The sequence below is a fragment of the Paenibacillus sp. J22P169 genome (assembly GCF_059691995.1).
Genome location: NZ_JCAUAO010000004.1, coordinates 115,344 through 173,014 on the forward strand (window position 1 = coordinate 115,344; position 57,671 = coordinate 173,014).

At 47.1% G+C, this 57,671-nt stretch carries 43 protein-coding genes and 1 riboswitch (1 of these 44 only partly in view); of the genes, 34 read left to right on the plus strand and 9 right to left on the minus strand.

What is annotated here, in order from left to right:
• The first annotated feature begins 183 nt into the window (after positions 1–183).
• Positions 184–335: riboswitch (cyclic di-AMP (ydaO/yuaA leader) on the plus strand.
• 99 nt (positions 336–434) lie between these two features.
• Both AC58QG_RS20745 and AC58QG_RS20750 read left to right on the plus strand, forming a co-directional pair.
• The gene (locus tag AC58QG_RS20745) at positions 435–2,270 is read left to right on the plus strand and encodes an APC family permease (RefSeq protein WP_497364032.1); all 1,836 of its coding nucleotides are present in this window, start codon (positions 435–437) and stop codon (positions 2,268–2,270) included.
• 45 nt (positions 2,271–2,315) lie between these two features.
• The gene (locus AC58QG_RS20750) at positions 2,316–2,576 is read left to right on the plus strand and encodes a YqkE family protein (protein WP_056612190.1); all 261 of its coding nucleotides are present in this window, start codon (positions 2,316–2,318) and stop codon (positions 2,574–2,576) included.
• 67 nt (positions 2,577–2,643) lie between these two features.
• Here AC58QG_RS20750 and AC58QG_RS20755 read toward each other — a convergent pair whose 3' ends face one another.
• Positions 2,644–2,859, minus strand: a complete 216-nt coding sequence (locus tag AC58QG_RS20755) for a hypothetical protein (RefSeq protein ID WP_497364033.1) — start codon at positions 2,857–2,859, stop codon at positions 2,644–2,646.
• Between the two features lie 31 nt (positions 2,860–2,890).
• Between AC58QG_RS20755 and AC58QG_RS20760 the strand changes: the two genes are divergently transcribed.
• Together AC58QG_RS20760 and AC58QG_RS20765 are read left to right on the plus strand one after the other, a co-directional pair.
• Positions 2,891–3,583 (plus strand): polysaccharide deacetylase family protein, encoded by a 693-nt coding sequence (locus AC58QG_RS20760; protein ID WP_497364034.1) that lies wholly within the window; start codon positions 2,891–2,893, stop codon positions 3,581–3,583.
• A 97-nt stretch (positions 3,584–3,680) separates the two neighbouring features.
• Entirely contained in the window at positions 3,681–4,757 is a 1,077-nt protein-coding gene (locus AC58QG_RS20765; RefSeq protein WP_497364035.1) for a polysaccharide deacetylase family protein, read from the plus strand.
• A gap of 62 nt (positions 4,758–4,819) precedes the next feature.
• On the opposite strand, the gene AC58QG_RS20770 is transcribed toward AC58QG_RS20765, so the two are convergent.
• Positions 4,820–5,035 carry a hypothetical protein gene (locus AC58QG_RS20770; RefSeq protein ID WP_497364036.1) on the minus strand — a complete coding sequence of 72 codons (216 nt, stop codon included), beginning with the start codon at positions 5,033–5,035 and terminating at the stop codon, positions 4,820–4,822.
• Positions 5,036–5,184: 149 nt separating this feature from the next.
• On the opposite strand from AC58QG_RS20770, the gene AC58QG_RS20775 reads away from it, so the two are divergent.
• The 3 genes from AC58QG_RS20775 to AC58QG_RS20785 all read left to right on the plus strand — a co-directional run bounded on the left by AC58QG_RS20775 (position 5,185) and on the right by AC58QG_RS20785 (position 8,048).
• Positions 5,185–6,597, plus strand: coding sequence for a hypothetical protein (locus AC58QG_RS20775; protein ID WP_497364037.1), 1,413 nt, complete (start codon positions 5,185–5,187; stop codon positions 6,595–6,597).
• Between the two features lie 456 nt (positions 6,598–7,053).
• Positions 7,054–7,629 carry an NUDIX domain-containing protein gene (locus tag AC58QG_RS20780; RefSeq protein ID WP_497364038.1) on the plus strand — a complete coding sequence of 192 codons (576 nt, stop codon included), beginning with the start codon at positions 7,054–7,056 and terminating at the stop codon, positions 7,627–7,629.
• Positions 7,626–8,048 carry a DUF1284 domain-containing protein gene (locus tag AC58QG_RS20785; RefSeq protein ID WP_497364039.1) on the plus strand — a complete coding sequence of 141 codons (423 nt, stop codon included), beginning with the start codon at positions 7,626–7,628 and terminating at the stop codon, positions 8,046–8,048. Before AC58QG_RS20780 ends, AC58QG_RS20785 begins: the two co-directional genes overlap by 4 nt.
• A 40-nt stretch (positions 8,049–8,088) precedes the next feature.
• On the opposite strand, the gene AC58QG_RS20790 is transcribed toward AC58QG_RS20785, so the two are convergent.
• Together AC58QG_RS20790 and AC58QG_RS20795 are read right to left on the minus strand one after the other, a co-directional pair.
• Positions 8,089–8,739, minus strand: a complete 651-nt coding sequence (locus tag AC58QG_RS20790) for an SOS response-associated peptidase (protein ID WP_497364040.1) — start codon at positions 8,737–8,739, stop codon at positions 8,089–8,091.
• A gap of 288 nt (positions 8,740–9,027) precedes the next feature.
• Positions 9,028–10,140, minus strand: a complete 1,113-nt coding sequence (locus AC58QG_RS20795) for a GGDEF domain-containing protein (RefSeq protein WP_497364041.1) — start codon at positions 10,138–10,140, stop codon at positions 9,028–9,030.
• A gap of 152 nt (positions 10,141–10,292) precedes the next feature.
• Here AC58QG_RS20795 and AC58QG_RS20800 point away from each other — a divergent pair, with 152 nt between their 5' ends.
• From AC58QG_RS20800 to AC58QG_RS20880, 17 genes are all read left to right on the plus strand, one after another.
• On the plus strand, positions 10,293–12,497 hold the full coding sequence (locus AC58QG_RS20800; protein WP_497364042.1) for an ATP-binding protein: 2,205 nt from the start codon (positions 10,293–10,295) through the stop codon (positions 12,495–12,497).
• A gap of 225 nt (positions 12,498–12,722) precedes the next feature.
• A complete protein-coding gene (locus tag AC58QG_RS20805) occupies positions 12,723–13,301 on the plus strand; it encodes a Pvc16 family protein (protein ID WP_497364043.1) in 579 nt (192 codons plus the stop codon).
• Between the two features lie 13 nt (positions 13,302–13,314).
• Positions 13,315–14,118: a peptidase associated/transthyretin-like domain-containing protein gene (locus tag AC58QG_RS20810; RefSeq protein WP_497364044.1), complete on the plus strand. Its 804-nt coding sequence runs from the start codon at positions 13,315–13,317 to the stop codon at positions 14,116–14,118.
• 126 nt (positions 14,119–14,244) lie between these two features.
• On the plus strand, positions 14,245–15,978 hold the full coding sequence (locus AC58QG_RS20815; protein ID WP_497364045.1) for a phage tail sheath family protein: 1,734 nt from the start codon (positions 14,245–14,247) through the stop codon (positions 15,976–15,978).
• A 41-nt stretch (positions 15,979–16,019) separates the two neighbouring features.
• The gene (locus AC58QG_RS20820) at positions 16,020–16,454 is read left to right on the plus strand and encodes a phage tail protein (RefSeq protein WP_056612231.1); all 435 of its coding nucleotides are present in this window, start codon (positions 16,020–16,022) and stop codon (positions 16,452–16,454) included.
• A gap of 97 nt (positions 16,455–16,551) precedes the next feature.
• Positions 16,552–16,923, plus strand: coding sequence for a phage tail assembly protein (locus AC58QG_RS20825; RefSeq protein ID WP_497288639.1), 372 nt, complete (start codon positions 16,552–16,554; stop codon positions 16,921–16,923).
• A 20-nt stretch (positions 16,924–16,943) separates the two neighbouring features.
• A complete protein-coding gene (locus AC58QG_RS20830) occupies positions 16,944–17,117 on the plus strand; it encodes a DUF6760 family protein (RefSeq protein WP_312886413.1) in 174 nt (57 codons plus the stop codon).
• A gap of 17 nt (positions 17,118–17,134) precedes the next feature.
• On the plus strand, positions 17,135–17,584 hold the full coding sequence (locus AC58QG_RS20835; protein WP_497364046.1) for a phage tail protein: 450 nt from the start codon (positions 17,135–17,137) through the stop codon (positions 17,582–17,584).
• Positions 17,585–17,663: 79 nt separating this feature from the next.
• Positions 17,664–22,661, plus strand: a complete 4,998-nt coding sequence (locus AC58QG_RS20840; RefSeq protein ID WP_497364047.1) for a hypothetical protein — start codon at positions 17,664–17,666, stop codon at positions 22,659–22,661.
• 67 nt (positions 22,662–22,728) lie between these two features.
• Positions 22,729–23,355, plus strand: coding sequence for a CIS tube protein (locus AC58QG_RS20845; RefSeq protein WP_497364048.1), 627 nt, complete (start codon positions 22,729–22,731; stop codon positions 23,353–23,355).
• Between the two features lie 4 nt (positions 23,356–23,359).
• On the plus strand, positions 23,360–24,448 hold the full coding sequence (locus AC58QG_RS20850; protein WP_497364049.1) for a phage late control D family protein: 1,089 nt from the start codon (positions 23,360–23,362) through the stop codon (positions 24,446–24,448).
• A complete protein-coding gene (locus AC58QG_RS20855; RefSeq protein WP_497364050.1) occupies positions 24,448–25,173 on the plus strand; it encodes a phage baseplate assembly protein V in 726 nt (241 codons plus the stop codon). The genes AC58QG_RS20850 and AC58QG_RS20855 overlap by 1 nt, the downstream gene beginning before the upstream one ends.
• Before the next feature lie 17 nt (positions 25,174–25,190).
• Positions 25,191–25,592 carry a GPW/gp25 family protein gene (locus AC58QG_RS20860; RefSeq protein WP_497364051.1) on the plus strand — a complete coding sequence of 134 codons (402 nt, stop codon included), beginning with the start codon at positions 25,191–25,193 and terminating at the stop codon, positions 25,590–25,592.
• 49 nt (positions 25,593–25,641) lie between these two features.
• The gene (locus AC58QG_RS20865; RefSeq protein WP_497364052.1) at positions 25,642–28,716 is read left to right on the plus strand and encodes a baseplate J/gp47 family protein; all 3,075 of its coding nucleotides are present in this window, start codon (positions 25,642–25,644) and stop codon (positions 28,714–28,716) included.
• 31 nt (positions 28,717–28,747) lie between these two features.
• Positions 28,748–30,988 (plus strand): putative baseplate assembly protein, encoded by a 2,241-nt coding sequence (locus tag AC58QG_RS20870; RefSeq protein WP_497364053.1) that lies wholly within the window; start codon positions 28,748–28,750, stop codon positions 30,986–30,988.
• A gap of 395 nt (positions 30,989–31,383) precedes the next feature.
• Positions 31,384–33,501, plus strand: a complete 2,118-nt coding sequence (locus AC58QG_RS20875) for a phage tail protein (RefSeq protein ID WP_497364054.1) — start codon at positions 31,384–31,386, stop codon at positions 33,499–33,501.
• Between the two features lie 39 nt (positions 33,502–33,540).
• Positions 33,541–35,229: a hypothetical protein gene (locus tag AC58QG_RS20880; RefSeq protein ID WP_497364055.1), complete on the plus strand. Its 1,689-nt coding sequence runs from the start codon at positions 33,541–33,543 to the stop codon at positions 35,227–35,229.
• A 155-nt stretch (positions 35,230–35,384) separates the two neighbouring features.
• Here the strand turns inward: AC58QG_RS20880 and AC58QG_RS20885 are convergent, their stop codons facing one another.
• Both AC58QG_RS20885 and AC58QG_RS20890 read right to left on the minus strand, forming a co-directional pair.
• Positions 35,385–36,785, minus strand: coding sequence for an MFS transporter (locus AC58QG_RS20885; RefSeq protein ID WP_497364056.1), 1,401 nt, complete (start codon positions 36,783–36,785; stop codon positions 35,385–35,387).
• A gap of 63 nt (positions 36,786–36,848) precedes the next feature.
• Complete coding sequence (locus AC58QG_RS20890) at positions 36,849–37,439, minus strand: TetR/AcrR family transcriptional regulator (RefSeq protein WP_497364057.1); 591 nt, start codon at positions 37,437–37,439, stop codon at positions 36,849–36,851.
• A gap of 162 nt (positions 37,440–37,601) precedes the next feature.
• On the opposite strand from AC58QG_RS20890, the gene AC58QG_RS20895 reads away from it, so the two are divergent.
• From AC58QG_RS20895 to AC58QG_RS20935, 9 genes are all read left to right on the plus strand, one after another.
• Positions 37,602–38,267 carry a GntR family transcriptional regulator gene (locus AC58QG_RS20895; protein WP_497364058.1) on the plus strand — a complete coding sequence of 222 codons (666 nt, stop codon included), beginning with the start codon at positions 37,602–37,604 and terminating at the stop codon, positions 38,265–38,267.
• Positions 38,268–38,285: 18 nt separating this feature from the next.
• Positions 38,286–39,047, plus strand: coding sequence for an SDR family NAD(P)-dependent oxidoreductase (locus AC58QG_RS20900; protein WP_497364059.1), 762 nt, complete (start codon positions 38,286–38,288; stop codon positions 39,045–39,047).
• 26 nt (positions 39,048–39,073) lie between these two features.
• Positions 39,074–40,171 (plus strand): mandelate racemase/muconate lactonizing enzyme family protein, encoded by a 1,098-nt coding sequence (locus AC58QG_RS20905; RefSeq protein WP_497364060.1) that lies wholly within the window; start codon positions 39,074–39,076, stop codon positions 40,169–40,171.
• Between the two features lie 217 nt (positions 40,172–40,388).
• Complete coding sequence (locus AC58QG_RS20910; protein WP_497364061.1) at positions 40,389–41,837, plus strand: alpha-L-fucosidase; 1,449 nt, start codon at positions 40,389–40,391, stop codon at positions 41,835–41,837.
• Positions 41,838–42,079: 242 nt separating this feature from the next.
• Positions 42,080–46,006: a polysaccharide lyase family 8 super-sandwich domain-containing protein gene (locus AC58QG_RS20915; protein ID WP_497364062.1), complete on the plus strand. Its 3,927-nt coding sequence runs from the start codon at positions 42,080–42,082 to the stop codon at positions 46,004–46,006.
• Positions 46,007–46,159: 153 nt separating this feature from the next.
• Entirely contained in the window at positions 46,160–48,457 is a 2,298-nt protein-coding gene (locus AC58QG_RS20920) for an AraC family transcriptional regulator (protein ID WP_497364063.1), read from the plus strand.
• Between the two features lie 202 nt (positions 48,458–48,659).
• Positions 48,660–49,652 carry an ABC transporter permease gene (locus AC58QG_RS20925; RefSeq protein ID WP_497364361.1) on the plus strand — a complete coding sequence of 331 codons (993 nt, stop codon included), beginning with the start codon at positions 48,660–48,662 and terminating at the stop codon, positions 49,650–49,652.
• Position 49,653: 1 nt separating this feature from the next.
• Positions 49,654–50,532, plus strand: a complete 879-nt coding sequence (locus AC58QG_RS20930; protein ID WP_497364064.1) for a carbohydrate ABC transporter permease — start codon at positions 49,654–49,656, stop codon at positions 50,530–50,532.
• Positions 50,533–50,627: 95 nt separating this feature from the next.
• Positions 50,628–52,175, plus strand: a complete 1,548-nt coding sequence (locus AC58QG_RS20935; RefSeq protein WP_497364065.1) for a type 2 periplasmic-binding domain-containing protein — start codon at positions 50,628–50,630, stop codon at positions 52,173–52,175.
• An 87-nt stretch (positions 52,176–52,262) separates the two neighbouring features.
• On the opposite strand, the gene AC58QG_RS20940 is transcribed toward AC58QG_RS20935, so the two are convergent.
• Positions 52,263–53,174, minus strand: coding sequence for an AraC family transcriptional regulator (locus AC58QG_RS20940; RefSeq protein WP_497364066.1), 912 nt, complete (start codon positions 53,172–53,174; stop codon positions 52,263–52,265).
• 173 nt (positions 53,175–53,347) lie between these two features.
• On the opposite strand from AC58QG_RS20940, the gene AC58QG_RS20945 reads away from it, so the two are divergent.
• On the plus strand, positions 53,348–55,126 hold the full coding sequence (locus tag AC58QG_RS20945; protein WP_497364067.1) for a glycoside hydrolase family 35 protein: 1,779 nt from the start codon (positions 53,348–53,350) through the stop codon (positions 55,124–55,126).
• 688 nt (positions 55,127–55,814) lie between these two features.
• Here AC58QG_RS20945 and AC58QG_RS20950 read toward each other — a convergent pair.
• A complete protein-coding gene (locus AC58QG_RS20950; protein WP_497364068.1) occupies positions 55,815–56,675 on the minus strand; it encodes an EamA family transporter in 861 nt (286 codons plus the stop codon).
• Between the two features lie 69 nt (positions 56,676–56,744).
• Positions 56,745–57,671 carry the 3' portion of a metallophosphoesterase family protein gene (locus tag AC58QG_RS20955; protein WP_497364069.1) on the minus strand. Its footprint extends 27 nt past the window's final position, so the window shows 927 of its 954 coding nt (coding positions 28–954); its start codon lies off the right edge, out of view; it ends in the stop codon at positions 56,745–56,747.

The following is a 57,671-nucleotide window of genomic DNA, read 5'->3' on the forward strand; positions in this document are numbered from 1 at the left end:
ATTGCAACCACGTTGTTTAGTCAAAATACCCCGATTACCTACGAGAATGGAAGATAATCAACGAATCAAGTAATTGTAAGCGAATTATTGGGGGAAACGAGAGGTGGAAGAGAGCTTTTTACGTTTTTTCCCTCCTTTACTATGTTGGTAGAAGAGAGTAGTATTCAACACGTACATGAACAGTTGAATATTTCGCTTAATTTTCTGTTAAGAAAAGCGGGGGAACCACGAGTAACATGGGGTGAATAATGGTACTGATACCGAGTACCTTTTAGGGCAGATTTCTCGCGGCCCGAACCCGGCAGCTAACCTCGTAAGCGATCGTGAGAAAGGAGAACATGTGTCCAAAACACAAGGTCTATCCTTGTGTTTTTTTGCGTCCATTTTCTAATGTGATGAATGAAATTGGCTTTAATTGGAGGAACGACCACGAAATGACAAGTGATTCATTGAAAAAAATTGTGTTTGGTAAGCCGCTAAAGTCGAGTGAGATTGAGTCGGAGAAAATGCCTGTCTGGAAAGCCCTCCCTATCTTATCGTCAGATGCCCTATCTTCCATATCGTATGGGACGGAGCAGATTCTGTTAGAGCTCGCGACAGTGGGGGTTGCTGCTTTTGCTTTCTCATTGCCGATTGCGATTTCGATCATCGCTCTGATTCTACTGCTCGTGTTGAGCTATAGACAGGTGATCGAAGCGTACCCAATGGGCGGCGGCGCGTATATGGTTACCAAAGAAAATTTAGGCATGGTGTGGGGACGTCTCACCGGTGTCTCTCTTCTAATCGACTACACCTTAACCGTGGCCGTTTCGATTTCAGCTGGTGTCACGGCGATTACGTCTGCATTTCCATCAGCCGTACCGTATATTGTTCCGCTGACCATCTTACTGGTTTGGATTATGGTCTGGCTGAATTTACGGGGTACTTCCGAATCAGGAACCGTATTCGCGATTCCAACGTACTTTTTCATTCTTTGTATCCTTTTGTTAGTGGGTAAGGGTATTTTCGATTTACTGACAGGATCGATGAACACGCATGCGATCGAATTTGCGCCAAGCTCGGCGACGAACTCACTAACGTTATTCGTAATTCTCAAGGCGTTCTCGTCCGGTTGTTCAGCTGTAACAGGGATTGAAGCGATCTCCGATGCCGTACCGCATTTTAGAACGCCTTCAGTCAAAAATGCCAAACGAACACTTCTCTCCTTAGGTGGCCTGTTGGCCATCGTCTTCGGTGGGGTAACGCTGATTGCCTTAGGGTATGGGGTGGCACCTGATCATAACGGTCATACATCGGTTCTTTCGATGGTGACGGAGCAAGCCTTTGGCCGAGGCGTTATGTATTACGCGACGCAAATCGCGACAATGCTAATCTTGGTATTGGCTGCGAATACCAGCTTCAATGGCTTCCCTATTTTGGCATCGATCATGGCCCAAGACAAAAACTTCCCTCGCATGTTTTCTTTCCGTGGGGATCGACTTTCGTATCACTATGGCATTGTTACACTAGGCGTATTAGCCAGCCTGCTATTGATTGGCTTTAAAGGTAAAACCGATGCACTTATTCCGCTTTATGCGATTGGCGTATTTTTATCTTTTACACTTGCTCAGACGGGTTTGGTTCGTAAATGGCTCAAAGAGCGCGTACCTGGCTGGATCGGTAAGTTGATCATTAACGGCCTGGGCGGTATCGTCTCTCTTGCAGTTCTTATCATTTTCTCAGTTACAAAATTTAGCGAGGGTGCTTGGATTGTCATTATCATTACACCGATACTCCTCTGGCTCATTACAAAAATCAGTCATCATTACGACGACGTAGCCAAACAGCTGCGTATTGATATCACACAAGACCGTGTATGTACCAAAGAGCCCGTCATTATCGTACCTGTGGCCGGGATTCATAAAGCTGTTGAGCAAACCCTTAACTATGCCAAATCGCTTTCGCCTAACGTCATCGCGTTCTATGTTTCCTTCTCGGATGAGGACGAAGAATCGATGCAGGAGAAGTGGCAGATCTGGGATCCAGGCGTTCGACTCGTAGTGTTCAAATCAAGATATAGAACGATCCTGAAGCCGCTGGCCGAATTCATTGATCGCATCGACACGCACGTGTCAGAGAAGCAGTCGATCATGGTTATTCTCCCGCAATTCATGCCGAAAAAGTGGTGGCACCGTCTGCTCCATAATCAATCTGCAGCGCGGATTCGTTCGAAGCTTCAAGCCGAAAAGGATATCGTTGTTGCAACAGTACCGTATCATTTACACCAATAGAAGTGTACAATAATAGGGAGAACTTGTAGACGAGGTGACCTTATTATGGTGAAAAAGAAAGCAAAGATTACGCCAGCTGCGGCTAGCGTGCAAGATAAACCCGCAACACTGAAGGATCTGCTGCGACCGGAAATATTGGAAGGACTCAAAGCCCAGGCTGACGCGATGAAAGCGGAAGAGCAAGCGAAGAAGGATGCAGAGAGAGCTAGAGTAGAGGCGGCTCGCAAGGCGGAAGAGAAGCGTCTTGAAAACGATTTTGCCTATCAGCTGGAGAAAAGCAAATTAGATTGGCGGAAACATAAATGAGGGGGCGCACGATGTGCCTCCTTTTCTTTATGAGTTCATTGTTAGCGCTTACAGGATGCGAGGTGGATCAGAGTTCTGTGGAATTGGCGGTTGCATCTACATCTACATCTACAGGGACTACAACCTCGACATCAACACCAACACTTGTTCCATCAGTCGCGCCCTCTGTGAACACAACAGTAACAATACCAGAGAGCAGCCCAACAATGTCACCTGTCCCAACGACCTTCTCCCATCCTGCATCCGATAGTGCAACAGTTAAAACTGAAAATATTGAGGCCATCACGGCCTTCGCATCGTTGGAGAAAACACTGATGGATCGGTATACATCTGTTGTACCAACGAAGTGGGGAGAGCGTGTCGCTGGTGTGAAAACGCGGCTACAAACGAAAGACAAAGTCATTGCCCTAACTTTTGATGCCTGCGGCGGGAAGGAAGGCAGTGGCTACGATGAGAAGTTGATCCAGTATTTAATTCAGGAGCAGATTCCAGCTACGTTATTCATCAATGCAAGATGGATTGCTGCGAATCCGTCTACTTTTCAAGCGCTAGCCGCGAACCCCTTGTTTGAGATTGAAAATCATGGCACCGAACATCGCCCCTTATCCGTGACAGGCAAGCTGGCCTACGGTATTGCGGGTACGAAGAATGTCCAAGAAGCCATTCATGAAATGAATGACAATGCGGATCAGATTGAAAAGCTGACGGGGAAAAGGCCCGCATTTTTCCGTTCGGGTACGGCATTTTACGATGAGGTTGCGATATCAGTTGCTCATGATCTTGGCTTCGAGCTAGCTGGGTACTCGGTGCTTGGCGACGCTGGAGCGACTTATAACACGGAGCAAGTGTACAACGCATTCACGAAGGCTCCGAGCGGTTCCATCGTCCTTGCGCATATGAATCATCCCGAGAAAGATACAGCGGAGGGTGTCATCAAAGCGATTCCGGCGCTACGACAAGCGGGCTTCCATTTCGTACAGCTTGCCTCTATGGAACTTAACGGATAGGAAGGGGAAGTAGTGTAATAAATAGTTTACAAGAAAGCGTTTTCATGATACTATCTTCGTAATTTATTATTATCTCATCTACGGGGTTGTTGTCAGCATGAATGGACTGAAATTGGAAAATCCAACGAATTTGGCGTTTACTGTTCTTTTAGTTACTAGCGTTTTATTTTGTCTCTATGTTGTATTGCCTAACTCATCGCCGAAGTCCTTGGAGCAGACCCTTAGTCCAGAACAAGTGAAAAGTGAAGAACATCTTGTGCCATCTTATGAACCGTTAGCGGAACTAGCTGCAGAACAAGAAGTCAAGCAAGAGGTGAAACCAGTAGTACAGCAACTAGAATTCGAAACGCAACAACCTCAACAGCGTCAAGTAAATGCGCTAGCTTTTAATCAAGCAGATTATAGTAAACAAAAGGTTCATTATACGAACAAAGTCATTGTACTGGCCTATCATCACATTGATGAAAAGGAAAACGGGATTACTATTTCCCCAAAAAGATTTAAAAGTCACCTGCAAAGATTGAAGAAAGAAGATTACAATGTCATCTCCATGGAACATTTTCTTCATTTCATGAAGAGCGAGGCTCAGGTTCCTCAAAATGCGGTTTTAATCACATTTGATGACGGCTATGAATCATTTTATACCCACGCGTATCCCGAATTACTTAGCTTTGGTTTCCATGCTACTAAATTTATCGTTGTTGATTCTATAGATCATCCTAAGGCACCACGTTTAACATGGGATCAGATGAGAGAAATGAAACAGAATGGGATGAGTTTTTACTCTCATACATACGATCACCATGATAAAGTCAAGGCGGGTTCTGGCAATACACTGATGCCAATGCTTACAAATCCCATTTATTTGGAAAATGAAAAGAGATTAGAAAACGACGCTGAATACCGCAAGAGAATTAAACAGGATCTGTTAACGGCCGAAAACCGTATTGAGGAAGAGCTAGGACCACAGTATCGTCTGCTTGCATTTCCTTTTGGTGCCTATAATGACACTGTCATTGAGGTAGGAAAGGAATTGGGAATTGAACTTTTCTTTACGACCAAAGAGGGAATCAATACCAAAGGAAGTAATGAGATTTTTAGAGTTCATGCAGGCACAGCGTATATGTCAGAAGATGATTTGATGTGGAAAATGAAATTATATCATAAAAAATAAAGTGAAACGAAAGCTAGGAGCCGCATTGAAGCGGCTTCTTTTTTGTTCACGAAGCAGGAGCCCTATTTTCTTTTCATCTCAAAAAACTCACAAGCTGCGCGATCATAATAGGTTAGATCGCTGACGCGTGTCTGCACAACGACTGTCGTATCACTGAACCGTAGTATAACGGCATTGGAATCGACGATATGGTCATCTTTGAAAATACGAACAACACCCTGTCGATCAATGACCTCCTGAAAATCTGAATCTGTATGTAAACGTTGATTTCTTGCCATGTACGACTCTCCCCTTACATCGTTAAAATAACTTTTATTATTGTACCACAAGGTGGTAAAATGCCCGAATTTAGACGAACGCCTACGCCTAGCCGAGCATAGTATGTAGCACCAATTGCTGCTTGGGCTGAGAGGGTGTGTGGTGCAGGATGGATATTCAACTTTTACCGATTCATTGGGTCTATTTAGTGTTCATAGGTTTTATTCTTACGCTTCTAGTTAAACGCAGAGATACGACGATGATTTGTGTGGTGGGTATTTTTACACTAGGGTTGCTAGCAACGGAAACGTTGAGCGGCTCTGTATCCGGAGTGTTTAACAGTTTTATTTATGCAACCAAAGAGTTGATGGGTACGATTATGATCATCTCGATTATCGTTGCCATGAGTCGCGTCTTAATTCGTACAGGGATCAATGAAACGATGGTGGCACCGCTGACCAAGTTTCTGAGAACGCCAGCATTAGCGTTCTGGGGTATCGGCATCATTATGATGGTGACGTCCTGGTTTTTTTGGCCTTCACCTGGGGTTGCGTTGATAGGCGCTGTGCTATTGCCAGTTGCTGTTCGCGTTGGTTTGCCGGCACTCGGTGCCGCGATGGCGATGAACCTCTTCGGACATGGGATTGCGCTGTCTGGGGATTACATTATTCAAGGGGCACCCAAATTGACAGCGGATGCAGCCGGATTGCCGGTATCCTCCGTGATGGAAGCGAGTATTCCACTCGTCATTGTGATGGGGCTTGTTACGACCATTACAGCTTTCTGGCTGATGCGGCGCGATATGAAAAATGGCAAATGGCGCAGCGGCCTCATCGATAGCCGATTAGAGGAAAGCGGCGGGCTTGTTTCTGTTGACGAAGAGAGCAAAGTGCTGATCGGAGAGCGTTTAAAGCGGAGTCTAGCCATCGCAATTCCTGTGCTGTTCGCTTTAGATGTCATTGCCATGTTTGTCTTGAATTTGCAAGGTGGCGATGCAACCGCTCTCGTGGGTGGTACAGCGGTGTTTATCTTAATCGCAGTTACATTAATCGCTCACCGGAATGCGGGCGTGGAGAAAATCACCTCGTATTTAATTGAAGGTTTTGTATTTGGTTTCAAAGTCTTCGGACCCGTCATCCCGATTGCGGCGTTCTTCTATTTAGGAGACTCCGCGATCACGGAGCTATTCGGTAAAATATTGCCAGAAGGTTCACACGGCATCGTGAACGATCTAGGCGTGGCACTCGCTGGTGTCGTGCCGCTGAATGGGGCCATTGGTGCCGTGACGTTAACCGTCGTCGGCGCGATTACCGGCCTCGACGGCTCGGGCTTCTCGGGTATTTCCTTGGCGGGCTCCATCGCGCAGCTGTTCGCGACCGCCATTGGCTCCGGCGCAGCGGTGCTGACCGCGCTAGGGCAAGTAGCCGCCATCTGGGTCGGCGGCGGGACGTTGATCCCGTGGGCGCTCATTCCAGCAGCGGCGATCTGCGGTGTGAGTCCGTTCGAGCTCGCGCGGCGGAACCTGAAGCCTGTGCTCATCGGGTTGGCTGTGACAACGATTGTGGCGATGTTTTTGGTATAGGTTTGCAGAAGGGGCCAGCATGCCATGGGTGTGGCGGGGCCCTCTTTTTCTACTTTGTAGATGGGAAATGCAAAAGTGCATCTTTTTATATCGGACGAACCTCTCCATCTGAAATAAATGCAAAAAGGCATCAATTTCTGGCGACACTCGGCCATTTGGTACCTTTTTGGCTCAAATTGATGTACTTTTGCACTAATCCGGCTAGTTTTAGCTGTTTACACTGAAAATTGATGCCTTTTTACATTTTTGGCCGCCATGCCATGCATGCGATGCCAGCCCACACTAGCCGTATGCATGGTTCTAGGTGAAAATCAGCGATATCCTCACGCATGCGACGCATCCTACGCCAAATCCACGCGAAACGGCCAGTCAACGCGGCTATATGGAGTTGCCTATTGTCCATCATTCGAAGTAAGCTTGCATATAGATGATGGATGACCAAGGGAGCTGGGATAGATGGAAGTCAAATTTTGCAGTAGCTGCGGAGCTGCCATGGAGACGCGTGATGTGGATGGAACGGAGAGAAGAGCCTGCACATCGTGTAGTTTTGTTCATTGGGGCAATTACAGCATCGGTGTCGGTGCACTGGTGATGAAGGATGAGAAGATTCTGCTCGTGCGCAGAGCACAAGAACCAGGGAAAGGGCGATGGACGAACCCGGGAGGATATATTGAGCAGCATGAGCTGATTCAAGATACGATTGTGCGTGAAGTCATGGAAGAATGCGGCGTCGAGGCTTCCGTTTCACGTCTGGTTGCGGTGCGTGATCTGCCGAGAAGCATTCATAATGTGTACATCGCCTTCGAAATGTCGTACATCGGGGGAACCCCTCAGCCGGATGGCGTGGAGGTAGATGCGGCAGGCTTTTATAGCCTAGAAGAAATGGCTGCGATGCCAGTAGCTGATTTCACCAAATGGCTCATTGATGTAGCCTTGCATTCCAAAGGGGACGGCCTCGTTGAGGACAAAGAACCAGCCATACCAATGGCTGGATACGGACTGTACCGGGTGCCGAGGGTTAACAACGTATGATCCAACTTCGCGGGCATCACTTGCTCTGTTTGTTAGGCTACCGAGGAATGGGCTATTCCCCAGCGTTTTGTGAGAATATGACGATGGTCTACGAACAGCTGCGTACAGAGCCGGATACGATGATTCGCGTCGTGCTCGGACCTGATGATTTGTGCGCGGAATTTCCGAAGGATCAAGTTGCGCATTGCGAGAATCGGACCGTGTATCAGCGTGACGCAGAGATCGTTGCCAAGCTTGGCCTGGAGGTAGGAATGGAGAGGACTTGGTCTGCCATTTGCGGGCAAGTTGCTCTTGAAGTGAAGCCGGCAGATATCAGCAACCTCTGTGCGACATGCCGTTGGGAACCATACGGAGTATGTGCGGAAGGTGTACGAATAATAGGAGAAGGTGGCGCCCTGCCGCCTGTACCCAAAAAGTAAGAGGACCTGCGCCTAGGCGCAAGTCCTCTTTTTTACTCACTTATACAAAAATACTTACATCGGAACCCATCTCCAGCTTCTCAGCTGGGGATGTAAGAATATTGGCGACCATCCGCATCTCATCGATGGGGTGCAGATAAGATCTTAACTGACGGCTGTCCTTCTGGTCGGGCTGCAGCCACTTCTCCATGAGTTCTTCATCAAGAATGGCTGGCATACTTGCGTGGTACGGAGAGACGACGGAGTTGGATTCCGTCATAAGCATCATACACGTGCGCAGCTCCTCACCACCAGAAGGGGCTTGCCAAATATCGTAGAGCCCCGCAATGCCGAACGTTCCGCTCCGCATTTTGAAACGAATCCACTCCGTCTCCTTGCCCTCCGTTATCCCCACGTAGAAGCTGCTGCAGGGGATGATACAACGTTGTTTTTTGACAATGCGCTCGAACACGATGTTGGAGAAAATCGAATTGCGTTCACCGCAGACAGCATCTTTGGCCCAGAAAGGCATCAGTCCCCAACGGAATTCATCTAACAGGCGCTCTCCCTTGCGATTGACCATTACAGCAGAAACAGATTCAGTAGGACGCACCTCATACCGATTGGAGCTATAGGATAAGAGCTTATCGACGCGAAATTGCTTCATGACTTCGTGAACATCAGCCAGTATGGCTATGGAATGACACATCATTATCACCTCATTTAATTTTGGTTACCACATAAGTAAGCTCTAAGTTTTCGGCTTCCGAAAACCGCTTGCTTATTGGCGATAAAACCTACCATATATAGGGATCTTTGGTCGGAGACCAAAGTCTCTCCACTTCTAGACGCGGTCGCTCATCTTCGAATGGCCTCGAAAGTGGTTATTATCATTATTTTCCTAATGCAACCAATTCATGTATGAGGCTTAACACTTTTTTCCACGGAAGCTTCCAATGAAAAACCCAAGAGCAATTGGCTCTTGGGTTCGTAGGCTTTCTTATTCAACTGCCTGCATTTGAATGTCTGCAGCATGCACGTGAATGCGGTTCTTGCCATTGCGCTTAGCCGTGTACAAGCACTCGTCCACAAGCTGAAACCACGCTTTTTTCATCGTATTTCGATTATAGGTCGCGAGTCCAATGCTCATAGTCAATTTCTGATCCGGCATTTCTGGAATAACGGTATCGCGTATGGTTTCCATAATTTTATCGCAAATATCTAGTACTTCCTGATGCGATTTTCCTACGAATAGCACGGCGAACTCCTCTCCGCCATAACGGAAAGACATATCATCCGGGCCAAGTACTTCTTTGAGAAGGCCACCGATGGTTTTGAGCACAACATCGCCAACCCAGTGACCATAATTATCATTAATAAGCTTGAAGTTATCGATGTCCATTAGGGCAAGCACGAGAGGTGTATCATGGGGCATATGTGAAATAAGGTGGTCCGTATGCTCTTGAAAAGAACGATGATTGAAGAGCTCAGTAAGCGCATCAACTTTGGAAAGACGGTCAATCATGACATTGCGAATCAGCAGATCTTGCTCGCGTACGACCGAATTCTTAAGCTGGGCAAGCAGGTCGAGCCCACGGCCCATAATGGCAAAACAAAGCATGGATGTTGCGGTTAGAATGGTGAGGGATGCAATGATTTCGTAGGGATTCGTTGTTTGTCCTCTAGTCATCTGAGTGAGCAGCAGAAAGAGTAAACAAGCGATACCTAGAGAGTAGGCGAAAATAACATATTTTTTCTGAAAATAAATCGAAGCTAACAATACAGGCATACTGAGCAGCTCGTAACTGCGTGTCATTTCAGGAATACAAAGGATGAATATACTAACCATGGTCATGGTCCATATGATCATGATAAACTCTCTATAGTACTTTAAATAGTGCATAGCCAAATAACCTAAGCCCATAAGAAGAAGCTGCAAACATGTAGGAACAAGTTGAAAACGCATAAAGCTATTAAACCAATTCGACGGTTGCTCGCTGATCTCAAAGCATAGAGCAATCGTAGCAGCTACTTCATAAATGATGAGGATCCACCATAACATTCGAATGAGTTTTCGATTCCAAGTTGGATCATGTGCTGGAAATTGTTCCATCAAAAGGAGGCCACTTTCCTTTCAGGGCAGTAGGTGTCGAAATGATTTGTGCCTTATCCTGATATTGTAAAGAATAACCCCCTCTTTAGGCAAGCTATTAATCATGTTGATCGATTCGTTTGAAAAAATATATAAAGTCATTGGGGAGGCCTATGACAGCTCAAGGGTATGTGCATGCATGGGAACATTATAAGGACGAGCTTCAATTACTAGATAAAAAGCTAGAGCTCCTCTATAAGCGCCGTCAAAAGCTTACGCCTGATCCGCAGACGGATTCATTCCGCGGTATGTTTGTATCTGAGGACGAATTTATTCGTCTTATTGGCGGATTCAGTCGTGATGAAGAGATCGATGAGGACGAGCAAGAGCTGCTAGGAATGATAGAGCTGCTGGACAGCGCAATCGCGAGTCGCCTTGCACACAGCCGTAAGTCAGGCGTTTTTCTGCCTTTGGCTTATTTGTCTACCATCTTCGGCTTTTCATCCATAGAAGAGCGAATCGTCATGCTGGGGCTGGCTGTGGAATTGGATCGGAAATATGAGCGTATTTTCGGCTTTTTGTTGGACGATTTAACTAGCAAAACGCCTAATATTAGCTTGGCGCTGCAAATTGCTTGTCAAAGTCCGGAGGACATGCGGGCTGCGCGTACGACCTTCATGGCACCGGACGGCAGATTGGCGCGCTATGTGCTGCATCCAGACGCACTGGTCGTCAGCGGTCAATCGTTGTTGTCCAGACCTTTGCTGTTGGATAAGCGGATTGTAACCTTCCTGCTAGATTCGGGCGAGTTAGATCCCAAACTCAAACCAGCGGTACAGATCGCCTATCCGGATGATGAGATCTCGCCATTGCTTGTCCAAGAAGATTTTCAGCAGCGACTGCGCAGCTTTATTGCCGACGTGTATGAGGCGCCCGTGGCTGAGCGCAAACGCCTTGCTTTCCATCTATGGGGGAATGCGGGCGCTGGCAAAAAGCTGCAGGTGAAGCATCTCTGCCGCTCCTTCAATAAGCCGCTGCTGCTTGTAGATCTCGCAGATGTACAGCTCCATGCGGCAAGTTTTGAAGATCAGATCAGCGCGATTATACGCGAAGCGATACTTCATCAAGCCGTGCTGTGCTTTACACGGCTGGAGGTACTTTACCCCGCAGAGCCGGATCTGGCTGCGCAGCAGCGGCTCGGGCGGTTTCACGAGCTGCTGGGCGGCTACGGCGGCATGGTGTTTTTGTTGGCCGGGCGGTTCAACCGGCTAAGCTGGAAGCCCAAGGAGCGGCTGCTCCTTGAGCATGAACTTGCCGTGCCGGACGAAGGCGGACGCGAGCGCCTTTGGCAGGCATTCGCGCAGGAGCTCGGCGTCGCTGGCGATGTGGACTATCGGGTGATGAGCGGCAAATTCCGCTTCACCCCTGGGCAAATACGCCGCGCACTCACGCTCGCGCGCGGGTACTCCTCCTGGCAGATGGCATCTGCCGGGGAGGGCAGTTCAGGCGCGTCGCTGCGCAGCGACGCGCTGTATAAGGCATGCTACCAGCAGGTGCAGCACAAGCTGGAGCGCAAGGCAACGCGCATTGAGCCTCGCTATGGGTGGGGGGATGTGATCCTCCCACCCGAGCAGAAGGATCAGCTCCGCAATGCGTGCAATCAAGTGAAATATCGCGGCGTCGTGTACAGCGATTGGGGCTTCGAGAAGAAGCTGGCCTACGGCAAAGGGCTCAGCATGCTCTTCGCTGGGCCGCCGGGCACAGGGAAAACGATGTCGGCGCAGGTCGTAGCTGGGGATTTGCAGCTTGAGCTATACAAGGTGGATCTCTCCCAGGTGATCAGCAAATACATCGGTGAAACCGAGAAGAACCTGCACGAAATCTTTGAAGAAGCACAGTTGAGTAATGCGGTGTTGTTTTTCGATGAGACGGATGCACTTTTCGGTAAACGTTCCGAGGTGAAAGATTCACACGATAAGTATGCGAACATTGAGACTGCGTATTTACTCCAAAAAATGGAGGAATATCAGGGTATCACTGTGCTCGCAACCAATCTATTAAATAACATTGATGAGGCCTTTCTGAGGCGGATCAATTATGTCATTAAATTTCCATTTCCGGATAGCGAATATCGCGAGAAAATCTGGCAATCTATGTTTCCTCCAGCAGCGCCGCTTAACGATGATGTTGATTTCAAATACCTCGCCCAGCGCTACGAGATTGCAGGGGGGAATATCAAGAATGTCGTCCTCTCTTCTGCTTTCTTGGCGGCGGAATCAGGCGAATCTATCCGGATGCAGCATATTATCAAGTCGATCCGGCATGAGCTCCAGAAATCAGGTAAAATCCTCGCACGACAAGAGTGGGAGGATTACTAAAACAGTAGACAAAGGACAATCTTACAACTTTTTGTGAGATTGTCCTTTGTCGGTTTTATACACCATTTTTCAGTCAAATATCGCCATTTTCTGGGACAAAAAGCACAAATAAATACTTGAATCCTATAGTCAACCTGAAGGTTTACATTTATAATAGAAAAAGATACACAATGTGACAGTTTAAGCATCTTTTTTACAAGATTTATAGGTATTTAGAGGCAGGAAGTGACACTCATAGGTAATTATTCTGTCATCGCAGATGTAAGTGCATCTTTAGTAAAGCTACTTAGAGAAAACATGACCCCAGATCCCATTCCGCAACCAGAAATGATTGGTCTTGCATCACCTGTAGATAAAGGTGACTTCTATCTTTCTCTCTATCTATACAATGTTCGTGAGAGCGGCAACAATCGTCAAACTCATATGATTGCTAGAGGGACGAACGAAATTCAGTTTCCTCCTATGGTTGTCGATCTAAGCTATCTAGTTACCGTGCAATCGCCGGCTGAACTCTCATCCCGAGCATTGGATGAGCATCGGATTCTAGGTAGAGCCATGCAGGTGTTCTACGACCATTCTATCCTTCGGGGTTCGATGACGGTAGGCACATTAGCTGAGCAAGATGAAGAAGTTCGCATCGTCATGGATCCTTTCAAAGGTGAAAGCCTTATGAATATGTGGAATTTCTCGGACACCCCATACAGACTCTCAGTCGCCTATACGGTCGGGCCTGTACATATTGACTCTACGCGTATCAAAACAACAAAAAGGGTTTCGGAAACCGATTTTCGTATTCAAGGTTAGGAGGATTCCACCCGTGGATCAGATTCGAATATCACAATTGAGATCCCGAGTTTCCCTGGTTGTGTGTGTGATTGACGCACTCACCTCTCAAGCTCCTCTTGGCAACAAGACCACAGTTCACCTAGAAGGCACCCGTTCGAAAGCAATTCGCAAATCGAATGGTTCCTATATATTCAACGATTTATCCCCTGGCGAATACCGGTTAACGGTACATAGCGAGTATTATTTTCAGGCATGGAAAGACATCTCTGTTGGTACACATAATGTTATTGAAGTTGTCCAAATGAAACCATTACCATCGTACCCATTTTCTCAAGGAGCAGGACTTATTCGAGTCATGCTGCAGAATGCTGCAGGTGCTCCGATTCGCGATGCTCACTTACAGTCAACCGTGCTGACGGAGGACTGCGCGCGCGCGCGTTTAATGGTTGATCAAGCAGACAAAGGCGCAATTGAAATGACCTTAGGCTCATTTACAGGAGGCATTGTGGCTGGCGATGTGTATCTGCTGCGTGGGAGAGGTTCTCAAGCGTCGGAGGAGTTCATTCGGATTTCCGAAGTACTGGAGCACCAGAAGCGGTTTCGACTATCGACGCCATTAACCAAATCGTATTCGCGTGGCGCTATGCTGCTGCCTGTGCAAGAAACCCGAAGTACAGAGCGTGGAGAAGCTGCTATTGCTTTTCGTGGGAATCGGATTCCAACGTTTCTTACGGAGTTAGTCATTTCGTATGGGACCGACGGCAAGCACACTATCCAGGATCTCGCAGTAGCTGAAGGAACAACCACCAATCTTGGCACAATACGTCTCTCGTAACCCTAATTAGTAGAATGGACACGTCCATCTTCTATACAAAAATGACAAGCAGAAAGGAGAGAACTGGTTTCATGTCTGTGGCTTTATTTTTCATGTAAGCAGTGCCACTGACAGAACTGGGGAACAATGGCTGACTATTTATCACCTGGAGTCTATGTGGAAGAGTTTGACAGCGGAGCACAACCGCTTGAAGGTGCAAGCACAAGTACGGCCGGGTTTATAGGGCTTGCGCAAAGAGGGGAAATTGAAGGTGTCCCTCAACTGGTTACGAGCGTAGCTGATTTCCACCGTTTATTCGGTAGCTACTTGTCCGAGAATGAATTCGGCGAATATCGTTTCCTTTCCTATGCGGTAGAGCATTTCTACTTAAACGGAGGTAATCGTTGTTTCGTTATGCGTGTAGCGCCAACTGACGCGAAAGTAGCAACGAACAAAGCGGCTTCGAATAAAGAATCAGCAATTCTTGAGATTGCTTCCAAGAACCCTGGAACATGGGGGAACCAAGTCCGTCTCGTTGTTGTGCCAGCTAGCAAAGCCAAGACGCAAATCTATGAAGTGCTTAGCGAAACACAATATCGCGTGAAAAACAATGCTGGCTTTAACGTTGGCGACGTAGTTGCTTTTGAAGCAGCAGGCGCGAAGCAATACAGCAAAGTAGTCGCTTCCCAAGATAACATTATCGAGCTGTCTGTGGCACTTGAAGGTGATGTTGTTGATAGCGGATTACTGCCAGCTAAAGTATTGACGACAAGTGAATTTACACTTCACGTGTTCTACGGTGACGAAGCTGAAACGTATGAGAAGGTATCCCTGAACATCACGGCAGCAAATCACATTGAGAAAATCATTTCCCGTTCAAACATTATTACGGTAAAGGATTTGACAGAAGGTCAAGATCTTGGCGCAATCGCTCCTTTCGAGGTGCTTTCCGGCGAGAACGAAACAACTGGCAAATTCCAAATCGCATTGTCTGGCGGCAGCAACGGTTCCATCGCGAATGTAACACCTGATATTTTCATGGGTGTTGATCGTGGTCCTGGTAAACGTACAGGGATTCAGTCCTTCATCGATAACGATGTTGTGTCCATCATTGCGATTCCAGGAGTAACTGAGCCGACGGTTCAATTATCCCTTGTGGCGCACTGTGAAAACTTGGGCAGCCGCTTCGCAGTTCTCGATATTCCACGCGAGAAAACCAAAGTTGCCGATGTTATGACACACCGCAACATCTTTGACAGTTCTTATGCGGCTATGTACAACCCATGGTTGCAAGTTTTTGATCCATTAGACAAACGCAATATTTACATACCGCCATCTGGCTCTGTCATTGGTATTTACTCCCGTTCCGACCAATCTCGTGGCGTGCAAAAAGCGCCTGCAAATGAAGTCGTTCGCGGTGCAGTTGGCCTAGATTGCCAATATAACAAAGGCGAGCAAGATATTCTGAACCCACAAGGCGTTAACTTGATCCGTCATTTTGCTGGACAAGGTATTCGTGTTTGGGGTGCTCGTACAACATCGTCGAACGGTTTATGGAAATATGTGAACGTTAGACGTTTGTTCATCTTTATTGAAGAGTCCATCAAGAACGGCACAAACTGGGTTGTCTTTGAACCGAATGACGAACAGCTTTGGGCACGTGTACAGCGGACGATTGATGCGTTCTTAACGCGCGTATGGAGAGATGGTGCTTTGATGGGCGGAAGTCCTTCTGAAGCGTTCTACATCAATATTGGTCGCAGCACAATGACACAGGATGACATCGATAATGGTCGACTCATCTGCGTAATCGGGGTTGCACCGGTGAAACCTGCCGAGTTCGTGATCTTCCGCATTACTCAGAAAACAAGAGAAGAATAGTCTAACGTTAGATATTACGCATATTAGGAAAGGGGTATACTATGGCTGGCGAACGTAGGGATCCATACCGCAATTTTAGATTTAGAATTGAAGTTGAAGGTATTCAGCAAGCTGGATTCAGCGAAATTTCTGGATTTGATGCTTCCCTTTCGGTAATTGAATACCGTGAAGGAAACGAAACTATCACGCCTCGGAAGCTTCCGGGACTTGCAAAATATGGTAACATCTCATTGAAATGGGGAGTTACAGACTCCATGGATATGTACAACTGGATGTCAGAGTCCATTCAAGGCAAAATCTCCCGCAAAACGGTCACGATTATCGCGATCAACGAAGAGGGCGGAGATGTTGCAACTTGGCAGGTTATCGAAGCATGGCCATCCAAGTACTCAGCACCTAGCTTCAAAGGGACTGGGAACGAAGTTGCCATCGAGAGCTTGGAGCTTGCTCATGAAGGTATGACACGTACGAAGTAATGTTCAGCTAGAGTAGGTGCCGGAGCGAATACCTCCGGTTCCTAACTCTTCTTTTTGTTAAAATAGAACAATTTATTGTCAAGGAGGTAGCAACAACATGGCTTTCAAAACAGAATATGAATTTGAACTTCCTAGAGGGTATGTGGATGACAATGGTACGCTTCACAAAAGAGGTGTCATGCGTTTAGCGACAGCTGCGGATGAAATTTTACCCATGCGTGACCAACGTGTTCAGCAAAACCCAGGCTATTTAACCATCATCCTGCTTACTCGTGTCATTACAAATTTAGGTGATTTGCGTGCAATTGATACACGTGTTGTTGAGAAATTCTTCACAGCAGATCTTGCATTCCTACAAAATTTTTACCGTCAAATTAACGAAATGGACGTGCCAAGGGTTCATACGAGTTGCCCAAAATGTGAGCACGAGTTTGATGTGGATGTGTCTTTTTTGGACGAGATGGCGTAACGGGCTATCCCATTGACAAAATATATGAAGAAGTAGGCTTTATCGCTTACTACTTTCATTGGTCACATGATGAAATTATGTCCATGGAACACCGTGAACGCCGCACGTGGTGCGAGGAGATTTCCCGCATCAACCGCAATTTGAATGAAGAAGGCAAAAAACAGCCAGACAATCCGTTTGATGTGTTTCGGTAAGAGGTGAGTAACAAGCAATGGCAACTAAACCATCCAAATTGCATAATGTAGGCGGCAACTTTCGTTTTCTCGTTGAGCTTGATGGACTAATCGTCGGGGGTTTCTCCGAGGTGACAGGCATGAAGTCTGAGATCGAAGTAAAGCCGTATTGGGAAGGTGGCTTGAACACCCATCCACACTACATGGTCCAACATACGAAGTACCCGAACATCGTGCTCAAAAGAGGCATCAGTAATTCCAGCGAGTTATGGGATTGGTACAACAACGCTGCTCAAGGCAAAATTAGTCGTAAGAATGGCTCTATTCTTTTGTACAATGTTGAAGGTAAAGAAATGTGCCGTTGGGAATTTACAAGTGCATTTCCCGTGAAGTGGAACGGGCCGGACCTTAATGCGAGCAGTGCGAATGTCGCGATTGAGTCGATTGAGCTAGTGCACGCGGGGTTGAAGACGATTTTCAAGAAATAAGTAGGAAACTCAAGTACTAGTATAAGCATGTGCTTACGATGCTAGTTTTGCTAAAGCAAAACTTTTAGGGGGATTGTTCATGAAATCTCGACAATCGCATAAACCCCGTGGAAAGCAGAAAAAGGGTTCGTTACGCTTTGCTGAAGGTCAGCGCACCACAACTGTCGGTCAGACTTCTCGTCAGGCGAAGCAATTTGCTTCTGGTATTATGGGAAAGTATGGATTCGATCGGAATAACTATTTAGGCATGTTTGCTCTTATTTTTAAAGGTAAGGGATTATTAACTGACAAAGAGTTAGCATCCATTCAGAACCCAAGTGATCGTGCATGGATCCTACAATTGCAGCTACAGCTGCAGAGCTTAAAGCATCCAGAATCTGCACATTTGATCACGAAGCAACAAACGATTCAACACATACAGAAGTTAGTGGAACAAAGCGGCTATCGTCTGCCGAAGCAGGTCCTTTTAGAAGAGAAGAAACAAGAAGTCGAACGTTTGTCCTCCGAACCGGCGCCAGCATCTGCCGATATGCCAGTCAAGAAAAAGAGAGGACGTAAAAGCAAGAAAGACAAGGAATTAGAAGCTCAACGCCTGATGCAACAAGCAAACGTTCATGTCGCTAAAGATGTTGATGTGAAATCTGTACAAGCAGGAATTAACGTCGTTAATAAACGCAATTCACCGATTATTCAGCGTTCGATGAGGCAGCTCGTTGCTTCGATAGGTATGCTAGCTCATTCTACGAGCAGCAAGATGAATCAACCGAGCCCAATGGTGAATGGCGCTCAACATACAGGTCATACAACGAACATTCAGCAGAAAACATTACAATTACTATATAAACAAGCATTGCGTGACGGGAATAGTCTGAGCCCAACTCGACCAATTAATAGTGACGGAAACACAACGGGTAAAGCCAATTATTCCAACGTTGCTGGGCATGTTGATGCGATTCGGAACACGTCCGTTTGGTTAGAACAATTCCAGGCTGGGAAGCTGATTTTGGGGCTGAGCGAAGATAATCTAATCGGAGCTCAAGCGTCTGAGCAGACAAGTCGGCCGGCAGCGCCATCGCTTTTGAAGGTCGCTAAGCTGGTCTTGCAAGAGGTAGCACAGACACCAATCAGTCATAGAGGAACGTCTCAGTCAGGTTCACCTATCGGTCGTAATGCTGATGTGCTAGGAACAAACTTTATAGAGGATAAGCCAATTGGAGCTAAAAGGTCTTTGAAGCTGGGCGAGGGTCCATTCTCGGAAGAGTCGTCTCCTGGTACGGTTCGATTTATCCGCAGTTTATTACTCAAACACGTTGAGGGTCAGGATGCGCAAGCTAAAAAGCAAGCTGCTGCTGACCAAGATGAGGCTAAGGATGCTTCACGCGTAAGTAGAAAAACATCTTCACTTGCGAAAGGATTCCTATCCGTAAGTGGGCAGCCAATGGCGATTAATGCTGCGAGTCTAACGTCGCGTTTACCTAGATCGATGCATGCTTCGGCGAGATCGGTTAGTCCTAGTCGCAGTGGGATAAGAGAATTTGATTCCAGTTCGACAAGAGTATGGCGCAAGATAAGTGGGCAAGAGGAAGCGGCGCAGCGACAGGCATCTTCCCATGGTTGGCAAGAGCAAGGCACTGGAACGATGGAAGTCGTCCAAAGACTGCAGCTAGAGCGTGATGAATTGAGATTACAGGTAGCTGAGTCCAGTAAGTTGCAAGGGATTGAGCAACAGCGGCTTCAAGAAGAAGGTCAGCAAAGACAAGAAAGACAAGAAAGACAAGAAAGACAAGAAAGACAGCAAGTACAAGCTAGAAGTGAGCGTTATGAACAGGTTGAACAACGAGAAGCGCAAAGACAGTATGGACTAGAATTGCAACAAGGAAAAGAACAGCACAATACGCAAGAAGAGCAACGAGTAACAGAGGGAGATGGCTTAACAGAATCATTGATTCTGCAGCCCATTGAACAACCCGTCAAGCGAAAGAGAGGAAGACCACGCAAAAATAGCGGGGTCATTCCGCCGACTCCAGAACCGGTGAATGTAACGGTTAATGGAACCAATGAACGCCTTTCAAGTCCTCTTGATGTTAGATTACAACAAGAGAATACGATACCTGAACCTGGGCCAATTCAAGTGCCGGAACAGGATGCGGCAGCTTCCAAACGAGTTGAGGTTGTGACAGCCTATCCAAGTCAGGTGTATACAAAGCCTGTACAGATGGAGAAGAGACGCCCAGCTCAGAAAATTCAAAGCAACGAGAGCTGGCTGCAGCAACTCGTTACCATACAAAGACAACCCTCTTCTGATGATTTCTTCATTAGGAGTACAAATAGTGTTAGTTCGAATAATTTTAAAAAGACTGATATAGGCACAGATGTACTAACTAAATCAACAAGTAAACTTAGAAACCAAAGCCTAAAACAGGAGCAAAGACGATCAGAAGGAATAGCCCAAAGTGTAATTCAGAAGAAGCCTGTGGTGCAAGCGGATGAAACCCTTCATACAGCTGCTTTGCATGGCAGACAAGTTGATAGCGATAAACTACTCCCGATAACGCAAGAAGATCAGCCGGAGAGCCAATCGCTAGCGGGGAAGAACAAGCGACCTGCAGGGGAATTAGCAGAAGAAATTGCAGCTAGAATTGCAGATGAAAGCATTCGCTCTATAGGAATTTTAATTCCTAGCTCAGCCAAGCAAAGAAGTGGAGATAGCCGAGAAGTTGCGCGTTTGTTTCGATCTTCTAATCGTCCATCTGAAGCAAGTACGAACGGTCTTGCAGGACATTCACAGCCAGGCTTCACTGAAGATAATATAAATTCGAATTCGCGAGGGATGACGGTCAAACAAACATTAGCTGCTGAGATTGCTACGAAGGCAGCACAAAGCAGCATGACTTATGTGAAATCAAGTAATCAAGCTATGGCTACGGATGGACCACGTCATCTTCAACGCAGGTTACTTAGACCAGCTATTTTAGTTCAAGATGGATTTAGGGATGTTCCAACAGAACCGTCGACTGAGAGCAGGAGAAGTAGTGGGGATATGGCATCAAGTGATATAAGATCGCTTGGGAATGAATTATTCCTTCATGAAACAACTAGCGTTCCTAATGGTAAATCTGCTAGTCTTTCAGCTCTGGATATGGTTAGGAGAGCTGGAAGTCAGTCGCGCGTTAATCGAGTGAGAGAGCAGCGAGCTACGATCCAGCGCAAGATTGATTTAGGACAGTTTATTTCACAACAAACAACGATTAGCTCCCAATTACAACCTTCTTCAGCAACAAGTGAGGGAAGTACTACGGTATCCCGTTCAAACTCTGCATGGGAGAGAAAGCAGTTAACACTCCGAGCAGGGCGAGTAGAGGATGGCACAGTAACTAGACGAGCAAGTGTTACCGATCATCCTAATCATGCTCAAACGGTTGAACCATCAAGTGTGACGGAGCAAAGGCTTCAAGAGAAATGGTCAAGTGACAGAGAGCACGACAACCAAAGCAGAAGCCCGCAAAGTAGGGTACAGTCACATGAATTCGTTAAAGGCGAAGTGGCAGAACAGCATTCAGTAATGGCAAATCAGATACAGGTGAATAGAGACACTGTAAAAGAGGAGCTTCAGCGTTCAGTTCTTGCTAATTCCAAGCAAACTGGCCTAGTAATAGATGGAGATATGAACACGCAGACGAGTCAACAACCAAGAGAGATTGTGCGTGGGCAGCGTATACAACGGTCATCTGAATTTGAAAATAGTAGCAGGCAATCGCGAGAGACTAGTAAAATTGGTAAGCTCGTTCAACGTTCATCAGGGATCGAGAATGGTATTCAAGCAAGAAGAACTAATCCAGCAACTACTGATAGTCTAGGTCGACCTAGTACAACAGATAAATTTCTTCGGAAAAGTCCTGGACAACTATCGTCTGGTAACGAGCTAAGCGGGAATGAGAGATTTATCTTAACAAATGAGTCTAGAGGAGTAAGATCAGCGAACTCTGCTCTGGAAGGTGCGAATCGGGGACAATTGTTAAGAGGCACAAGTGCTGGAAAGCTCATTCAACGAGCAAGTGAGACGAGAATTAGGCAGTTAATTGATCGTGTAACCCAAGATGGCAGTAGACAAGGTTCTAATCCAAGGAGTGACGAACTGGAAGCGTCACAGCGCAGCAGTGTAACTTGGTCTAAGATGCAGGCCGAGCACCTTCAGAGACGAGTTATCATCGATGATAGCGAGCGCGAGCCTAAGAGGGATGATCGTGGTTCGGAGAACCACTTGGAAGCGAATGGCTTCCAAGTGGATTCGGCGGAGCAAACCATAAGGGCTATGGTCAGCGCGCAGGTAGAAGAGCGCGCACAAGCTCTAGAGTCTGCGGCCGCTTCGCCTGCCGCAGAGGTAGTGACAGGCACGCGCGTTGCACGCGCGCCAAGTGCTCGCCAGAACGCGAGCATGACACCACGTGTCATGCCGCTGCTGGCGAGCAGCGCAGGAGCGCTTCGCGCTGCTCCTGCGGGCACGGCTGCGGCTGCCTCTGGCAGAGCCGCAGCACCAACAGCTGTCGCGCAGCGCGCCGCCAGCCTCACAAACAGCAGCAGCCAAGGCTGGGCTGCTGCTGCATTAACCAAGCCGCTGCCCACGCAGGTGCAGCGGCAAGCAAGAGCCGGCGGCGGCCCACAAGGCAACGCCGACGCTCAAGGCACGCTCGCGCAGAGCGTGCCCATGCTGCAGTCCCGAACGCAGCCACCCGCCATCGGCGCAAGTCATCAAGGCGCGCCTATGCAGTCTCATCTTACACCTGCAAGGCAAGAGCAGTTCGCATCACCAATCAGCATGCTGGAGCATAAACAAGCAGCAACTAGCCAGCTTGCAGATACACCACTTGAAATGGATTGGCTGCGCACCAAAGCCAGCGCAGATCAAGAAACATCACTAGCAGCACCAGTCGAACAGACACCACCAGAGCTAAGTGAAGAGCAGCTGCAAGAACTGATTAAGCAGCTCCCACAGCTGGATATCGCTAAGATTGCGGAGAAGGTATACCGCGAAATCGAGAAAAAGATGAAGTTCGAGCGGCAACGACGTGGTGTATGATTAGTAATTATGTGAATTGTTAATAACGTTAAATATATAGTCATAATGGCAGAGAGGACGGAAACCCATGGCGCTCAAGAAAGCAATGATTATTGTTCACAAAGGCAGCAAAACAGAAAATGTGCAAGTGATGTTCAATCCGGGCGAGTATACGCTCGACACCGGCAACAGCTATTCTTGGAAAACAGTGCCGGGTCTGTCCATGCCAATTGCGCAATTCGTAAGTGGAGGAACAACGTCGCTAACGATGGATTTTTATTTTGACACCTACGAAAAAGGGACGGACGTTCGTCAGCTTACGACGAAGATTTCAGGTCTTCTCGATGTTGAGAAGGAGATCCATGCACCGCCGCTTTGCCGATTTGTCTGGGGTTCCTTGGATTTCAAAGGTGTCGTCGTGAATGTGAATCAGCATTTTACGATGTTCCTAGATACAGGAGTTCCGGTTCGAGCTAAGCTGAAAGTGACATTTAAATCCACACTAAGCAAGAAAGATCAGTTGAAGCAAATTCCACGTCATTCAGCGGATAGAACGAAGTTAAAGATGCTAAATCAAGGGGATCAACTGTGGACGATTGCTGCCAATGAATACGAAGATCCAACGCTATGGCGAGAAATCGCTAAGGCGAATGGGATCGATAATCCAATGAAAGTGACCACGGGACGCCGCATTTCAGTTCCGAGGTTGGATTAAGCCCATGGCCTTAGATCTAGATACAAGCTCATTTACCTTTGACGATTTGGCCAAAAAGTACGGCGACTTTTATGCCCCGTACTATGATATTAAAGTAGACGGCACCAAGCTATCGGATGATATTGCACTAGATAATCTGCGCGTAGAGACATCCATCGATGGAACGGCGGACTCCTTTTCTTTTCGTGTAGCGAATGCCTACGATATTACAAAAAATGAATTCCAATGGCTATCTACCTTTTCGTTAGGTAAAGCCATTGATATCGGTTTAGGTTATGTAGACAAATTTACCGCTGTCTTTACGGGCCAAATTACATCCGTAGTTGTGGATTTTCCTGAAGACGGTGCTCCTGGCCTCGTGGTACGCGGGATGGACATTTCTTATTTGATGATGAAGGGAACGAAGTCTCGTTCTTGGAATAAGAAGAAATATAGTGATGTCGTGGAAGAAATCGCCAAGACATATGGCTTCAAAACACATGTGGATGCAACAACAACGGAATTTCCGGCACTTTCACAGAGTCAAATTAATGATTATCACTTCATTCAAAATTTAGCAAATTTAGTTAACTATGATTTTTTCGTGGTGGGGAAAAATTTATATTTCCGTAAGCCATTAACGGCAATGACGGCCGTGATGACACTGGAAATGGGGAAGACGCTCCGCAGTTTAATGATAGATCACAATCTAGCCGAGCAAATTACGGGCGTAACGGTTCGAGCTTGGGATAATAAAGAGTTAAAAGTCATTGAAGGCAAATCTGCCAGCGTGACAAAGCTCGGTTCCAACAGCAAGACGGGCAAGGATATTTTGGCCTCAAAAGGTGAATTCGTCGAGCATATGTATACGAATGTGACCTCCGTAGAGGAAGCAAAAAGTTACGCGGATGCGATTCTGAATCGCCGTGCCATGAAGCTTGTAAGCGGTAGTGGCGAATGTATTGGCATTCCAGAGATTCGCGCAGGGCGCTACATTAAGCTCAGTGGTGTTGGCAAGACGTTCGACCAGCCGTACTATATTACGGGGGCAACCCACATTTTTGATGATGAAGGATATACAACTCGGTTTCAGCTGGGAGGGAATGCGGTCTAATGTTCAAAACTCCCGATATTACCATTGGAGGAATCTCCGATTTTGCCAGTCAGAAAATTGGCGGCGTCATGGTTGCTGTTGTAACGAATAACAACGATCCCGATAAAATGGGGCGAGTGAAGCTCAAGCTTCCCATGCAAGAAACCGAAACGGAGACGGATTGGGTCCGGATTGCGACGCTAATGGGCGGTAAGGATATGGGCAGTCTTTTTATCCCCGAGGTGGGCGATGAGGTGTTGGTTGCTTTTCACCTAGGGGAGCTGCGGATGCCTTTCGTAATTGGCATGCTATGGAATCCCAAAAATATGCCACCTGCCCCCGCTGAGAAAAATGATTTGCGTAAGATTAAAACGCGCTCAGGTCATGAGCTCTCTTTTAATGATAAAAGCGGTGATGAAAGCATCACATTGAAGACGAAGAAAGGCCAAATCATTGAGCTCAAGGATAAAGATGGCAGTATTTCCATCGCTGACGACAGTGGGAACAATAAGATTTTGATCAAGGGCGGCTCGGCGAATGAAATTTCGGTCGTTAGCCAAACGTCCAAGATCACCTTGAACGCCAAAGGCGAGGTCGGCATTGAAAGCACGAAGGAAATTAAAATTAAATCAACACAAATTAATATAGAAGCTTCTGCAACGATGGCTTTGAAGGCAGGGGCTACGTTAGATCTGAAGTCCGACGGGATCATCAACATTAAAGGCAGTATGGTCAAAATCAATTAGCGAGAGGGCGTGGCGAGATGTCGGAAGCATTTTTGGGACGAGGCTGGAAATTCCCGATTCAGGTGGATCCTGCAACAGGAAGAATCCGAATGTCCGAGTATGAGGAAGACATCGCAGAAGCGATTCGCGTTATTTTGGGAACGACGCAAGGGGAGCGCGTGATGCGTCCAACCTTTGGATGCGGTGTTCAGGAATTTATTTTCGGCTTAACCGACGATACGACGCTACATTTGCTCCAAAGTAATATTGAAGAAGCCATTAGGAACTGGGAGCCACGGGTTCACGAGGTTGAAGTGAAAGCCATACCAGAAATGGATGATCCCGCTAAAGTGATGATTCATATTGCCTATCAGGTACGTACAACGAACAACTTGTTTAACCAAGTCTACCCGTTTTATTTATTTGAAGGTTCAAAATAGAAAGAGGATGCGGAAGCGATGACGATACGTGCAGAGAGGAGGTGGAGCTGTGCAACCTCCCAAAATTGATCCCAGAGACATACCTGACCTGATCGCACAAATGAAGGAAATGGCGCCGTATTATACGCCAGAGTGGCGATTTACACCTGAGAACCCTGATCCAGGTTCTGCGTTATTTCTCATGTTCGCCGATATGTTTCATGACAATATTAAGCGATTAAATCGGGTGCCTACGAAGAATCTGATCTCGTTTCTGAATATGTTTGATGTCACGTTGCTACCGGCCAGACCGGCCAGCGGTTATCTGACATTCGCGCTGAATGAAGGAACGAAAGAATCGGTGTATATATCGGCAGGCACACAAATTGCCGCTGCAGTCGAAGCAGATACGGTTCTATATGAAACGGCACGCAGTGCGCTGTTAACCCCAGCTGTCCTAACAAGCATCTATGTGACGAGTCGCAAGCAGGACATTATTGTACGAATCGCTGATGAGTTCTTAGTCGCTAGCCGTCAAGGCTATGCGATGCCGAAGAAGTTGTTCCGTCTGCAGGATGGCGATAATTTACAGGAGCATGCGCTTTATTTGGAGCACAGCTCACTTTTCACCGTCATCCATCCGGCACGGATTGAAATCGAATTCCGTAATTCGACGAAACGGTTTGAGGAGTTTGGGATGTGCAGTCAGTTGGCAGATCCCGACCTTACCGAGTGGCTATATGCAACAGCGAATGGTTGGCGGCCGTTCGACGCTATTGAGGCGAAGGGTAATCGGATTGTTTTGCTCAAAAATGTCCATGAAGAACTAGCCCTTAAAGAAGTGAATGGCTTTCAGGGTCGCTGGATTCAATGTCGATTAAAGCCACATATATCGGGTCGTAAAACGCTCGCTGACAGCAGGCTATCTATGGATCATATCTCATTCAAAACAGACTATGTGGATACACTTGATACCGGCGGCATCCCGCCTGATCAAATGTTCTACAATGATATTGATGCAGATCCGTCTGGGTTTTACCCATTCGGAGATCAATTCGCCCTGTATGGCTCCTTTTATATTGGAAGTCAGGAAGTGTTTACGAAAACCGACGGGGATATTAAGCTGAGCTTCGGACTGCAAGCGATTGAGAATCGTTTTGGGGCGGAGCAATTGAATCCCATTGATTGGAAAATGGTGATGAAGAAGAACAAGTTCGATAAAGCACCCGTGGTGCATGTAACAGTTCTTCAAGTGGCTTGGGAGTATTGGAATGGTGCAACCTGGGTGAGGCTGGATGTAGGCAAGGATGCCGAGAAGCTATTCTACTACCCTTTGGAACAAAAGGTTCATAAGGAGATTCATTTCAAATGTCCTTCTGACCTACAACCTACTTATGTGAACGGAAATGAGAATCGCTGGATCAGAGCGAGGATCTTACATATCGAAAATGCATATATTGCACAGGCCTTGTATTTGTCACCTTGGATAGACGAAGTAGCCTTAACGTATCGGTATGAGGATCGCCTTTACCAAGCAGAACGCTGCTTAGCTTTTAATAATACAGTCTACGAAGAACGGACTAAGCACAGCCGTCAATTACTAGGCGGTTTCGAGCCTTTTCAGCCACTGGAGGGAAGTCATCCAGCCTTATGTTTTTCATTTGATACACCACCGGTGAAAGGTCCCATCTCCATATTCGTTTCTATTAAACAGCAGCGATTCTCGGAGCATGACGTTCCTATGCTAGAGTGGGAGTATTTACGAGCAGGCTTGCTCCCGGGAACCTCACCTGAGTGGGTTGCACTCAAGGTTATGGATGAAACGAATGGCCTGACGCAAAGCGGAACGGTGCAGTTCGTGGGTCCATCAGATTTTGCAGCTGTATCGCTATTCGGTCAGGATGGCTACTGGATTAGAGCTACGAATCGGGATGATATCTACGATGATGTAACAGAGCGTGTACAGATTCCGACCATTCAGGGCGTCTATATGAATACGGTCCATGTCCTCCAGCAGGAGACCATTACAGGTGAAGTTCCCGATGTAAAAGGACTGGAAGAAACGGAATACCAGCTTAGCCGACAAGGAATCGTATCCGAAGAAGTTTGGGTGGATGAAACCGAGTTCGTAACAGAAGAGGAGATTTCAGAGTATGAGCTATCCGGGACACCGCTGATGGATATCCGTCGCGATTCGGAGGGCAACATTCTGCAGGTGTGGGTCCGATGGACGGCTGTTCGTGATTTGACTCTATCGGGTAATCGGGATCGTCATTATCTCATTGATCATACATTCGGACGCATACGCGTTGGAGATGGTGTTCATGGGATGCACCCGCCGAAGGGCGGTTTAGAGCAATTGAAGGTCACGTATCAAGTGACAATGGGGAAAATTGGTAATGTCGCCGCTCGTCAGATCAATCAGATGCAGGATTCGATTGCTTTTGTCGGTGAGGTTTATAACCCGGAGCCCGCATCAGGCGGCTGTCAGGCGGAGAAGCTGGAGTCTGCGCTAGTACGGGGGCCGGAGCTGTTGAAGCATCGTAACCGAGCTGTTTCTTCCAAAGACTACGAGTGGCTGGCTAGAGAAGCCTATCCGAATATCGCGAAGGTAACGTGTATTCCGAATCGGAATGCGTATATGCAGAAAGAAATCGGAGCGATGACGCTTGTTATTTTGCCAAAAGAAGGCCAACAGGGCAGTTCGACGTTCCCAGAGTTGAAAAAGCAAGTCGAACGATTCATTCTTGGACGTGCCTCCAGTTTGGTTGCTTTCCCTGAACGCTTGCAGGTCATTGAGCCAGTGTATATGGAAATCTCAGTCTCAGCGGTTGTAGCTGTAGAAGGGATGGATGCCGTCGTTCAGACGGAAATTCAAGCTTTAGAGAAATTAAATCGATTCCTTGATCCGTTAACGGGGAATTTTGATAATAAGGGTTGGGCGATCGGTCAACAAATTCATCCTTCCGTTTTTTACGCGTTGTTAAAATCAATTCGGGCGATTAGCCATGTCGAGAAGCTCTACATGACTGTCTACAAAATCGAAGACGGCGAACGTGTGGAGCTGGATGTCAATCGTCTGCCGTCGTTGCCGCATAGCATTATTGTGAGTGGAAAGCACAAGGTCGTTGTGAACGTATTGTAATCTAACGAAAACGTTAAGGAGGTGAGCACAAGTGCTGCCAATTCCCAATTTAGATGATCGTATGTTCGAACAAATGGTGATGGAGGCGCGGAAGTCGATTCCGAAGCTATTTCCAGAATGGACAGATGAGAATGAGCATGATCCTGGGATTACGCTGCTAGAGCTGATGTCATGGATGACAGAGATGCAGCAATATTATTTAAATCGGGTGACGGAGCGCAGTGAACGCAAGTTTCTGAAGCTGCTTGGGATTCGTCCACGTGATGCGGTGTCCGCAGTTTGTGACGTGACGTTTACTGGCGCTTCGCAGCAGCTTGTGCTCCCTAAAGGGACACCGCTGTCAGCGATGGATCTGCGTTTTGAGACGCAGGGGACCGTACAGCTGGTTCCTGCGTCTTTGGAGAAAGTGCTAGTCCGTACAGAAACGGCTGCAGCCGATTATACCTCGAACAATCAAGCCAAAATTGCGTACTATGCCTTTGGGTCAGAGGCGCGCAAGGGTGCGCATCTGTATCTTGGTTTTGACCGAGCATTGCCAATGGACACGGAAATTTCGATCTATTTTAATCTATTTGACCGTTACCCCGTGACTGTGAGTCATCATGGAGAGCAAACGGCACCAATGATTTCATCGGCCAAAGTCGCATGGTCATTCTCAGGTGCTGGCGCGGATGGACAGTCGGAGAGCTGGCTGCCGATTGAGCCAAAGAGCGATACTACGGTTCATCTATTGCAAAGTGGAGAGCTCAAGTTCAGTATTGCCTCGGAAATGAAGCCGCTGTCCCTGTATCCTGCGGATGACCGTAGTCGGTACTGGATCTGCTGTACACTGGTGGAGGACGGTTACGAGTTGGCTCCCAAAATGGAGAAGATCACGCTTAATACGGTGAAGGCTGTGGAGCAAGAAACCTTCAGCGAGGTTACGGCTTTTAGTAGCTCGGGTGAGCCGAATCAGAGATTCGAGGTTAGCTCCTATCTTGCTTACCATGGTCTGCACACCGTGCAGGTGCTGGACGAGCAGGGCCGTTGGCGCGACTGGCACACCGTCGCTGACTTAAGTGCTTGCGGGCCTGATGATCTTTGCTGCGAGCTGCAGCAGGATTCGGCCCGTCGGACGACCCGTCTTCGCTTCGGCGACGGAGTGCACGGCAGCATCCCGCCGCAAGGTGCGCAGCGGGTGCGGCTTGTTGCTTACTCGGCTGAGTTTGATTACAGCCGATTTGTGGGAGGCAGCAAAGGTCTGCCTGGGCAGACCTTCGAGATTAGCCGCGGACGCGTGTATAAACCTAGCAGCATGCTGCTGCAGGTGGGCTACCGTCCGCGTGGCGAAGACAGCGTCGTCTGGGACGACTGGACGGCCGTGGATGACTTCGATAACTCGAAGTCAACAGATCGGCACTATGTCTACGACGCCGCTGCAGGCACGATCCGCTTCGGGAATAACGAAGCGGGGCTGGTGCCGCGCAAGTCCGGGGAACCGAACATTCGGTTCATGGTCTTGCAGGCGGGCGGTGGTGTGCGAGGCAACGTGAAGGACGGCCTCGTGACGGGCTTGGGCTCCACGGCGGAGCCAGGCGTGAGCGTGACGAATCCGTTCCCGGCGCGTGGCGGCCTGGAGGCGGAGACGCTCGCGCAAGCGAAGCTGCGCGTGCAGCGCGAGCTGGCTGCGCCGACGCGCGCGGTGACCGCCGAGGACTACGAGGCGATCGCGAAGGCGGCGCCGGGGCTCCGCGTCGCGCGGGTGAAGGCGATCCCGCTGTATAAGCCGGGGATGCGGGATTTTCCGCGGGTATCGGCGCCGGCGCAGATGACCGTGGTGGTTGTGCCTTACAGCGAGAGCGACAAGCCGAAGGCTGGCAAGGGCTTCTTGCAGACGATCAAGCTGCATCTGGATCGGCATCGGCTTTTGACAACGGAGCTGCATGTCATTCCAGCAGAGTATATCAAGATTACGGTACACGCCGTCGTGGTGATGGAGCCGAAATATAAGAACGAACAGCGGCGCATCGCGCTCGAGCTCAAAAATTTGCTTCAACCAATGGATCACGGGCAAGGAGCGGAAGGTTGGCGTTTTGGGCGGACTGTGTATAAGGGAGATATTTACGGCGTCATTTCCCGCATTAAAGGTGTCGTGTATGTGCAGGACATTTGGCTGGATGCCGAAGGTACAGGCTTTCACAAGGATGGCGCTGGGGATATTCATATCCCGCCGTATGCGTTGGTCTACTCCGGCAATCATGAGATCGAAACGATCAGTCAGACGGATTTGTAGGCGCGGCGTGACCTGCTGACAATTACATGGAAAACATCCAGTTATTTTTGCTGAGATATTTGAAATTGAGTGAATAGATGGAAAATGTACAGTTAATATGAGCAGAGTTGGCGGTATATCGGATTACGACGGAAATTAACTGTAGGAAATACATCTATTTTTTCGAGATGGAGAGAATCAACAAAAATAGCTACATAAAATCCATTTAAATGTGTTTCGTGCGCCGGAGGAAAGTCGGAATGCAGCGGAGACGTGGCAGTTTTGCTGGAATGGTGATTGAGATCGTCGGTAAGTTGTCATAAAGGTTGTAGAAGTAGAAGTAGAAGTAGAAGTAGAAGTAGAAGTAGAAATAGAAATAGAAATAGAAGTAGCATTTAGAAACGAGGTGACGAACGATGCAGGATGGACAGACGTTTTTTTCTTTGAACAAGAGGATGGATTGGGAAGAGGGCTTTGAAGCTAATATTCATATGCTGGAGCAGGGATTTTCGATTCAGCAGACGGAGAAGTACAGCATTCATCGCATCGTTCGCACGGATGAGCTAGAAGGGATACCTCTGATTTACGAGATGACGGTGGGACCTGGGCGGAAGCTGATCTTGTTGGATGAGTCAGCGAATGTGTGGATTTATGATGATGAAAGCCGCCACAGAGAGTTGTTGTTTCGTCAAGGCCACGAATTATTCAGCTCGCAAGCGATGCTGGCATCCATGTCGGATCTGCTCGTAATCGCGGATGCGAGTGAGGGAATAGAGAGAAGACTTGCTGTCTACTCCATCTCAAACGGCCAGACCATGTGGGCGATCCAAGACTGGGAAGGTTTGAGTTTATATCCGCTCTCCTTGAATACGAAACTACAAGCTGCGAATACGCTGTATATAGCGGTTCCTTTGGATATTACGGTTGGTATGAATGGAAGTCCCGAAGTCCCGAAGGACGGTAGGATTGGCATTATACAATGGAACTCAGCCGGTGAGGTGATACGTGTGTATGAGCATGAGGCACATCGTATGGCAGAGGCGATTCCGATTTCGAAGCTGCAGGGGCGCTATTTTACTGCGGCGACAGACGGCACCATAGCCCTGCTGGATAATCAGCTGCGTACGGTGACGGTGTTCCACGAAGATGGACGAGAGCCGTTTCATTTCCAGTTGGAGCAAGAGGGCCGATTTGCCGGAATTTCCATTGATACGAATCATAATCTCTATATAGGGGATAGCGGTTATGCGCAGCAAGAAGGTGTGACGGAGCGGTTTATTTTAAAATATCGCGGCAATGGCGATCCCTTGGATAAGGTAACGGGCTTCCGAGGAAGAACGGATAAATTAGTGCAGGATGGGCGCAATCGCCTGTATGTGTTTGATCGGATGAGTGGTCAGATTAGCCTGCTAGATCTGCGCGCCCGAACGATGCTGCTGGAGGATACCCAATTACCAGAGGCGGTTTACTTCTCTGCTGATTTAGATACGACGGAGACGGAGACGACGTGGCACAAAATCCGGCTAGAAGCGGACATTCCAGAGGAGACGCAGATTCGGTTTTCCTATTTTGCCTCGGATGAAAGTGAAGGTATGGTGGATGGGGATTACGTTAATCTCACTAACTATTTCACAGATCCGGATATCTCGGTAAAAGAAAAGCTAAGAGCGACGCGCGACCTATGGTCAGAACCGATTCTGAATCCGAAGGATGCGCTTCTGATGCATGCGAAGGGTCGTTATCTCTGGTTCAAGATCGAGCTAGTCGGCAGTGAGCAGAAATCACCTTTCATTCGAAAACTGAGAGTGTATTATCCACGTACTTCGTTGATTGCGTATTTACCACCGATGTACCAGCAGGATGAGGAGCATAGCCCTTTCTTGGAGCGTTTTCTAGCAATGTTTTCTACGTTTTTTGACGATATGGAGGATACGATTGATCGGATTTCGGGTCATTTTGACCCGGATGCTGTGTCGGGACCGTATTTGGAGTGGTTAGGCGGTTGGCTGGCGATTACGGAGCATGAGGCTTGGGGCGAGAAGAAGCTGAGAGAGCTAATTAAGCGTGCGCCAGAGCTATACAAGTTGCGGGGTACGCGCGAAGGCTTGATGAATATGCTCCAGATTTACACAGGTGCAGAGCCATTCATACTCGAATATTTTCAATTTAAGCAAATGCAAGAGACGTCGGAGCTGCGGCAGCTTTTTACCCAGTTGTATGGCGATAATCCGTATACGTTCTGCGTACTGCTCAAACCAGAAAGTGTACGTACGGACGAACAGCGCTTGATTATTGAACACATTATCGAAGATCAGAAGCCAGCCTACACGGAAGGCAAACTGATTGTGCTGCAGCCTTGGATGTATGCGGATATGCATACTTATCTAGGTATTAATACGTACTTATCTGAGCCAACCTTATTGACCCTCGATCAGCGCTCATCGATGCCTTATAATACCGTGCTGATTGATGTGGATCGTGATAAACGGATGGATATACATACGCGCTTGGGACTAGATTCCGAAATCGAATAAATGTAAATGAATAGAGTCAGAGAAGGTGAGGGGAGCGTTATGAAAAAATCACGTTATTACCCGTTTGAACGCAATCGGTATTTCTATGGGAAGCTGCTGACGGTCAGAGATTTCGAGTCCGAGCAAAAGTATTTCAATGATAAACGCAGAATGATGAACCGACTCCTGCATGGTTCCGGCGTTCTAACAGGTTTGCAGGTTGTAGCCGTGGATGAGAAGTCCGTTTCGGTCGAAATGGGTGCCGCTATCGATGCCCTTGGACGTGAAATCGTCGTACCATCTCCGATGACGATGAAGCTGTCTATGATGGATGGATTCAGTAATAACCAGTACGCCAAGAACGTTTACTTGTGTATTGCCTATGATGAAAAGGAAAAAGAACCGGTTCACGCCGTAGCGAACTCTTCCGTCCGTTCGGACGAAATTAATGATTATAATCGTGTGTTGGAAAGTTATCGTCTGTTCATTCGTGAGGACGCGCCAGACCCAGCTTCGCTGCCGCTGGCTACTTTGTCAGATCAGACAATTGTGCTGTATCAGGATAAGCAAGTGCGCGTCCTTCAAACAACTCCGCGGTATGTGAATCCCGGGCAGTTGTTCGAGATGACGCTACGCTTCGAGAAAACGTTGAAAGCAGGACGATTGTCCTTCCAGTATGAGCTGGATGCTCATCGTGTAGAAGCGATCAATGGGACGAAGATCGTGTTCCAAGAGCCGCAGGATGCGCAAGAGAGCGAATATGAAATGAAAGTGCTGCTTCGCGCGGATAGTACAGCTTCTTTGAAAGCGACAGTCGGTGTGCAAGCGGGTACTGCGGCATTGATGTTGGATGATAGACAACTGGAGCTGCAAGCACAATCCATTGGTGAGATTAGCATTGTAACCGAAGCGGTGAAAGAGCGGTTAATGTCGGATTTCGTGAAGCAATCCTTGGAAGCATCTTTAGAGGCGCCATCGGAACCATGTATATATTTGGCCAAAATATGCTTGATCCAAGTCGGACCGACTTATGTGATCGAAAGTGTTGAGCAAGTACCGTTCGGTGAGTATGTCTACAATACGTCTGTGATGTACCGACTCGGGCAAGCTGCTCAATATCGGGAAGAAACAGCGGGGCAATTCGTAACGAAATCCAAGGTAAAAACGTTGGCACCAGGGCAAAAGCCAGAGCTAAACGTCAATTACAATCCCTTGATCAGCGAGTTGTCTTTTGATTTGGGTATTCCAGCTGGCGGTGGCAGCGGAATTGCAGGCATTGTAAGCGGATATGTCGACATCCCGATTGATCCTTTCACGAAGATTGCTGTGTCTCCTTTCGGGCGAGCAATGAAGAGCTTCTATTCAGGAGAGATTGTACACGGACTCGGCGAGGGGAATGTATTGATCATCACGAGCTTAGAAGAGCGAAGCGGAGACTCCTTCTCTGATATTCTTTCCAGCGGCGATCGTGTGTATGGCGGCTCTTCTGACGTGTTCAAAGGCAGTGAGTTTGAGCCGGATGCACCTGAGGTGAAGATTGGCACAATTGCGTATCCTCAGAAGGGTACGTTCCGTATCGGAGTAAAAGTGCAGCAATCAGGAGAGCAAAGCAACGTGCGCGTTCGCTGGTGGGCATATAGTGCGGAGATGACGCGCGCGGTGCAAGGAAGTGGCGGAAGCGGAGACTCCTTGGACGAAGCGCTGTCCGCGATGCGGGAAGCGGCTTCGGCGGGTAGTGACGCGGAGTAAATCGTGATAAATAAAATAAGACCGTCCTTGAACATTTTGGAATGTTCAGGACGGTCTTTTTGTTCATTTTATTGGACTAGTCCATTTCCCCTTTAATTAGGTAAGTCAGGCCAGTTATAGCTTCATTGTATTTTGTCGAACTATGTCGATAAGATCTAAATATTCGATAAAACACGTGCTTTGGTGGCGTTCATTCTACGTTTCTGTCTGCCAAACGAAACATAGTACAGACCCAAAATAACAAGCTGCGAACCCGCCAGAACGAAATACATATTGCTAAAAATAAAGCCAGTTACACTGGTAAACAGCGGATTCCAGTTCGGAATGACTGCCGATCCCAGATCGACTAATTTTCCGTAAATGGAGATGGCGATGCCTTGCCCGATGAAGTTGGCCATGGACATCATGCCCATCCCGACGCCGACCTGGTCTGTAGGCAAGGTCCTAGAAATCGAGTTAGAGACGGCTATGGTGATGAACGATTGGCCGACGTTACCCAACAATAGAAAAAGCGCGATAAGCAGCGGTGAGCTCGTTGTGAACGTCGACAGCAGAATGAAGCAGGCAACTAACAAGCTGGATGCGATGTATACGACGTAGGTGTTGCCTTTAGCGTCGGCAAGCTTACCGCCTTTGCGTCCAAATAAGGCAGATGCGACTGCGGCAGGCACCATAGCGAAGCCGATCCACATCGAAGGCAGCTGCTGAACATCGGATAGCAGGAGCGGGCTGAGCACATAGAGCGAGCAGCAGGTGCCGCTGACCAGGAACGAGATGGTGAGCCCGAGCGTGTACTTACGATTTTGAAATAGCTTCGGTGCAATAAAAGGCTCTCCCGCAGTACAAATACGGGCAATGAATAAGCCTAAAGCGAGCAGTGCAGGGAGTATAAGCAAGATGTTAGTCGTCACGCCTAGCAGGAGCAAGGCGATGGTGATGGCTAATAGGACACCGCCAAGCCAATCGAATTTGCCAGCTGTACCAACAGACTCATTTCCTAAATATTTGCGGTATAAGGGGAGCGCCGCCAAGACTAGCAGAGGCACAGCGAATAACCAGCGCCAGTGGAGCGTGCTGATGATCAATGCGGCGATAACGGGACCAAGCGCATTACCGAAAGCGAGGCCGACCGCGGTCATGCCGAGGGCAGCACCTCTTCGTTCCGGCGCAAAATAACGCAGGGGTATGATCATCGAAATCGCGGGAATGACCGCGGCACCAGTGGCTTGTAAGCATCGCCCGACGAGCGCCATGCCAAATGTATGTGAAGTCAGTCCGATTACGGAGCCTAGTGCGAATAAGAGGAGTCCGAAGGTAACTAAATCTTTTAACCTGTAACGATCAGCGAGCTTTCCATAAGTGACTGAACCTATGGCATAAATTAAAATGTAAGCCGAAGAAAGCCAACTTACTTGGCTAATCGTCAGGGCGAACTCCTGGCTTATCTTCGGGAGAGCGATGTTGAACATAACGCCGCTCATCATGGAAAAGGTCATCGTGATCATTAATATACGCATCAATTTGTCGCCAACTTGAAGCGGTGCTTTCGTTTTCATTGAATTTCACATCCTTATAAAAAATGACTGTCAGTACTTACTGACATATAGGCGAGAAAAAAACTAGGGCCGTAAAGCCCTAGCAAACAATTTAACACTCTCTTGAATGAAGGGGGCTAAGGTAATGCCGGGATAGCTTTTCTGAGCATCGAGATCGTTCATAAAGGCTCCGAAATGCATCATAATAAAAGTGATGGCATGCAGCTCGGGATTCGTTGTGACGATTTTCCTCTTCGCAGACATGTCGATGAAATAGTTGGTCAAAATCTCAAGGAGCTGCTGGGGGTGCTTCTGAGTTCGTGCACGAAAGCCGGGCAGCTGACCTTCATCTTCTTTGAGAGAGATTTGAATCATTTTCCGATTCCGATTCATAATCTCGTGATAGGTCGTGGTAACGAGAAGTAGATCCGTCTCCAAATCCCAGACGATCTTCTCGGCAAACAGCTTCTTCATCTCTTCGGCATAATGATAGCGGTCGAAAGCCGCTTCGAGGAGCTTCTGTTTGCTGCCAAAATGGCGGAACAATGTCTTCTCGCTGAGGCCAGCCGCGGTGGCGATTTCCAGCGTGGTTACGCCGTTATAACCTTTTTCGGCGATTAAATGGAGTGCTGCTAATAGTAGTTTATCGCTGCTTCCCAGCTTGCTGCCGTCCATAGTATCCCTCTTCCGAACAAAATGTCAGTACTCACTGACATTTATGATAGGCGGGTTCGTCAAGAATGTCAATGGTTGTTCCTTAAATTGAAATTTGCTATTTATTAATAATCATAAATCGTGTATGATTTATGATATGAGACGAAAGAAAAGGTGATTGCAATGAAAAAAGGCTTAAGCCGTTATGTTTTGACCGATGAAATTTATACGTTATTAAAGGAACAAATCCTTAATCATGAGATACCTTCAGGTGAAAAGATTAATATTGATCAGTTAGCGCGGGATCTTGAGGTCAGTAATATTCCGATTCGTGAAGCACTCTCTCGTCTAATGGCGGAAGAACTCGTGTATACAGTTCCTTTTAAGGGTATGTACGTGGCCCAGATTTCCTTGCAAGAGTTGGACGAAATGTTTGAAATTCGTAAGGAGCTGGAATCGTTAGCGATTCGCAAGGCGCTGCCGCAAATTCCAGACGAAAAGCTAGCTCATTTGGAACAGGAAATGAAGACATGGTCGACAAGTCATCCCACCGAGGATGAGGAGAAAATCAAACTAATCGCTGAGATGAACCAGAGCTTGCACGGTTTGATCCTCGAATATTGTAATAACCTCTCATTAAAGAACCTGATTCATGTGTATATTGATCGCATCCAACGCTACTCGTCACTTTTTCACAAGGGGATGGAACAGCATTTGCTGCAAGAAGAATGGGATGAACACATGTTAGTTGTTAGAGGGTTAGTGGCAAGGGATACCGTGATGGCGGAGGAAGCTTTGCTGAAGCATTTAAATCAATCACATCTTCGAACCCGCGGGTTTATTCTCTAAAGAATGGAGGCAATGTACATGATACTAGCAGGTAAAACAGTCATTGTAACTGGCGGAGGTTCGGGAATTGGTGAAGCGATCGTTCGTTTATTTGCCGCTCAGGGTGCAAACGTGATGATTGCGGATTGGAACGAACAAGAGGCCGTTCGATTGATGAATGAGTTGACGCACGCTGGACATCACGTTGCAGCTTGGAAAACAGATGTGTCAAGAAGTGTAGATGTGCAGACACTTATCCATGAAACCATGCAGAAATTTGAGCATTTAGATGTGCTCGTCAATAATGCGGCTGTCATTTTACCCAAGTTCCTTGAAGATGTTGAGGAAGAGGAGTGGGATCGTCTCCATCACATTAACTTAAAAAGTGTGTTCCTCATGATCAAGTATGCGCTCCCTCATTTAAAAGAAAGTCGCGGTACGATCGTGAACATGGCTTCCCTCAACGGCTTGATAGGGCAGAAGATGAATCCCGTGTATGCAGCAACCAAAGGTGGCGTCATAGCATTTACGAAAGCGCTTGCAATCGACTATGCCCCAGCTGGCATCCGCGTCAATTGTATTTGTCCCGCAGGGGTTTCTACACCATTGCTTCAGCAGTGGATTCAGGATCAAGACGACCCTATCGCTATGATTCAGGTTTTGAATGAGATGCATCCCATTGGCCGGCCGGCAACTTCGGAAGAAATTGCGCAAGCAGCCTTATACTTAGCAAGCTCACAATCCGGTTTCGTTACAGGTGTGGCACTTCCCGTCGATGGCGGCGCTTCACTTGGTTACTAATACGTAATATAAAGGAGATGGCCTACATGAAAATCACGAAAGTAGAGAGCTTTGTTCTACACGTACCGATTACACCACCGATTACAGACGCTATCAATGTAGCTACACACTGGGGATTAGCAGGCGTTCGTATTTTTACCGATGAAGGCTTTGTCGGATATGGATACACAGGGACTTGTGCCCATGGCGACGATATGATCGTGGATACGATTGATAAATACTATGCGCCTCTACTGGTTGGTAAAGACCCGTTTATGGTAAGAGCGCTCTGGGAAGAGATGCGTTTTGGCAAAATGCACTGGATCGGTCGAGCTGGCGTAACGCACATGGCGCTTGCTGCTGTTGATATTGCCCTATGGGACATCATGGCGAAAGCCTCTAATAAGCCGCTTTGGCAGTACTTAGGCGGAGCGAAAACCAAACCCATCAAAGCTTATAACACCAATGGGGGCTGGTTGAACTGGTCGCAAGATCGTTTACTGAAGGATGTAACAGAGATTGTGGAATCAGGCTTTACCGGGGTCAAAATTAAAGTCGGAAAGCCAGATCCGCGTGAAGATTACGCTCGCTGTAAGGCCGTGAGAAAAGCGATCGGTGATGATGTGATTTTCATGATCGATGTGAATCAACAATGGAATATCAGCACGGCGATGACTTGGGGCAAAAAGCTGGAAGAATTCGATCTCTTTTGGTTAGAAGAGCCGCTAAATCCAGATGATATTATGGGACATAAAAAGCTCGCTGACGAGCTCAACGTTCCGATCGCATTAGGGGAGCATGTCTATAACAAATACGCTTTCCGTGATTATATTCACCAAGGTGCTATTGAATATTGCCAAGTTGACGTAACCCGCGTAGGTGGGATTACCGAGTGGTTGCAAGTAGCCGGCTTAGCGGCATCTTATGATGTGCCAATCTGTCCGCACGTAGGTGATATGGGTCAAATTCATCAGCATCTTGTAGCTGCTACGCCAAGCGCGATTATGCTGGAGTATATTCCGTGGATTAGACATATCTTCGAAGAACCAGCAACTGTCAAAGATGGGCACTATGAGTTACCTCAGATGCCGGGGGCTTCGACAACGATTCTTCCCAGATATTTTGAGGAATATCGGATTCGCTAAGGCTTCCAATGCACAAATATTGTTCCTTCGCTTCATTCTCAAGAAAAATAAGTGGAAGATGGTAGGAGAAATCCCGTTGCTGCGGGGTTTCTCTTTTTTTGCCTAAATGTAAATCGTGGTTAAGAATTGTTCATTGTCCGTAGGTCAGGGTTCAGGTACGATCGGTTCATCTAACATAGAGAGTCGAAATTTATTAAGAGTGAGGAGCAATATAGAGATGGCAGTTTCTATAGCAGAGGCAGTGAAGATCGTTCCCACTCCACGCCAATTAGCCTGGCAAGAGATGGAGTTCTATGCTTTTATACATTTTGGTATGAATACATTTTCGGGGAGGCAATGGGGGGATGGAAACGAGGATCCTCAATTGTTTCACCCTACGGAATATAATCCTGCTCAATGGGTAGAGTCATGCCAATTAGCTGGAATGACAGGCATCATTTTGACCTGTAAGCATCATGATGGATTTTGCCTCTGGCCAAGCGTTTATACCGACCATTCGGTTAAATCTAGCTCATGGCAGGATGGGCAAGGCGATGTTGTCCGTGATGTAGCCGAAGCTTGTCGTGAACAGGGTTTGAAATTTGGTGTTTATTTATCGCCATGGGATCGTCACGAACCCACCTATGGTGATTCGCCAAGATACAATACCTATTTCCAGAATCAATTAAGAGAACTGCTTACGAACTATGGCGAGATATTTTGTGTATGGTTTGATGGGGCATGCGGCGAAGGCAGTAATGGTAAAGTGCAGGAATATGACTGGGAAACGACGTATCGGATTATTCGTGAGCTGCAGCCTGAGGCTGTTATCAATATTTGCGGACCAGATGTTCGTTGGTGCGGTAATGAAGCCGGTCATACACGCGAATCGGAATGGAGTGTAGTGCCTGCTGCTCGGAGGAATATTGAGGAGATTCAATCCGAATCGCAACAGGAGGATGATAGTGCTTTTTCACAAAAAATTAATGCAGATACAGAAGATTTGGGAAGCCGTGCTATCTTGGCGGAAGCAAATAGTATGATCTGGTACCCAGCAGAGGTGGATGTATCGATCAGACCCCAGTGGTTCTATGATCCTGTTGACGATGGTAAGGTGAAAACTGTCAATGAATTGATTGATCTGTATGAGAGTACTGTAGGCGGAAACAGCGCACTATTGCTGAACATTCCACCTGACCAACGTGGGCTTATTCATGAGACAGACGCACGTAATTTGCGTGAATTGGGAGAATGGCTTCGTGCTACCTACGGACAGGATCTGGCTGTAGGAGCGAATGTGTGGGCTTCCCATACAAGGGATACAAATGTTGATGCTGGGCACCTAACAGATGGTCGGTCCGATACGCATTGGTGTCCTCAGAAAGGAATCGAGCAAGTCGAGCTTGTGATCGATCTTGGCAAAGAAACGACTTTTGACCGCGTTGTATTGAAGGAATATATTCAATTAGGACAACGAATTGAACGGTTTCAATTGGCCTACAAACAAGGCGATGAGTGGGTAAGCCTTTATGCAGGCACAGTTGTTGGGTATAAGAAGATCTGCAGCTTCAAACAGACGAACGCGAGATACATTCAATTGAAAGTGACCGAATCACGTATTAATCCTACATTAAGCAGTTTCGGTGTGTATTGCAGTGAATCTAGGGGAGTAGATTGTGCAACTTAGAATGCCCATAAATTGTTATGCAGGTATATCATGCGTTAAAAAATGTGCATGAAGCGGATGGAGAACCCCATAAGAATGGGGTTCTCTTTTTTTGGTCTCCGACGATTTTCGCTGCAATAATTGGTCATTGTCAGGGACGAGGCGGTCGAGTACGATCGGATATGTGTAAGGCAACAAGAGCAGGAAATGGAGTTGTTTGATAGTTTCTATGATGGCTAGAATGTGATCGGGAGGATGAATTCATGAAGAAGATCAAAAAGAAAGTGAGTATGCTGTTAGCTGCTAATTTGCTTTTAAGTCTGGTTGCCTCAACTGTTCCATTTTTTGAAAGCGCAACCAATCAGGCGGAAGCCGCAGCGGTGAATTTGATGACCAATGGAAGCTTCGAACAAGCGGCCACGGCCACGGATGCGAATTGGAGCAGCGTAAATGCTCCCGTGGGTTGGGGGCTATGGATCCCGACAGGAAGCGGGAAGGCGCCAAACAAAACTGTAAATGTAACGCTGGATTCAACGACAGTCCATGAAGGGAGTAAGTCCGTTTTTATTGATGCATTTGCAACCAGCAGAGTCTCGATTAATCAGACGGTAACAACGGTGACCGGGGGGAAATCGTACAGATTGAAAATGTGGTTAAAAACGGAGAATGTTACGGGAACGGGAGCATACTTCAGAACGCAATTTTATAACACAAGCAAAGTTGGAGACGGACCCGCATCCCCGAAATTGTTAGGTACGAACGATTGGACGATGCAGCAGGTTTTTATGACGATACCAACGAATGCAACCAAGTTAGTGATCGAACCATTTCTGGAGACAGGTCTGGGGAAAGTATGGTTCGATGAAGTGAATCTGGAGGAATATAACGGAATTACAGGGATTGCTTTGGATCCAACCGCGATGTCACTGACAAAGGATACAACGACTACGCTCACACCAATTCTCACTCCGACGAACGCAGTGGACAGAACTGTGATGTGGACTTCAAGCAATCCGGATGCAGTCACAGTGGACAGCAATGGAAAAGTGACGGCCGTAGGGGTAGGGACTGCAACAATTACAGTTGCGACACCAGATGGAACGATTTCTACTCAATGTACAATAAACGTTGAATCAGCAGAAATGGCAGCATCGTACAGTGCGCTTCGGCAGAAATGGTACGATAAATTAACGGGAGGTGCTCTGTTCAATCCTGCTGATCCGGATATGGCTGCCAACCTAACTAAACTAGCAGATAGTGTATCAAATGCAGCTCAAACTGGCCTCTGGGATCGGTTGAATAAAGCTGGTAATCGACCGAATTTATGGAGCGATATGACGAGCACAACCGATTCAAGCCAGATTAGCACGGCTTATGCTCGTTTAAAAACAATGGCATTAGCCTATTCCATGCCTGGGACTCCCTTGTATCAGAGCACTTCGCTGCGAGATGATATTGTGAGTGCTATGGAATGGATGTATACAAACCGCTATAACGAAAACAAGAGTCCATATGGCAATTGGTGGGACTGGGAGATTGGTATCCCGCAAACATTAAACGATCTCATCGTGCTCATGTACGGGCAATTGACTCAAGGGCAGATCATCAAGTTTATAAAGCCAATTGATAAATTTTGTCCAGATCCGAAATTTGGCTCCGTTCTTGGTGTCAAAGGAGTCAAAATGACGGGGGCTAATCTGCTTGATAAAGCATTAGTTGCAACGGTTCGGGGTGTGATCGGACAAAACAGTGCAAAGATTATTCAAGGACGCGATGCGATGGGGCCAGAATTTGTTTACGCCGACCATGGGGACGGTGTTTATGAAGACGGTTCTCTTGTTCAACATACCAATATTGCGTATACGGCGGGATACGGAGCAGTTTGGCTAAGCCGTGCCGCAGATATGACGTTCTTGTTGAATGGATCCCCTTGGCCGGTAACAGATCCCAGTGTTAATAACGTTTACCAATGGGTGACAGATACGTTTGAGCCGGTGATTTATAAAGGACTCTACATGGATATGGTCAATGGCAGAGGCATGTCGAGGCAAGGATCGGGAAGTGCCAGAGGCACGATTACAACGTTGCTTCGCTTAGCTGAAGGTGCGCCAACAGATGTGGCGTTATCCATTAAACGGATGGCCAGGGAGTGGATTTTGTCAGATACGACATATAGCAATTATTTTGATGGACTATCTACTTACGAATTAAGTCTTGTGAAAAATCTCTTAAATGATGCCTCGATTCAGCCTAGAGGTGAATTGATCAAAAACCAGGTGTTTGCAGGTATGGATCGAGTTGTCCATTTGCGTGAGGGGTACGGTTTCGGAATCAGCATGTTCTCCAATCGTATCTCAGCGTTTGAAAAGGGCAATAACGAGAATTTAAAAGGTTGGTATACGGGGATTGGTATGACGTACCTTTACGATCAAGATCTTAACCAGTATCGCAATGATTTCTGGCCGACTGTAGATTCGTTTCGTTTGCCAGGTACGACAACAAACGGCTCAGGCAAAGGTGTGACGCCGGGTGAATGGACCTCGTACATGAACTCGAAAGAGTGGGTGGGAGGATCGACGATCGATGGGCTTTACGGTGCTTCAGGCATGGACTTTTCCTTGGCAAAGGTAACTGGAAGCGACCTGCAAGGCAAAAAGTCGTGGTTTATGTTCGATGATGAAATCGTCGCATTGGGCGCAGGCATCTCGAGCAGCAAAGCCGGACCGCAGCCTGTAGAAACGATTATTGATAACCGCAAGTTGAGTGATGCGGGGAATAATGTACTCACCGTGAATGGAGCTGCTAAGTCAAGTCAGCTCGGTTGGTCGGAAACGATGGAGAACGTCAAGTGGGCTCATTTGGCTGGAAATATGCCGGGGACTGACATTGGCTATTATTTCCCAGAGACGACAAACGTTTATGGACTGCGCGAAGCAAGAACCGGCAAATGGAGTGACATTAACAGCGGTCAATCGGCGACCCCAATCACTCGGAATTATATGAGTCTGGCATTTGAACACGGGGCTACGCCTTCGAATGCTTCGTATTCGTATGTAATGTTGCCGCATAAAGACACCCAGGCTACCGCGCTTTATAGCAATGCGCCTGATGTTGAAGTATTAAGCAATACGACGGACGTACATGCGGTTAGGGAGAAGAAGCTTGGTATTACGGCTGCGAATTTCTGGAATTCAGGTACTGTTGATTTTATTACAGCACTAAATCCTTCTTCTGTCATGGTAAAGGAAAACGAATCCGAGTTAAGCATTGCCGTATCCGATCCAACACAAAAGCAAAGCACGATTGTGCTTGAGCTGAACAAAGCTGCATTATCGCTTGTACGCAGCGATGATACGGTTACGATTGTACAAACATTGCCGACGTTAAAGCTCCAGATTAACGTAGCAGGTTCAGTAGGCAAAACGCATGTCGTAACCTTCAAGAAGGATACGACAGCTCCGAGTACGACAGATAACGCAAAGGCAGATTGGCAGCGAAATGCCCAGACAGTGACATTAACTGCAAACGACGAGGGCAGCGGCGTGCAGAAGACGTTCTACAGACTAGACAATACCACGTTTACGGAAGGGAACTCGGTTACAATTGCGGAAGATGGCGTACATGAAATCCAATATTATAGCGTCGACAATGCCGGCAATCAAGAGTCGGTCCGAACAGCGATTGTCAAAATCGATGCAACGGATCCCGTCATCGCTCCAACTGTTTCAATGGTTGTATACTGGACGGCTGGCGGCAGCTTGAATTTTGATATTTCTGATCCTGTAAGTGGAATAGCAGGGAAGTCGCTTCAATTGAACGGTAGTGAAGTAAGCCTCCCGTACACGTTCAGTCCTTTAAGTCTGACAATTGGCGATCATCCCGTAGTTGTTACGGCAACGGATATGGCAGGGAACGAAACAAGAATCGCCTATACGCTAAAAGTAGTGATGGACTCAGATCACTTGGATGAATTGGTACGGTATGCGTACCAGCAAGGTTGGATTACCAACCAAGGCGTATATAACAGCTTGCTGGTCATGATTGATGCTCTTCAAGAGCATTTGAATCAAACACAAGTAAAAAATGTATTCAATGCGCTGGAAAATCACATCCGTGCGCAATCAAGTAAAAAGATTGACGCAGCATTTGCGGATAGGCTGTTAAACGCTATTGCCTTTTTAAAGTCATAAGATTAACAAGTTCGTTCGAACAAATGCGACCCGACTTTGTCTGATAGACGAAGTCGGGTCATCTATATTTTCTAAAGACTTGATTTTATAGGAATAACCGATTAAAATGCTCATTATTCAATTGATGAGGTGATTGACCTGCGCAAAATACTTGTGAATTTCTGGAAGCGTTTTTTTCGACGCAAAACAATCTTCCGTAATATGGTGACTCTCTCATTGTTTGCTGCCATTATTCCCGTTCTCGTTGTTGGGATTGGGAGTTATTTATATTCAGCATCTGCTGTACAAAGTGAAGTGAATCAATCGAATGTTCGGATCTTAAATAACGTATCCTCGACCATCGATTCCACGGTAGATCGCCTGCAAAACAATGCGATCCAAATGTTGCTGGGTACATTTTTCAGCTCCAATTTGGTGGAATTGAAGAGCACGAATTACACCGGTTTCTACTCGGGGATTTCACGTGAATTATCTGCGCTCATGAATGGGAATAAAGAAGCTAGCGATGTTGCCGTATATGTACCGGATGAAGGATACTTGATATCTCCCATTTTTGGAGGGAGGAGAATTGAAGGCACGGGGGAACGCGAAGAGCTTCTTAAGGAGCTCGCCTCTGATGATCAGCTCAAATGGGTCAGCGGGCCATACCCTTTAATACCAGGATATAACGACAATGGTGTTACGTTAATTGCCAAATTGCCATTGCTTGGTAAACAGCCCATCGGGCTCATGTTTATACGTATTAATGAAGAGCTGTTCCAAAATATTATGAAACGTTTTATCAGCTACAAAGGTGAACAAATGTTCATCTTGGACGAAAAGGGAGCTCTTGTTACCTCAATGGGTGGGAGTGAGGTTCCTCAAGGTTTATTTGATCGAGTTGCCCATAAGGGTTCAGAACAGCGTTTCCAGTTCGCCGTCAAGGGAACTGACTATATGGTAACCCCTATTACATCTTCTTTTAACAAGTGGCAATATATCAATATGGTTCCGATCGATCAACTGAATGCCAAGTCAAATGGGATTAAATTAATCACACTGGTCATAGTTCTCATATGCTTGGTGTTCGGTGCAGTTATAACGCTTTGGGGAACACGTCGTGTATATCGCCCTATTCAGAATCTTGTCGCTTATGTCAAAGATGGCCAAACGGATGAAGTGGAAACCGATGAAGTGGGCTTTGTACATAAACGATGGGCGGAACTCAGTAATACGGCTAATGACATGCAGCAGCAGCTGAGTGACCAGTTGCCGCTTATTCGTGAAATCTTTGCTCTACAGCTCTTGCAGGGGCGATTTCTCTATTATTCCGAGGATCAGCTAGCGGCTATGCTTCGGAGGTATAACGTACCTGCGGATAAGGAAAGCATCGTCATCGTGATCGCCTTCGATTTGCAGTCGGAAGGCAAGGTGCGTTTTCAAGAAAATGACCGTGAGTTAATCGTCTTTGCTGTGAAAAATATTGCGAGTGAACTTTTACAATCCCATGGGATGGAAGGAATAGGCATCAATCTGCTGAATGATCAGGTTGCTGTTTGGCTGTATAGGGATCCACTACAAGCGGAAGACGAAGAGTCAGACATCAAACAATTTGCCGAGAGATTGCGGCTGCTTGTTTCCGACTATTTGCATTTGCAGGTTACGATTGGGCTAAGTGGAAAAAGTGAGCAAATTGGCGAGTTGCCTGAACTGTACGAGGAGGCGCTGCTTGCAGTCCGCTCTCGTATCATTGTTGGCGGCAATCAAGTCATAGCCCATACGAGTGGTAAAAGTCATTCGGACTTGCATTATCGATATCCTTTGGAGATCGAGACGCATTTTGAGAATTCATTACAGCTTGGCGATCGTGATGAAGCCGTCAGGATGATGGATGAGTTTGCGAAATCGATGGGCGCTGCTATCCAGAAGCCTGAGCTCATTCAAATGTCGTATTATCGACTGCTAACCGCTGCGATTCGCACAGCCTACGTGCTCGGATTGGATACCGCTCAATTATTTGGAGAATCGAATGAGGATCCATACCTCCATATCCGCAATATCAGCACGACATTCGAACTGAACGCTTGGTTTAAAGAACAATTGGTAGAGCCTATTGTTGCTTATGTGCATGGCAAGCAGCATCAGGAGCATGAGCAGTTAATTGCGAAAGTTGTTCGGTATATGGAGGAGAACTATCATTTTGATTTGTCGCTGGATCAATGTGCACAAATTTGCGGGTTGAGTCCACAATATTTAAGCAAGCTTTTCAAAAAGAAAAAGGATCTCTCTTTTATTGAATATTTGACCAAGGTAAGGATTGAGAAGTCCATCGAGTTGCTGCGTACCACGGATTTGTCGGTTTCAGATGTTGCTGAGCGAGTGGGGTACCAGATGAAAAACTTTATTCGGGTATTTAAAAAGCATATGGGCGTAACGCCAGGGCAATTTCGAGGATCAGATGAGGAAAATTAGAATGCCCAAAAATTGTTTTATTGATTCATTATGAAGCGAAAAATGAGAAAATGATGAAGAGAAACCCCGTAGGTATGGGGTTTCTCTTTTTTTGCCTTTCGAGAATAGCGTGAATAAGAATTGGTCATTGTCCCTATGACTTACGATCAGGTACGATCGTTTCAAGCAAAACAACGAGATGCAATCGTATTAATGAGAGGTGATGACATTGTCACATAGTCAGGTGGAACAGTTTCAGAAAGTGATCCCGAGTGGACTAGAAGAAAGAAAGACATCTAAGAAATCATGGGTACACGAGTGGCAGGTCGCGCTGAAGCGTGACAAATATCTGTATCTATTGGCTGCGCCAGGATTACTATTTTTCCTCATATTCAAGTATGTGCCGTTATGGGGATTGCTGTTAGCATTTAAAAACTACTCTCCCTATTTAGGTTTTTGGGATAGCGAATGGGTTGGTTTGAAATACTTTCGTGAGTTTTTCACGAATCCCGATTTTATGCTGTTGTTTCGAAATACGATGGCGATCTCACTTCTGAATATCGTGTTTTTCTTTCCCATTCCCATTGTGGTGTCACTGCTGCTGAATGAGGTGAAGAGTTTACCTTTTAAGAAAATCGTACAAACGGTGATCTATTTACCGCATTTCTTATCTTGGGTTATCATCGTCGGTATTTGCTTCCTGATCCTAGGTCAAAGCAGCGGGATCATTAATCAGTTAATCGTCGAATTCGGCGGGCACAAGATTGAATTCTTGACGGAGCCTAATTATTTCTGGGCTTTGCTCACGGCTCAAAGTATCTGGAAAGAAGCGGGATGGGGAACCATTATCTTTCTAGCTGCTCTTGCTGGGATTAACTCAGAGCTATATGAAGCAGCGCAAATTGACGGCGCAACAAGATGGCAGCAGATGAGGAATGTAACGATTCCCGGCATCAAAAGCACGATTATTGTTTTGTTAATCCTACGTTTAGGTCAAGTGATGGATGTAGGTTTTGAACAAATTTTCCTAATGGCAAGCGGACCTGTATCGCAGGTGGCAGACGTATTTGATACCTATGCTTATCGCGTTGGTATTCAACAAGGTCGGTTCAGCTATGCAACCGTTGCTGGATTGTTCAAATCAGTTGTAGGACTCATACTGGTTGTCACTGCAAACCGTGTAGCCAAGAAGTTCGGGGAGGAGGGACTCTACTAATATGGAAAATCGTATAGGTTCTAAGGTATTTAATGTCCTAAACTACACGGTATTAACGATAATTGGACTTGTAACGTTACTGCCCTTCATTTATGTTGTGATCATTTCATTTACAGATCCTACCGAGTATTTGACGAAGTCATTAGTCCTCATTCCTGAAAAATGGAGTTTATCTGCCTACGAGTACATCTTCTCGACGAACGCTTTCGTTCATGCCATGGGGATAAGCGGAATCCTAGCAGTATTCGGTACCCTTCTAAGCTTAATTGTTACAAGTGCGCTAGCCTATGTGCTATCTCGCAAACGATTGAAAGGGAAGAAGTTCTTTCTTGTTGCGATACTAATGACAATGTTGTTCAATCCTGGCATGATTCCGAATTACTTGCTCGTGGATAGTCTTGGTTTAATGGACACAATCTGGGCGCTCATTTTGCCAGCGCTGACCAGTGCATGGTATGTCTTCTTGATGAAAAACTTTTATCAGGAGATCCCGGATGAGCTAGAGGAAGCAGCCAAAATGGATGGTTGTTCGGATATCGGCGTGTTTTTCCGGATTATGCTGCCGATCTCCGTTTCGGCGCTTGCCGCTTTCGGGTTATTCTACGCTGTAGCGTATTGGAACACGTACTTTAGTGGCGTACTTTACATCAATAGTGATAGCTTGCGCCCATTGCAGGTACTCCTTCAAATGCTGCTCATTTCCGCATCGCAAATGGCTGATCCTTCAGTGGCTGCTATGCTGGAAAGTGAACGGACCGTGCCACCACAGGTTATCAAGATGGCTGCCGTTGTGATTTCCTCCTTACCGATTGTCATGGTGTATCCTTTCTTACAGAAATATTTTGTTAAGGGTATGATGGTTGGTTCGGTGAAGGGTTAGTAGGTAGGCAAGGAGAGGTGTGATGCCGGGAAGTATTGGAAATGCAGGCTGATAGTACGGATTGTATAATAAGCATATAAACGGGAGGTCTTTACATGAAACCGATGGTCAAAAAATTGGCAGTACTCTTAACAGCAACGGGTCTAGTCGCTTCTTTAGCGGCTTGTGGTAAAGCGAATGAAGCTGGGCAAGCAAGTTCGGCAGCGAGTACAACGGCAGCATCAGCTAAACCTGCAGCTAAACCAACTGATATTTCCATTACAACGCTCGCCTTCGCTGCTGCACCTACAGGTGAGTTGGAAGCTGTAAAAAAGCTAAATGAGCAGCTAAATGTCAATCTGAAGTTAAGTTGGATTCCTGCAGCCCAAATTACAGAGAAACTAAATGCGCTGCTCGCTTCACGAGATTTACCAGACGTGCTTTTCTTAGAAGATTTTAACTATACACCTGCTTTCCTCAATGCGGTTGATCAAGGTGCTTTCTGGGATCTAAGTCCATACATTAAAAATTATCCTAACCTAGCGAAGTATCCAGAAAACGTATACAAGAATGCTTCTCTGAAAGGTAAATTGTATTCCCTTCCACGTGTAAGACCGTTGGACGGCCACGAGTCCATGCTGATCCGTAAAGATTGGTTGGATAAGCTAGGCTTACAGCAGCCGAAAACAATGGATGAGTTGGCGAAAGTTCTCGAAGCCTTTGCACAGAAAGATCCAGACGGCAATGGTAAAGCAGATACCTATGGTGCTGTCCTTCCAGGGGCAAATGGGCCTTCGAGCGCGATACTATCCATGTTCGGCACGGGCACGAAGTGGAAGGATGAAAATGGCAGTCTGATCCCGTATTGGTATACACCACAATTCAAAGATGCGCTAGCTTTCTGGAATAAATCATATAAAGCAGGTGGTATTCTTCCGGATTTCCCTGTATTGAAGGCAGCACAAATTAAAGATATGCTCGTTCAGAATAAAGCAGGCGTAGCGTTCGCGAACGTTTATGATGCTTACAAATATAATGTGGAGTTGCAGAAAGTAAATCCGCAAGCAAACCTCATTGCTGTTGAAATACCAAAAGCGCCAGATGGAAAGTTCTATTATGAGCAAGCAAGTGGTTATTATGGACAATTCCTAATCAACAAGAAATCGGTTGATGAGGCGAAATTGAAGAAGATTCTAGAAGTTTACGATTACACAGCTTCTGTTGAGGGCTATAATTTGGCAACGTACGGCATCAAAGATGTTGACTACACAGTCAAGCCTGACGGAAGCATAGAACAAACCGAAGAAGGTAAGAAAAAAGGATATTCCGGCGATACGACAGGTCAATGGGTAACGGGGTACTTTGATAAGTATACTAGAGCCAAAGTACCGGGTATGCCGAACGAAATTTACCAGGCAAACGCAAAATTAATTGATGCGATCTCCTCCATTCCAGATCCAACTTATGGTTTGATGAAGTCTACACCATTTAAGGAAAAGGGTGCAGATTGGGATAAAAAAATGAACGATATGATGGTTAATGTCATTGTTGGCAAAAATACGCTTGAGGATTGGGACAAACTGGTGAAACAGTTTAAAGATGACCCAAGCTTCCAACAACATATTAAAGAAACGAATGACTTCTACAAAGAGAAAGCTAAATAAGTCTGAAGAAATGAAAGACCAGATAAGAAAGGCCAGTGGAAGGAACGGAAACTCGTTCTTTCACTGGCCTTTCTGACTTCTATTAGGCTATTGCACCGAATGGTGCTTCGGCCGAAACTCGCTTGGCGACTGACCAGTCCAGCGACGAAATTGCCGTGAGAAGTGGCTGGGGGATTGAAATCCTAATTTATCGGCGATGTCGCTCATGGACATATGTGTCGTAACAAGCAACTCTTTGGCCTGCTTCAGCTTCAGCTGGCTGACATACTGGCGCGGTGATAAGCCGTACACCTTCGAGAACAACTTGGTGCACTGGCTGCGGCTCATGTTCAGCTCTTTGGCGATGCCTGCGACGGAGGCTTCCTCGCCGAGGCCAAGGGATAGCTTCTCCTCGATCGCATGGGCGACATCGGTCGAGAACAACGACGCATCGCGGTTCGTTGCACTAGCATGCTCTGCCTTGCTCATCTTCCGCAGCAGCGCTAGCACATCATGAATAATGAGCAGTGTGTAAGACTGCAGCAGCAACTTATCTTCGAACAACAGCTGAGGCGGCTCCGTCTGCCCAGCACCTTGCTCTATCAGCCGATTGCGCTGCACAACGGCTTCTAGTTCACCAACGTAGTAGCGAAGCTTGCTCGTGGAGGCTTCCTTTTGCCGAATCAGCTGATAGGGGGTTGCTGCTAGTAGACTGCGAATCTCGGGATCATCGAGATCGAAATGAACATTGAAATAGCCATAGTTAGCGGCTGATGGATTGGCAGACTGATGTCGGACGCCGGATTTGATTAGAAGCCAGTCGCCTGCGGACATGTGAACGGAATCACGATTGATTTCGTGCGTAGTCTCACCTTCTAAGCAGTAGAGCAGCTCAAATAAATGATGATGATGCCTTGGAAAGGCCCACCCTGGGGGCTGCAGCCCGAAGTGACAGCCGACAACCTGCAGCGTTTGAATCATATTTGGAAAACGGTAAATATCCCTATACAAATCCTCCACACAGCATGCCTCCCATTTGAGTTCGATCGTTGATTGCGTTAATGCTATCATAGCATCCTTTGGCACATTTGGTATAGAACATGCGCTATTTGGAGATTGAGAAGGGAGGCCTGAATCAGCGATGATGAGAGAAGAAGAAAGACCACTTATACGGATAATTCGGAGGGATCATCGTGGCTATTTTAACAGCAGGAAACAAGCAATTTCTACTAGATGGGGAGCCCATCCAACTTTTGTCAGGAGCCATTCATTATTTCCGCGTAGTGCCCGCCTATTGGGAAGACCGGTTATTGAAGTTGAAAGCTTGCGGTTTTAATACGGTTGAGACGTATTTACCTTGGAATTTGCACGAACCGAAAGAAGGCGAATTCAACTTCAGCGGACTCGCGGACGTGGAGAAGTTCGTACAGCTTGCAGGCAATCTCGGTCTACATGTGATCGTGCGGCCTAGTCCTTACATTTGTGCGGAGTGGGAGTTTGGTGGATTACCGGCGTGGCTGCTTCAATATTCGACAATGAAATTGCGTTGTATGGATGCCATGTATTTGCAAAAAGTGGATCGTTATTATGACGAGTTGATTCCTCGTTTGAAGCCGCTGCTGAGTACGAATGGCGGGCCAATTCTTGCGGTGCAAATCGAGAATGAATATGGCAGCTACGGAAATGATACCGCGTATTTAACATACTTAAGAGACGGCTTAATCAGCCGTGGAGTGGATGTATTGCTGTTTACATCTGACGGTCCAGAGGATGGCATGCTGCAAGGCGGAACAGTGCCCGGGACGCTAGCTACGGTTAATTTCGGCTCTCAGCCGGAAGAAGCTTTCGAGAAATTCCGCCAGTATCGCGAGGATGAGCCGCTTTTTTGCATGGAGTACTGGAACGGGTGGTTCGATCACTGGCTGAAGCCGCATCACACGCGGGAGGCTGGAGATGTCGCAGATGTGTTCGAACGGATGTTACGCGCGGGTGCCTCGGTGAATTTCTATATGTTCCACGGCGGAACCAACTTCGGGTTCTATAACGGAGCGAATTACCAAGAGAAGTATGAAGCGACGATTACTAGCTACGATTATGATTCACCATTGTCCGAATGCGGTGATGTGACGGAGAAATATAAGGCAATACGTAAGGTGATTGCCAACCATTTGGGGAAAACGGAAGAAGATCTTCCTGCGCTTCCTGCGCCAATTCAGAAGAAAAGCTATGGGCAAATTGCTTTGACTGAAAGAGCTGATCTGTTGGAATCACTGTTTCTTCTGACGAAACCATTTGAGCGTACTTATCCCGTGCCAATGGAGCAGTTGGGGCAGGATTATGGCTTCATCGTCTATTCGACGAGAGTAACAGGGCCACGTGTGGGTGAAAAACTACACATTCAAGAGGTGCACGATCGTGCGCAAGTTTTCTTAGATGGCGTGTACCAAGGTACGGTAGAACGCTGGGATGCACGTCCACTCCAGCTGGACATTCCTGCTGGTGGTGCGAAGCTGGACATCGTCGTAGAGAACATGGGACGCGTCAATTATGGTCCTCGTCTCCGAGATTGCAAAGGGATCACCGAAGGCGTGCGAATGAACAATCAGTTCCTTTTTGATTGGACCATTTATCCACTCCCACTAGACAATATCGCTGCGGTTCCGTTCGGGCGTGCAGGGGCGGAGAATGTTGCTGGATCAGTGGAAAACTTGGCAGATCGTCCGACCTTGTATCGCGGGGAATTTACCATTGAAGAGGCAGGAGATACATTCGTTAAGTTGGCAGGTTGGTCCAAAGGTGTTGTGTGGATCAATGGTTTCATTCTCGGCCGCTTCTGGGAAAAAGGACCCCAAAATACGTTGTATTTGCCAGCTCCTCTACTAAAAGTAGGGCACAATGAAATCGTTGTCTTGGAGTTACATCATACAGATGGAGCTGTCATTGAACTGACAGATACGCCTGATTTGGGTTAATGCCTTGTAAGAAACGAAGTACCTTCGGCTGCAATTGCGGCTGGAGGTGCTTTTTGATTGTTTGGATGCTCGACAGGAATTATGGCGGGAGCAAATTGGTAGCTTATTAACAGGATCCTGAAGCGCAAAGATGCAAAAATACAACCTTTTCTTTGAAAAGGGATAACCGTGAGGCCAAACGTGCGAAAAGGCAACCTTTTGGGGCACAGGGGTCGTAAAAAGGAACATAGGGGTAGAAATAGTTGCACTTTTGCAAGCATTTAGTAGAAAACTCCTGATTTACCAGTAAATTGTTGCACTTTTGCACTTTATACAGGGGCTAAACAGCATGATGATCACATTCACCTTGCCTGTGGTATCATCATAGCAATCATCCATGCATGAGTGTAACCTGTTACCTACCATCCGAGAGAGAATTGCCATGTACCGCGTTTTGGTTGTGGAGGATGAGCCGTGGATCCGCAAGGCGACGGTGAAATGATTGAGAATATCGGTGCTGGCTTTGAAGTTGTTGGTGAAGCAGTAAACGGGGAAGAAGCATGGAGCACGATCGAGCCGCTGTAAGCGCGTTTTTCACCGCTACAGGGGCACCAATACGGCCTTGCAGCTGCCGCTAGAGCCAATGGCTGACCCGATGCTCATTCAAACAAAAAGAACCGCCCGGGCATGAGTGCCTAGGCGGTTCTTTTTATCCCCAAAAGCTGATCATCAGAATACCGATCAAGATGAGAATGGAGCAAAGGATCCGTAAGGTGCCTTGTTTTTCCTTGAGCACGACAATCCCTAATATCGTGGCAAAAACAGTCCCGATTTCGCGGAGCGGAGCGATCTGGGCAACAGGTGCGTATTTCATCGCGAATAGGAACAGTAAGTACGACGCGGGATTGAGGATGGCGCCAAGCAAAATGATCTTGAAGTTCAATTTCCATTCCATGCGCAGCTGTTTAGAAGCGATAACGAGGGGAGTGAGTCCTGCGACGAATCCGATATTAGTCACCTCTAATAAGGAGACCGCTGAGAGGTGAGCGAGATTAAGCTTATCGACAAGTACGTAGCAAGTCGTGCAGACACCCACACTTAACGCCATAAGAAATGGTTTAACGGATCCATGAGCTAACTTTCCGGTTCGTATGCCTGTGAAGATACCGCTAAGCGAAAGGAAGCCGATAATCATACAAATTAGACCTAACCATCCATAGAGGGATAACGATTCGCGCAAAAAGATGACGGCGACAATCGGAATGAGCAAGGTGTTGGTGCCTCGCATAATCGGATAGATCTGAGAGAGATCCCCCATCGTATAGGTGCGTGTGAGCAAGAGGGCATAAATGGCCTGTAAACAAGCGGATAACAGCAGAAGGCCGTAAGCAGATAAGGATAAAGGATTAAGCCATAGTTCTCGGATTAAGGTAGGAAGTAGAATAATGGTGGTCACCATGATGATGGACCATAGGAAAACACCTTTGTTGCGGCTGCTTTTGGTAAACAAGCTCCAAATGGCATGTGCTAGGCCAGAAGCTAAGACAAGTAAGGTTGCTGCGATTAACAAATCATCATCTCCAACTCATTGGTTCCGGTTAGGTAAGTCTCGGTGTTGATGCTCAGGTGTTCGCTCAGATCAATCACCCGGATGGTGCACGGGTTGCTCGCTCAGGACGGTACCATCAGCAAGTCGCAGCCAAGTCTCGAAGCTTCGCTCATCCTGGCGCAGTCGAATCATCCTCGCGCCACGAGGAAAGCCTTCTTTGCCATAGGTGTTGTAGCCTGTTGCTCTGCCATAACAAAGGCGAATACCGTGGAGCTCACCCCAATAATCGTTGATATGGTCATGCCCAACAAAGGTGCCGATGACATCGCCCATCTCTACCATAGCTGCGAATAAGCCTGAGTTAACCTGAGGGCTGCAGACAGCGTCCTCGTAGAACCTGCCGTAGCAGGTTTTCGTGTCCCACACTTGTTTATATTCAGGAAGCGGGATATGGAAGAAGGCTAATGCAGGTAAAATCTGACCGTCAGTACTTGCGCGATGTTGGGCGGATTCTTTCTTATACCAGTCGATTTGATCACTGCGGATCCAATCATAACCTTTGATATGCGGAACGGGAGAATAAGCGCCCGAGTCAAAAAAGTAAAGATTGGCTTTCACTACCCCGTTGGTGTCTTGAATAGACAGCCTATAGTTGCCAACCCCGTTGATGTCCTCTGGCCCGCGCCTAGCTACCGTGTGAGGATACGCGAGAACCGAATCCATGAGTTCATCTCGTGTGATCATAGATTCTGTATCATGATTGCCGAACACAACAGCCCAAGGAATACCGCGAGCTTCGGTCGCTTGAACAGCCTCTTGAAAAGCTTGCAGCGGATGTTCACATACAGGCTCCCCTGGGGTGACATACCCCGTATAAATGACATCTCCCGTAAAAACGACGAGGTCAGGACGTTCAGTATCGAGAATATCTGCCATTAGACGGTGCGTTTGCTGATCTAGGACACCGCCATCTTTGCAATGCAAATCCGTGAACTGCGCGATTGTAAACGTGTGGTC

Excerpts from the sequence above, each read along its gene's own strand:
- AC58QG_RS20760 (WP_497364034.1), top strand. The coding sequence starts at position 2,891 with ATGGATCGGTATACATCTGTTGTACCAACGAAGTGGGGAGAGCGTGTC.
- AC58QG_RS20930 (WP_497364064.1), top strand. The coding sequence starts at position 49,654 with ATGGAAAATCGTATAGGTTCTAAGGTATTTAATGTCCTAAACTACACG.
- AC58QG_RS20905 (WP_497364060.1), top strand. The coding sequence starts at position 39,074 with ATGAAAATCACGAAAGTAGAGAGCTTTGTTCTACACGTACCGATTACA.
- AC58QG_RS20890 (WP_497364057.1), bottom strand. The coding sequence starts at position 37,439 with ATGGACGGCAGCAAGCTGGGAAGCAGCGATAAACTACTATTAGCAGCA.
- AC58QG_RS20770 (WP_497364036.1), bottom strand. The coding sequence starts at position 5,035 with ATGGCAAGAAATCAACGTTTACATACAGATTCAGATTTTCAGGAGGTC.
- AC58QG_RS20860 (WP_497364051.1), top strand. The coding sequence starts at position 25,191 with ATGTCGGAAGCATTTTTGGGACGAGGCTGGAAATTCCCGATTCAGGTG.
- AC58QG_RS20845 (WP_497364048.1), top strand. The coding sequence starts at position 22,729 with ATGGCGCTCAAGAAAGCAATGATTATTGTTCACAAAGGCAGCAAAACA.
- AC58QG_RS20880 (WP_497364055.1), top strand. The coding sequence starts at position 33,541 with ATGAAAAAATCACGTTATTACCCGTTTGAACGCAATCGGTATTTCTAT.
- AC58QG_RS20815 (WP_497364045.1), top strand. The coding sequence starts at position 14,245 with ATGGCTGACTATTTATCACCTGGAGTCTATGTGGAAGAGTTTGACAGC.
- AC58QG_RS20750 (WP_056612190.1), top strand. The coding sequence starts at position 2,316 with ATGGTGAAAAAGAAAGCAAAGATTACGCCAGCTGCGGCTAGCGTGCAA.
- AC58QG_RS20855 (WP_497364050.1), top strand. The coding sequence starts at position 24,448 with ATGTTCAAAACTCCCGATATTACCATTGGAGGAATCTCCGATTTTGCC.
- AC58QG_RS20780 (WP_497364038.1), top strand. The coding sequence starts at position 7,054 with ATGGAAGTCAAATTTTGCAGTAGCTGCGGAGCTGCCATGGAGACGCGT.
- AC58QG_RS20790 (WP_497364040.1), bottom strand. The coding sequence starts at position 8,739 with ATGATGTGTCATTCCATAGCCATACTGGCTGATGTTCACGAAGTCATG.
- AC58QG_RS20825 (WP_497288639.1), top strand. The coding sequence starts at position 16,552 with ATGGCTTTCAAAACAGAATATGAATTTGAACTTCCTAGAGGGTATGTG.
- AC58QG_RS20910 (WP_497364061.1), top strand. The coding sequence starts at position 40,389 with ATGGCAGTTTCTATAGCAGAGGCAGTGAAGATCGTTCCCACTCCACGC.
- AC58QG_RS20745 (WP_497364032.1), top strand. The coding sequence starts at position 435 with ATGACAAGTGATTCATTGAAAAAAATTGTGTTTGGTAAGCCGCTAAAG.
- AC58QG_RS20755 (WP_497364033.1), bottom strand. The coding sequence starts at position 2,859 with ATGGCCTCAATATTTTCAGTTTTAACTGTTGCACTATCGGATGCAGGA.
- AC58QG_RS20775 (WP_497364037.1), top strand. The coding sequence starts at position 5,185 with ATGGATATTCAACTTTTACCGATTCATTGGGTCTATTTAGTGTTCATA.
- AC58QG_RS20875 (WP_497364054.1), top strand. The coding sequence starts at position 31,384 with ATGCAGGATGGACAGACGTTTTTTTCTTTGAACAAGAGGATGGATTGG.
- AC58QG_RS20785 (WP_497364039.1), top strand. The coding sequence starts at position 7,626 with ATGATCCAACTTCGCGGGCATCACTTGCTCTGTTTGTTAGGCTACCGA.
- AC58QG_RS20925 (WP_497364361.1), top strand. The coding sequence starts at position 48,660 with ATGACATTGTCACATAGTCAGGTGGAACAGTTTCAGAAAGTGATCCCG.
- AC58QG_RS20795 (WP_497364041.1), bottom strand. The coding sequence starts at position 10,140 with ATGGAACAATTTCCAGCACATGATCCAACTTGGAATCGAAAACTCATT.
- AC58QG_RS20935 (WP_497364065.1), top strand. The coding sequence starts at position 50,628 with ATGAAACCGATGGTCAAAAAATTGGCAGTACTCTTAACAGCAACGGGT.
- AC58QG_RS20850 (WP_497364049.1), top strand. The coding sequence starts at position 23,360 with ATGGCCTTAGATCTAGATACAAGCTCATTTACCTTTGACGATTTGGCC.
- AC58QG_RS20835 (WP_497364046.1), top strand. The coding sequence starts at position 17,135 with ATGGCAACTAAACCATCCAAATTGCATAATGTAGGCGGCAACTTTCGT.
- AC58QG_RS20765 (WP_497364035.1), top strand. The coding sequence starts at position 3,681 with ATGAATGGACTGAAATTGGAAAATCCAACGAATTTGGCGTTTACTGTT.
- AC58QG_RS20800 (WP_497364042.1), top strand. The coding sequence starts at position 10,293 with ATGACAGCTCAAGGGTATGTGCATGCATGGGAACATTATAAGGACGAG.
- AC58QG_RS20840 (WP_497364047.1), top strand. The coding sequence starts at position 17,664 with ATGAAATCTCGACAATCGCATAAACCCCGTGGAAAGCAGAAAAAGGGT.
- AC58QG_RS20820 (WP_056612231.1), top strand. The coding sequence starts at position 16,020 with ATGGCTGGCGAACGTAGGGATCCATACCGCAATTTTAGATTTAGAATT.
- AC58QG_RS20885 (WP_497364056.1), bottom strand. The coding sequence starts at position 36,785 with ATGAAAACGAAAGCACCGCTTCAAGTTGGCGACAAATTGATGCGTATA.
- AC58QG_RS20915 (WP_497364062.1), top strand. The coding sequence starts at position 42,080 with ATGAAGAAGATCAAAAAGAAAGTGAGTATGCTGTTAGCTGCTAATTTG.
- AC58QG_RS20900 (WP_497364059.1), top strand. The coding sequence starts at position 38,286 with ATGATACTAGCAGGTAAAACAGTCATTGTAACTGGCGGAGGTTCGGGA.
- AC58QG_RS20895 (WP_497364058.1), top strand. The coding sequence starts at position 37,602 with ATGAAAAAAGGCTTAAGCCGTTATGTTTTGACCGATGAAATTTATACG.